The sequence below is a fragment of the Streptomyces sp. NPDC127197 genome (genome assembly GCF_042672405.1).
GTDB classification, from domain to species: Bacteria; Actinomycetota; Actinomycetes; order Streptomycetales; family Streptomycetaceae; genus Streptomyces; species Streptomyces flavusporus.
Window position 1 is genome coordinate 1 of record NZ_JBHXVG010000004.1, and the last position, 45,569, is coordinate 45,569.

General features: G+C 71.2%; 48 protein-coding genes and 1 pseudogene. 29 read left to right on the forward strand and 20 right to left on the reverse strand.

Features of this window, described 5'->3' with window-relative positions; translation table 11 throughout:
* On the forward strand, positions 1 to 228 hold a 228-nt coding region (locus ACFVJQ_RS07445), incomplete at its 5' end, for a hypothetical protein (protein ID WP_385515324.1).
* Positions 229 to 387: 159 nt separating this feature from the next.
* Here the strand turns inward: ACFVJQ_RS07445 and ACFVJQ_RS07450 are convergent.
* On the reverse strand, positions 388 to 594 hold the full coding sequence (locus ACFVJQ_RS07450) for a DUF5999 family protein (protein WP_308040975.1): 207 nt from the start codon (positions 592 to 594) through the stop codon (positions 388 to 390).
* A gap of 427 nt (positions 595 to 1,021) precedes the next feature.
* Positions 1,022 to 1,606 (reverse strand): hypothetical protein, encoded by a 585-nt coding sequence (locus tag ACFVJQ_RS07455; protein ID WP_385781671.1) that lies wholly within the window; start codon positions 1,604 to 1,606, stop codon positions 1,022 to 1,024.
* 561 nt (positions 1,607 to 2,167) lie between these two features.
* Between ACFVJQ_RS07455 and ACFVJQ_RS07460 the strand changes: the two genes are divergently transcribed.
* On the forward strand, positions 2,168 to 3,685 hold the full coding sequence (locus tag ACFVJQ_RS07460) for a glutamate--cysteine ligase (protein WP_385781674.1): 1,518 nt from the start codon (positions 2,168 to 2,170) through the stop codon (positions 3,683 to 3,685).
* A gap of 147 nt (positions 3,686 to 3,832) precedes the next feature.
* Positions 3,833 to 4,633 (forward strand): CPBP family intramembrane glutamic endopeptidase, encoded by an 801-nt coding sequence (locus ACFVJQ_RS07465; RefSeq protein WP_385515327.1) that lies wholly within the window; start codon positions 3,833 to 3,835, stop codon positions 4,631 to 4,633.
* Here ACFVJQ_RS07465 and ACFVJQ_RS07470 read toward each other — a convergent pair whose 3' ends face one another.
* Positions 4,634 to 5,443: a PhzF family phenazine biosynthesis protein gene (locus ACFVJQ_RS07470; RefSeq protein WP_385515328.1), complete on the reverse strand. Its 810-nt coding sequence runs from the start codon at positions 5,441 to 5,443 to the stop codon at positions 4,634 to 4,636. It lies immediately after the preceding gene.
* A gap of 163 nt (positions 5,444 to 5,606) precedes the next feature.
* On the opposite strand from ACFVJQ_RS07470, the gene ACFVJQ_RS07475 reads away from it, so the two are divergent.
* Positions 5,607 to 6,224: a PadR family transcriptional regulator gene (locus tag ACFVJQ_RS07475; RefSeq protein WP_385781678.1), complete on the forward strand. Its 618-nt coding sequence runs from the start codon at positions 5,607 to 5,609 to the stop codon at positions 6,222 to 6,224.
* Between the two features lie 117 nt (positions 6,225 to 6,341).
* On the opposite strand, the gene ACFVJQ_RS07480 is transcribed toward ACFVJQ_RS07475, so the two are convergent.
* Positions 6,342 to 6,770, reverse strand: a complete 429-nt coding sequence (locus ACFVJQ_RS07480) for an SRPBCC family protein (RefSeq protein ID WP_385515330.1) — start codon at positions 6,768 to 6,770, stop codon at positions 6,342 to 6,344.
* A 277-nt stretch (positions 6,771 to 7,047) separates the two neighbouring features.
* Here ACFVJQ_RS07480 and ACFVJQ_RS07485 point away from each other — a divergent pair, with 277 nt between their 5' ends.
* From ACFVJQ_RS07485 to ACFVJQ_RS07495, 3 genes are all read left to right on the forward strand, one after another.
* Positions 7,048 to 7,599: a Clp protease N-terminal domain-containing protein gene (locus ACFVJQ_RS07485; protein WP_385515331.1), complete on the forward strand. Its 552-nt coding sequence runs from the start codon at positions 7,048 to 7,050 to the stop codon at positions 7,597 to 7,599.
* Between the two features lie 72 nt (positions 7,600 to 7,671).
* The gene (locus tag ACFVJQ_RS07490) at positions 7,672 to 8,676 is read left to right on the forward strand and encodes a DMT family transporter (RefSeq protein ID WP_385781682.1); all 1,005 of its coding nucleotides are present in this window, start codon (positions 7,672 to 7,674) and stop codon (positions 8,674 to 8,676) included.
* A gap of 186 nt (positions 8,677 to 8,862) precedes the next feature.
* Positions 8,863 to 9,825 (forward strand): DMT family transporter, encoded by a 963-nt coding sequence (locus ACFVJQ_RS07495; protein ID WP_385515333.1) that lies wholly within the window; start codon positions 8,863 to 8,865, stop codon positions 9,823 to 9,825.
* A 43-nt stretch (positions 9,826 to 9,868) separates the two neighbouring features.
* Here the strand turns inward: ACFVJQ_RS07495 and ACFVJQ_RS07500 are convergent, their stop codons facing one another.
* A complete protein-coding gene (locus ACFVJQ_RS07500; RefSeq protein ID WP_385515334.1) occupies positions 9,869 to 10,567 on the reverse strand; it encodes a pyridoxamine 5'-phosphate oxidase family protein in 699 nt (232 codons plus the stop codon).
* A gap of 35 nt (positions 10,568 to 10,602) precedes the next feature.
* Between ACFVJQ_RS07500 and ACFVJQ_RS07505 the strand changes: the two genes are divergently transcribed.
* Both ACFVJQ_RS07505 and ACFVJQ_RS07510 read left to right on the forward strand, forming a co-directional pair.
* Positions 10,603 to 11,934, forward strand: a complete 1,332-nt coding sequence (locus ACFVJQ_RS07505; RefSeq protein ID WP_385781686.1) for an aminotransferase class I/II-fold pyridoxal phosphate-dependent enzyme — start codon at positions 10,603 to 10,605, stop codon at positions 11,932 to 11,934.
* A 266-nt stretch (positions 11,935 to 12,200) separates the two neighbouring features.
* Entirely contained in the window at positions 12,201 to 12,533 is a 333-nt protein-coding gene (locus ACFVJQ_RS07510; RefSeq protein WP_385515336.1) for a glyoxalase superfamily protein, read from the forward strand.
* Between the two features lie 15 nt (positions 12,534 to 12,548).
* Here the strand turns inward: ACFVJQ_RS07510 and ACFVJQ_RS07515 are convergent, their stop codons facing one another.
* Complete coding sequence (locus ACFVJQ_RS07515) at positions 12,549 to 13,475, reverse strand: DMT family transporter (RefSeq protein ID WP_385515337.1); 927 nt, start codon at positions 13,473 to 13,475, stop codon at positions 12,549 to 12,551.
* A gap of 74 nt (positions 13,476 to 13,549) precedes the next feature.
* Here ACFVJQ_RS07515 and ACFVJQ_RS07520 point away from each other — a divergent pair, with 74 nt between their 5' ends.
* On the forward strand, positions 13,550 to 14,458 hold the full coding sequence (locus ACFVJQ_RS07520; RefSeq protein WP_385515338.1) for a LysR family transcriptional regulator: 909 nt from the start codon (positions 13,550 to 13,552) through the stop codon (positions 14,456 to 14,458).
* Positions 14,459 to 14,467: 9 nt separating this feature from the next.
* On the opposite strand, the gene ACFVJQ_RS07525 is transcribed toward ACFVJQ_RS07520, so the two are convergent.
* Positions 14,468 to 14,935 (reverse strand): pyridoxamine 5'-phosphate oxidase family protein, encoded by a 468-nt coding sequence (locus tag ACFVJQ_RS07525; RefSeq protein ID WP_385515339.1) that lies wholly within the window; start codon positions 14,933 to 14,935, stop codon positions 14,468 to 14,470.
* A 112-nt stretch (positions 14,936 to 15,047) separates the two neighbouring features.
* Here ACFVJQ_RS07525 and ACFVJQ_RS07530 point away from each other — a divergent pair, with 112 nt between their 5' ends.
* Entirely contained in the window at positions 15,048 to 15,689 is a 642-nt protein-coding gene (locus ACFVJQ_RS07530; protein ID WP_385515340.1) for a cysteine hydrolase, read from the forward strand.
* A gap of 3 nt (positions 15,690 to 15,692) precedes the next feature.
* On the opposite strand, the gene ACFVJQ_RS07535 is transcribed toward ACFVJQ_RS07530, so the two are convergent.
* Entirely contained in the window at positions 15,693 to 16,106 is a 414-nt protein-coding gene (locus ACFVJQ_RS07535) for a Rieske (2Fe-2S) protein (RefSeq protein WP_224735319.1), read from the reverse strand.
* A 153-nt stretch (positions 16,107 to 16,259) separates the two neighbouring features.
* On the opposite strand from ACFVJQ_RS07535, the gene ACFVJQ_RS07540 reads away from it, so the two are divergent.
* From ACFVJQ_RS07540 to ACFVJQ_RS07570, 7 genes are all read left to right on the forward strand, one after another.
* A complete protein-coding gene (locus ACFVJQ_RS07540) occupies positions 16,260 to 17,015 on the forward strand; it encodes a HipA family kinase (RefSeq protein WP_385781690.1) in 756 nt (251 codons plus the stop codon).
* A complete protein-coding gene (locus tag ACFVJQ_RS07545) occupies positions 17,012 to 17,428 on the forward strand; it encodes a DUF3037 domain-containing protein (RefSeq protein ID WP_385515342.1) in 417 nt (138 codons plus the stop codon). Before ACFVJQ_RS07540 ends, ACFVJQ_RS07545 begins: the two co-directional genes overlap by 4 nt.
* Positions 17,429 to 17,562: 134 nt before the next feature.
* Positions 17,563 to 18,324, forward strand: a complete 762-nt coding sequence (fabG, locus tag ACFVJQ_RS07550; RefSeq protein WP_385515343.1) for a 3-oxoacyl-ACP reductase FabG — start codon at positions 17,563 to 17,565, stop codon at positions 18,322 to 18,324.
* A 14-nt stretch (positions 18,325 to 18,338) separates the two neighbouring features.
* Positions 18,339 to 19,097: an SDR family oxidoreductase gene (locus ACFVJQ_RS07555; RefSeq protein WP_385781693.1), complete on the forward strand. Its 759-nt coding sequence runs from the start codon at positions 18,339 to 18,341 to the stop codon at positions 19,095 to 19,097.
* Between the two features lie 209 nt (positions 19,098 to 19,306).
* Complete coding sequence (locus ACFVJQ_RS07560; RefSeq protein ID WP_385515345.1) at positions 19,307 to 20,890, forward strand: ABC transporter substrate-binding protein; 1,584 nt, start codon at positions 19,307 to 19,309, stop codon at positions 20,888 to 20,890.
* Between the two features lie 81 nt (positions 20,891 to 20,971).
* Entirely contained in the window at positions 20,972 to 21,664 is a 693-nt protein-coding gene (locus ACFVJQ_RS07565) for a uracil-DNA glycosylase (protein WP_385515346.1), read from the forward strand.
* Positions 21,665 to 21,779: 115 nt separating this feature from the next.
* Positions 21,780 to 22,301, forward strand: a complete 522-nt coding sequence (locus ACFVJQ_RS07570; protein WP_385515347.1) for a hypothetical protein — start codon at positions 21,780 to 21,782, stop codon at positions 22,299 to 22,301.
* A gap of 78 nt (positions 22,302 to 22,379) precedes the next feature.
* On the opposite strand, the gene ACFVJQ_RS07575 is transcribed toward ACFVJQ_RS07570, so the two are convergent.
* Together ACFVJQ_RS07575 and ACFVJQ_RS07580 are read right to left on the reverse strand one after the other, a co-directional pair.
* Entirely contained in the window at positions 22,380 to 22,856 is a 477-nt protein-coding gene (locus ACFVJQ_RS07575; protein WP_385515348.1) for a hypothetical protein, read from the reverse strand.
* 111 nt (positions 22,857 to 22,967) lie between these two features.
* Positions 22,968 to 23,480 (reverse strand): DinB family protein, encoded by a 513-nt coding sequence (locus ACFVJQ_RS07580; RefSeq protein ID WP_224736955.1) that lies wholly within the window; start codon positions 23,478 to 23,480, stop codon positions 22,968 to 22,970.
* A 200-nt stretch (positions 23,481 to 23,680) separates the two neighbouring features.
* On the opposite strand from ACFVJQ_RS07580, the gene ACFVJQ_RS07585 reads away from it, so the two are divergent.
* The gene (locus ACFVJQ_RS07585) at positions 23,681 to 24,616 is read left to right on the forward strand and encodes a Gfo/Idh/MocA family protein (RefSeq protein ID WP_385515349.1); all 936 of its coding nucleotides are present in this window, start codon (positions 23,681 to 23,683) and stop codon (positions 24,614 to 24,616) included.
* Here the strand turns inward: ACFVJQ_RS07585 and lnt are convergent.
* The gene (gene lnt / locus ACFVJQ_RS07590; RefSeq protein WP_385781698.1) at positions 24,510 to 26,078 is read right to left on the reverse strand and encodes an apolipoprotein N-acyltransferase; all 1,569 of its coding nucleotides are present in this window, start codon (positions 26,076 to 26,078) and stop codon (positions 24,510 to 24,512) included. The genes ACFVJQ_RS07585 and lnt overlap by 107 nt on opposite strands.
* A 66-nt stretch (positions 26,079 to 26,144) precedes the next feature.
* A complete protein-coding gene (locus ACFVJQ_RS07595; protein WP_385515351.1) occupies positions 26,145 to 26,624 on the reverse strand; it encodes a nuclear transport factor 2 family protein in 480 nt (159 codons plus the stop codon).
* 93 nt (positions 26,625 to 26,717) lie between these two features.
* Here ACFVJQ_RS07595 and ACFVJQ_RS07600 point away from each other — a divergent pair, with 93 nt between their 5' ends.
* Positions 26,718 to 26,897 carry a DUF4291 family protein gene (locus ACFVJQ_RS07600; RefSeq protein ID WP_385781701.1) on the forward strand — a complete coding sequence of 60 codons (180 nt, stop codon included), beginning with the start codon at positions 26,718 to 26,720 and terminating at the stop codon, positions 26,895 to 26,897.
* A gap of 9 nt (positions 26,898 to 26,906) precedes the next feature.
* On the opposite strand, the gene ACFVJQ_RS07605 is transcribed toward ACFVJQ_RS07600, so the two are convergent.
* From ACFVJQ_RS07605 to ACFVJQ_RS07625, 5 genes and pseudogenes are all read right to left on the reverse strand, one after another.
* Positions 26,907 to 28,904 (reverse strand): zinc ribbon domain-containing protein, encoded by a 1,998-nt coding sequence (locus tag ACFVJQ_RS07605; protein ID WP_385781704.1) that lies wholly within the window; start codon positions 28,902 to 28,904, stop codon positions 26,907 to 26,909.
* A 374-nt stretch (positions 28,905 to 29,278) separates the two neighbouring features.
* Positions 29,279 to 29,923: pseudogene (locus tag ACFVJQ_RS07610) on the reverse strand (TerD family protein); the annotation flags it as partial.
* A gap of 643 nt (positions 29,924 to 30,566) precedes the next feature.
* Positions 30,567 to 31,136 (reverse strand): chloramphenicol phosphotransferase CPT family protein, encoded by a 570-nt coding sequence (locus tag ACFVJQ_RS07615; RefSeq protein ID WP_385515353.1) that lies wholly within the window; start codon positions 31,134 to 31,136, stop codon positions 30,567 to 30,569.
* A gap of 10 nt (positions 31,137 to 31,146) precedes the next feature.
* Positions 31,147 to 31,326, reverse strand: coding sequence for a hypothetical protein (locus ACFVJQ_RS07620; RefSeq protein ID WP_224736961.1), 180 nt, complete (start codon positions 31,324 to 31,326; stop codon positions 31,147 to 31,149).
* Positions 31,327 to 31,410: 84 nt separating this feature from the next.
* Positions 31,411 to 32,286, reverse strand: a complete 876-nt coding sequence (locus ACFVJQ_RS07625) for an undecaprenyl-diphosphate phosphatase (RefSeq protein ID WP_385515354.1) — start codon at positions 32,284 to 32,286, stop codon at positions 31,411 to 31,413.
* Positions 32,287 to 32,534: 248 nt separating this feature from the next.
* On the opposite strand from ACFVJQ_RS07625, the gene ACFVJQ_RS07630 reads away from it, so the two are divergent.
* From ACFVJQ_RS07630 to ACFVJQ_RS07640, 3 genes are read left to right on the forward strand one after another with little or no spacing between them, the layout of a single operon-like run.
* Positions 32,535 to 33,785 carry a Gfo/Idh/MocA family protein gene (locus tag ACFVJQ_RS07630; RefSeq protein WP_385515355.1) on the forward strand — a complete coding sequence of 417 codons (1,251 nt, stop codon included), beginning with the start codon at positions 32,535 to 32,537 and terminating at the stop codon, positions 33,783 to 33,785.
* Positions 33,782 to 34,708, forward strand: a complete 927-nt coding sequence (locus ACFVJQ_RS07635) for a PmoA family protein (RefSeq protein WP_385515356.1) — start codon at positions 33,782 to 33,784, stop codon at positions 34,706 to 34,708. The genes ACFVJQ_RS07630 and ACFVJQ_RS07635 overlap by 4 nt, the downstream gene beginning before the upstream one ends.
* The gene (locus ACFVJQ_RS07640) at positions 34,702 to 35,439 is read left to right on the forward strand and encodes a cupin domain-containing protein (RefSeq protein WP_385515357.1); all 738 of its coding nucleotides are present in this window, start codon (positions 34,702 to 34,704) and stop codon (positions 35,437 to 35,439) included. The genes ACFVJQ_RS07635 and ACFVJQ_RS07640 overlap by 7 nt, the downstream gene beginning before the upstream one ends.
* Positions 35,440 to 35,482: 43 nt before the next feature.
* Here ACFVJQ_RS07640 and ACFVJQ_RS07645 read toward each other — a convergent pair whose 3' ends face one another.
* Complete coding sequence (locus ACFVJQ_RS07645; RefSeq protein ID WP_385515358.1) at positions 35,483 to 35,953, reverse strand: winged helix-turn-helix transcriptional regulator; 471 nt, start codon at positions 35,951 to 35,953, stop codon at positions 35,483 to 35,485.
* A 168-nt stretch (positions 35,954 to 36,121) separates the two neighbouring features.
* Between ACFVJQ_RS07645 and ACFVJQ_RS07650 the strand changes: the two genes are divergently transcribed.
* Positions 36,122 to 37,291 (forward strand): thiolase family protein, encoded by a 1,170-nt coding sequence (locus ACFVJQ_RS07650; protein ID WP_385515359.1) that lies wholly within the window; start codon positions 36,122 to 36,124, stop codon positions 37,289 to 37,291.
* A 7-nt stretch (positions 37,292 to 37,298) separates the two neighbouring features.
* Here the strand turns inward: ACFVJQ_RS07650 and ACFVJQ_RS07655 are convergent, their stop codons facing one another.
* The gene (locus ACFVJQ_RS07655) at positions 37,299 to 38,090 is read right to left on the reverse strand and encodes a TVP38/TMEM64 family protein (protein ID WP_385515360.1); all 792 of its coding nucleotides are present in this window, start codon (positions 38,088 to 38,090) and stop codon (positions 37,299 to 37,301) included.
* Between the two features lie 49 nt (positions 38,091 to 38,139).
* Between ACFVJQ_RS07655 and ACFVJQ_RS07660 the strand changes: the two genes are divergently transcribed.
* From ACFVJQ_RS07660 to ACFVJQ_RS07670, 3 genes are all read left to right on the forward strand, one after another.
* The gene (locus ACFVJQ_RS07660) at positions 38,140 to 38,862 is read left to right on the forward strand and encodes a DNA alkylation repair protein (protein ID WP_385515361.1); all 723 of its coding nucleotides are present in this window, start codon (positions 38,140 to 38,142) and stop codon (positions 38,860 to 38,862) included.
* A gap of 316 nt (positions 38,863 to 39,178) precedes the next feature.
* On the forward strand, positions 39,179 to 40,348 hold the full coding sequence (gene tuf / locus ACFVJQ_RS07665) for an elongation factor Tu (protein WP_224736970.1): 1,170 nt from the start codon (positions 39,179 to 39,181) through the stop codon (positions 40,346 to 40,348).
* Positions 40,349 to 40,496: 148 nt separating this feature from the next.
* The gene (locus ACFVJQ_RS07670) at positions 40,497 to 41,342 is read left to right on the forward strand and encodes a spermidine synthase (RefSeq protein ID WP_385781712.1); all 846 of its coding nucleotides are present in this window, start codon (positions 40,497 to 40,499) and stop codon (positions 41,340 to 41,342) included.
* Positions 41,343 to 41,391: 49 nt separating this feature from the next.
* On the opposite strand, the gene ACFVJQ_RS07675 is transcribed toward ACFVJQ_RS07670, so the two are convergent.
* On the reverse strand, positions 41,392 to 42,408 hold the full coding sequence (locus ACFVJQ_RS07675; RefSeq protein WP_385515363.1) for a hypothetical protein: 1,017 nt from the start codon (positions 42,406 to 42,408) through the stop codon (positions 41,392 to 41,394).
* A gap of 211 nt (positions 42,409 to 42,619) precedes the next feature.
* On the opposite strand from ACFVJQ_RS07675, the gene ACFVJQ_RS07680 reads away from it, so the two are divergent.
* Together ACFVJQ_RS07680 and ACFVJQ_RS07685 are read left to right on the forward strand one after the other, a co-directional pair.
* Positions 42,620 to 43,057, forward strand: coding sequence for a DUF4442 domain-containing protein (locus tag ACFVJQ_RS07680; protein WP_129797489.1), 438 nt, complete (start codon positions 42,620 to 42,622; stop codon positions 43,055 to 43,057).
* Between the two features lie 518 nt (positions 43,058 to 43,575).
* Positions 43,576 to 45,423: a ricin-type beta-trefoil lectin domain protein gene (locus ACFVJQ_RS07685; RefSeq protein ID WP_385781715.1), complete on the forward strand. Its 1,848-nt coding sequence runs from the start codon at positions 43,576 to 43,578 to the stop codon at positions 45,421 to 45,423.
* The last annotated feature ends 146 nt before the right edge of the window (positions 45,424 to 45,569 follow it).

Genomic DNA, 45,569 nt, shown 5'->3' on the forward strand with positions numbered 1-45,569 from the left:
GTCGGCCTGGGCCTCGCGGTCGCCCGGGGCTTCGCCGAGGCCATGGGCGGCACCCTCGACGCCGAGGACACCCCCGGCGGCGGCCTCACCATGGTGCTGAGCCTGCGCAGGGCGCCGGTCCGGGGAGACAACCGTGCCGCGAAGGTGGCCGTCCAGCCGACCCCGGCCGAGAAGCAGGCCGGGCGTTCCGGTGCCGGTGGCGTCAACATGCCGTCAGCGTCCGCCTGACCGGCTCCGGCTACGACTGGTCGGCCGCCTGCCGGTGTTCGCGATGGTGCGATCACGGGGAGTGACTGCCCCCGGACATACGTCGGGGCCGGCGCGCGGAGCAGGTCCGCGGTCGGCCCCGGTTGTGTCCGGGCGTGCTTGCGCTGTCGCCCGTCGGCGTCAGGCTGCCGTCATCACCGGGCTGCCGTGCAGCAGTCGGTGCGGGGCGATGGCCTGGCCGTCCGGCAGAAGCTCACCGGTGTCCTCGAAGAGCACAACTCCGTTGCACAGCAGGCTCCAGCCCTGCTCCGGGTGGTGCGCCACGAGACGGGCGGATTCCCGGTCGGCGGATTCTGCGGTGGGGCACGGTGGCTGGTGCTGGCACATGGAAGGGATCTTTCGCTCTGTCGTGATGGGTGAGTGTGCTGTCGTGTCTGTCCCGCGGCGTGAAGCGTCGTTCATGGCCGCCCCCCGTTAAGTCGGTCCGAATCCAGTGTTCCCCTACGGACGTGAATCCGCAGGGATTTCGCTGCACCGCTCCTTCACAGGTTGATGACGCATCACTCGCGCGGGCGGTTCATCTCAACTGCACTGTCCCTTCGGGTGGTTCGCAGTGGCCGGATGGGGCTAGCCCGGCCGGGTCGAAAGCCTTTCAATAGCTCGTACGAGTAATCAGACGCTCGTACGAGCAATATCCCTGGCGGGATCGGCGCGGGGATCAGCGTGGAGAACGGCGCAGAACGGTGCAGAACAACGCGTACCCCGCCACCGGGAAATTCGGCGGCGGGGTACGGGTGCGGCTCTGTGGAACAGGTCAGGCCGGTGAGCCGAGCAGGGGCACAGGGGGCACCCGATGGGTCAGCACCGGCAGCAGCTCGGCGACCCGGTGCGGACGGTGGGCCGCGATACCGGGCGGCGCGGGGGCCAGCGGTACCAGCAGGTCCGTCGCAGCCGGGTGGCCGGCCGCGCCGTCGGCGGCGCAGTCGCCGTGCAGCCAGAGCGTGAGCATGTAGAGGCCCGGCACGGACAGCAGACGCGGTTGGTACGACTGGGCGAGTGTCTCGGCCTGGCGCAGTGCACGCTCGGTGGAGGCGATGTACGGCCCCTCGAAGAAGTGCGAGAACGCCCAGCCGTCGGGCGTGAGCATGGTCTCCGCCGCGGCCACCGCCTGGTCGCCGCACCGGATCAGGAAGCGCCAGCCGGCCAGCCGGGTGACGGGAGTGCCCTTGGCGGTGATCCGGTCCAGAACATGGACGGGCAACGGGAGTTCGGGTGTGGCGGGCCCGTGGGCGCCGCGCAGGGAGGGGGTTCGGGCCTCACGGACGGCGGTGGGGGAACCGAGTGCTGTGAGGACGGAACGAAGCGCGGGCGCGGGAGCCGGGGGGACATGCAGCGGCATGGTGGGTCGCCTCTCATTCGACAGGCAAGTAGGCGCGAGGTGGCGGGGGCGGACGGCGCTGTCAGCTCACGGGGACAGAGAGGCGAGGGCCGGGGTCTGTGCGAGAGGGGCGTGGGTGTGAGGCCTGCCGTACGTCATCTCGACGGCAGGTTCCTCCGACCGCGGGCGCCAACCTTCTGTCTTCCGCGGAGTTTATACGACATTTGTTCAGCCAGTGTTTCGTCTAAACGCTTCCGGGCACTCGCACAAGGGTTCATTCGGTCGGCGATACGTGGAAAACATCCCGATTCCGAACCGATCGCACGGCGATGACCTCGGAAAACGCTCCCCGTGCGGTCGGCCAATTCGCGTCGGCGTTTTTCACGAGTTCCTGGCGCCGGAAAGTGTGCGGTGCACCTGCCCGGTGAATGTGCCGCCGGTCATCTCTGGTCCGAGTGACCAGAGTAGCGGGTGCGGGCACGCGCCGCGGGCGTTACGGATCGCCCGGGCTGGGCATCATCCCCCCTGACCCGGACACCGGCGGCCGGATCTTCGGCCTGCCCACCGAGGAGGGACGCTTCGATGGGGGAGAAGGTCGTGGCGGGCGCTTTCGACCTGTCCGATCGCCAGCGCTACCGCACCAAGCTGCGGCAGTGTCTGCGGGGTCTGGAGCGGCTGCTGGGGGAGAAGCGGTTCGATCGCCCGAAGAACCTCATGGGCCTGGAGATCGAACTGAATCTGGCCGGGGCCGACGGCATGCCGAGAATGCTCAATGCGCAGGTTCTGGAAAAGATCGCCAGCCGAGATTTCCAAACAGAACTCGCCATGTTCAACCTGGAAGTCAACATAGCCCCACACAGGTTGGGTGGCCGGGTATTCGATCGGCTCGCGGAAGAAGTCCGTACGTCCCTGGCATATGCCCACCGGAAAGCGGGTGAGGTCGACGCGGGAATCGTGATGATCGGCATTCTGCCCACACTCGACCGCGACGACCTGGTCTCCTCGAACCTCTCCGACGTCGACCGCTACACCCTCCTCAACGATCAGATCGTGGCCGCCCGTGGCGAGGACTTCACCCTCGACATCGACGGCGTCGAGCATCTGATCTGCACGTCGAAGTCGATCGCGCCCGAAGCCGCCTGCACCTCCGTGCAACTGCACCTCCAGGTCACCCCGGCCCGTTTCGCCGACGTGTGGAACGCCGCACAGGCGGCCTGCGCGGCGCAGATCGCCGTCGGCGCCAACTCGCCCTTCCTGTTCGGTCGCGAGCTGTGGCGCGAGTCCCGGCCGCCGCTGTTCCAGCAGTCCACCGACACCCGCCCGCCCGAACTGCAGGCCCAGGGGGTCCGGCCGCGCACCTGGTTCGGGGAGCGGTGGATCAGCTCGGCGTACGACCTCTTCGAGGAGAACCTGCGCTACTACCCCGCGCTGCTGCCGATCTGCGACGACGAGGACCCGCTGGCGGTGCTCGACGCCGGGGGCGTTCCGAAACTCGCTGAGCTCGTCCTGCACAACGGCACGGTGTACCGCTGGAACCGTCCCGTGTACGGGATCGCCGACGGCGTCCCGCATCTGCGCGTCGAGAACCGCGTCCTGCCCGCCGGCCCCACCGTCACCGACGTCATCGCCAACGCGGCCTTCTACTACGGCATCGTCCGCGCGCTCGCCGAGGACTCCCGGCCGGTGTGGACCCGCCTGCCCTTCGAGGCGGCCGCGGCCAACTTCGACGCCGCGTGCCGGTACGGCATCGACGCACGCTTCACCTGGCCGAGGCGCGGGCGGTACGGCGGGACGACCCAGGTCGAAGCGGTCAGTCTCGTACGGGACGAACTGCTGCCGCTCGCCGGGGCAGGGCTGGACGCGTGGGGCGTCGAACCGGCTGACCGGGACCTCTACCTGGGCGTGATCGAAGAGCGCTGCAGGCGCCGGGTCAACGGGGCGTCCTGGCAGGTCGCGACCTTCCACCGGGCACTGGAGGGCGGGCTGTCGCGCGCGGCGGCGCTGGCTGCCACCACGCGGCGCTACGCCGAGCTGAGCCACCTCGGGGAACCGGTGCACACCTGGCCGGTGGGGTTGCCGGAGCCGGCGCGGACGGGGTGACGACTTCCTCGGGCGGGGGAGCCGCCGGGCGGGGAAAGTGCGTCTGCAAGGCTGTCGTGTGGTCGGAGTGTGCGATCTTCGTAATCTCGTCGGGATGCCGACGGGCGAAGATGAGCGCGGAGCAGGACTACTCGACTGGAGGCAGGCGTGCAGGCGGAGACGGGCCGGGTGGCCGAATCCGAGCCGCAGGAGCGGCCGTCGCGACGGATTCTCCGTGATGAGACGCTGCTCGTGCTCGGGCTGTCGCTCGGTGCCAGCGGTGTGTCCGCACTGATCAGCTTCATCGGATCCGTCACCAGGCCCGGCGGCCTGAAGGACCAGGCCGCCACCCTCAACGCCTCGGCCGCTCCCGGCCGCCCCTGGCTCGACCTGGCGTGGCAGCTCTTCGGCATCGCCACCGCGCTCGTCCCCGTCGCCCTCGTCGCGCACTTCCTGCTGCGCGAGGGGCACAGCCTGAAGACCCTCGGCTTCGACCGCACCCGGCCCTGGCCGGACCTGGGCCGGGGCGCCGCGATCGCCGCGGTGATCGGCAGCAGCGGCATCGCCTTCTACCTGGCCGCGCGCGGCCTTGGCTTCAACCTCACCGTCGTCCCCGAGGCCCTGCCCGACGTGTGGTGGAAGTACCCGGTGCTGATCCTCTCCGCCCTGCAGAACTCCATCCTCGAAGAAGTGATCGTCGTCGGCTACCTGCTGCGCCGGCTCGACCAGTTGGGCTGGTCGCCGGTCTCCGCGCTGGTGGCCAGCTCCGTACTGCGTGGCTCGTACCACCTGTACCAGGGCATCGGCGGCTTCATCGGCAACATGGTGATGGGCGTGGTCTTCGTCTACCTGTACCGGCGCTGGGGCCGCGTCGGTCCGCTGGTGGTCGCGCACTCGCTGCTCGACATCGGCGCGTTCGTGGGCTACGCGCTGCTCGCGGGCAGGGTGGACTGGCTGCCGACGGCATGACTACGCCAGCAGCTCCCCCGCGATGACGGTGACCGCGCGGCCGGTCAGCAGGGTGCGGTCGCCGCGCAGTTGCGTGCGGACGCGGCCGGAGCGGGGTGAGGCCTGCAGGCCGGTGAGGTCGGGGCGGCCCAGACGCTCCGACCAGTAGGGGGCGAGGGCCGTGTGGGCGCTGCCCGTGACCGGGTCCTCGTCGATGCCGACGTTCGGGAAGAAACAGCGCGAGACGTAGTCGTAGCCGCGGGACGGGTCCTCGGCCCGGGCGGTGGCGATGATGCCGCGCGCCGAGTGGGCGCCGAGGGCCTTGTGGTCGGGGCGCAGGGCACGGACCGTCTTCTCGTCGGCGAGCTCCATGAGCAGGTCACCGACGTTCGGACCGGTGTCGAAGGCCGCGCCCGGCTCTGCGCCCAGGGCGCCGGCGATGCCCTCGGGGATGTCGGCCGGTGTGAGCGGGGCGGTGGGGAAGTCCAGGGTGATCGAGCCGTCCTCGTGCGGCTCCGCGACGAGCACACCGCTGCGCGTGGCGAACCGTACCCGGCCCTCGTGGGCGCCCGTGCTGTGCAGGACATGGGCCGTGGCGAGGGTGGCATGACCGCACATCGCGACCTCGGCCGCGGGTGTGAACCAGCGCAGCGCCCAGTCGGCCTCACCGCCCTCGGGGAGCGGGTGGGCGAACGCGGTCTCCGCGTGGTTGACCTCCATGGCCACGTTCTGCAGCCAGTCGTCGTCCGGGAAGGCGTCGAGGAGCAGGACCCCGGCCGGGTTGCCGGCGAAGGGGCGGTCGGTGAAGGCGTCGACGATTCGAATCTGCATGGTCATGACGCTAGGGGCTCCGCAAAGCCGCAGGCCAAGGCCAATTCGCGAGTGCTGGCCCGGTTGTCGGGGCCGTGGTTCTCGGTTCGGGCTTGTCGAGCGAGCTATTCCGATATATCGTTGAAGCATCGCGACAGATCAACGATGGAATGGAGTGATGGCGATGCGCAGCCACGGATACGAGCGTGGACATGGACACGGTGACCCTCGGCGTGGCGGAGGTGACTTCGACGGCCGGCGTGAGGCCTTCGGGCCGTTCGGCCCCGGCGGGCACCACGGATTCGGGCCCGGCTTCGGTCCCGGACCCTGGGGTGGACGAGGGCGAGGAGGTCCGAGGGGAAGGGCACGGCGGGGTGACGTACGGGCCTCGATCCTGGCCCTGCTGAAGGACCGGCCGATGCACGGTTACGAGATGATCCAGGAGATCGCCGAGCGCAGCGGCGGGGCGTGGAAGCCCAGCCCCGGCTCGGTCTACCCCACCCTCCAGTTGCTGGAGGACGAGGGCCTGATCGTCAGTGCGACCGAGGGCGGCAAGAAGCTGTTCTCGCTCACGGAGTCGGGTCGCGCGGCGGCCGAGGAAGGTCCCGAGGCGCCCTGGGAGGCGGCCTCGCGCGGGATCGACTGGGAGGCTCTCGGTGAGATCCGCCAGGCCAGCTTCGGACTGATGGAGGCCTTCGGGCAGGTCTGGAAGACCGGCAGTGCGGAGCAGCGGGAGAAGGCGGTCGGCGTCATCAACGAGGCCCGCAAGAAGCTGTACCTGATCCTCGCCGACGAGGACTGACAGCCTCCCCGCCGTGCGGCCGTAAGAAGCCGTACGGCCTTGAAGAAAAGGCGCCCCGCGGAACGACGATCCGCGGGGCGCCTCCGCATGCCTGCCGAAAGCTCGGCCGCGGGGAGTTCAGGCCACCAGCCCGCCCAGCTTCCGCAGCGACTCGCCCAGCGCGGCGGTCGCCGAGTCCTTGAGCTTGCCCGCCATCAGTGAGACCGCCGCGCCGGTGAACTCCCCGTCGATACGGACCGTCGTGGCGCCGCCGTCGGGTGTGAGGGTGTAGCGCGTGGCGACGGTGACGGCCATCGGGCCCTTGCCGCGAATGGCCAGCACCCGGGCCGGTTCCAGTTCCTCCACGGTCCACTCGACTTCGGCCGGGAAGCCCATGAGCTTCATGTTCTCCTGGAACGTCGCGCCGACTTCCAGGGTCGAGGGGCCGCCCTTGGGGAAGCTCGTGTGGGTCGCGTTCCACTCCCCGTACGTGGACCAGTCCGTGAGTCGCGCCCAGACCTTCTCGGCCGGTGCCTCGATGCGTGCCTCCGCGCTGACTTCGGCCATGCGACCACCTCTTCGTGTCGGGCTTGGGTGTCGCGGAACGTAGCCGCAGGGGCCGGAACATTCAATACTGATGAACCGTCAGAAAATGTGGAGGCCGCTGGAGTGCGGTGGTTTGCGCACCCGGCGCACGGCAAGACGGCGCGCGCCCCCGCGGTCGATTCGGCGTGATCTCATCCGTAAGGAGGAGATTCCGGCCAGGGACGTCCGCTCTGTGTGGGACGCAAAAATGCTTCTGTCCGGGGATGACCGGAGCTGCAGGGACTGATGGGGTGAGAGTGTGCAACCCCATATCCCCCAGCAGCCGGCCCACGACCAGGGCGCCCACGGCGCGGACAACGATGCCGGGCTCAGCGCGGAGCTGGCAGCGGTGGTCGCCGGTGCCCGCAGGCGGGCCCTGAGGGACGGGGACCGGCAGATCGACACCGCCCATCTGCTGCACTCACTACTGGAGTACGCCCCCCAGGTGCGCGCCGTCTTCGACGGCGGACCCCAGCTCGCCCGGCTGCTCGGCTATCTCGTGCAACGCAGCATCGGTTACGGCCTGCGCTGGCAGAGCACCGTGGAGGACTCCGGCGCGATTCCCGTCGTACCCGAGGCCGAGGGATACTCGCCGCTGGCCGCGGGAGCGATGTCGTACGCCGGTGAGCGGGCCGCGCGGCGCGGCGACGACCTGGCCCGCGGGGTCGATCTGCTCGCCGCGATCGTCGTGGACCCGCAGGCGCGGGCCGTCGAGGTGCTCGACCGCGCCGGTGTCGACGCGGGCGAGCTGTTCACCCGGATCGAGCAACGCTCCGAGGAAAACGTCGGGGGCGGCGAGACCGGCTGCTGACGTGCTGCGCGGCGTCCAGCCGGTGAGACAGGTGTCAAAAGGGATGACGCTCATGTCATCGCCTGTCATCATGTGCCGGTGCGTACGTCAGTCAGCAGTCAGGGCAGCCGCGGCAAGGGCGTCGGGCTCTCGCTCGCGCTCGGGTCGGCGGTCGCCTTCGGAGGTTCCGGGGTCGCGGCCAAACCACTGATCGAGGCGGGCCTCGACCCGCTGCACGTGGTGTGGCTGCGGGTGGCGGGCGCGGCCCTGGTGATGCTGCCGCTCGCCGTGCGCCACAGGGCGCTGCTGCGCCGCCGCCCCGCGCTGCTCGCCGGGTTCGGACTGCTCGCCGTCGCCGGTGTGCAGGCCTGCTACTTCGCCGCCATCTCCCGTATCCCGGTCGGGGTCGCGCTGCTCGTCGAGTACCTCGCGCCCGCTCTCGTCCTCGGCTGGGTGCGGTTCGTGCAGCGGCGGCCGGTGACGCGTGCCGCGGCGCTGGGCGTGGTCCTCGCGGTCGGCGGTCTGGCCTGTGTCGTCGAGGTGTGGTCCGGGCTCGGCTTCGACGCCCTCGGGCTGCTCCTCGCGCTCGGCGCCGCCTGTTGCCAGGTCGGCTACTTCGTCCTGTCCGACCAGGGCAGCGACTCCGGTGCCGACGCACCGGACCCGCTCGGCGTCATCGCCTACGGCCTGCTGATCGGCGCCGGTGTGCTCACCGTCGTCGCCCGCCCCTGGTCCATGGACTGGTCGGTGCTCGGGAACGCCGCCCACATGGACGGCACCGCGGTCCCGGCCGTGCTGCTGCTGGCCTGGATCGTGCTCGTCGCGACCGTCGTCGCGTACGTCACCGGCGTGCTCTCCGTGCGCCGGCTCTCGCCGCAGGTGGCCGGCGTGGTGGCCTGCCTCGAGGCGGTCATCGCGACCGTGCTGGCCTGGGTCCTGCTCGGCGAGCACCTGTCGGCGCCGCAGATCGTCGGCGGCGCGGTGGTCCTGGTGGGGGCGTTCATCGCGCAGTCGTCGACGCCCGCGAAGGGCTCCCTCGAGCCGGTCGCCGGCGGCGGGCCCGAACGCGAGTTGTCGGCCCGCGGAACAGCGGCATAAGGTGCTGACCATGCATTCGGACGCACGCGTTCTTCCGCCTCCGGCCGCCTGAGGCGGGCCTCCGACCCACACGCCCCGCGGCATCTCGCCGGGCGGAACGGTGCTGCCCGCGGAAGACGTCCGCGACCCCGCTGAGCGGCGGTCCCCGAACTTCCGCGCAATTCTGCGCATTTGCGGAGAGAACACGTGTCCACTGCGTCCCCTGCTGTCTCCGGCCTGCCCGTCGGGCGAGGCCTGCTGTATCTGATCGTCGCCGGTGCCGCCTGGGGCACCGCGGGTGCGGCCGCCTCGCTGGTCTACCGGACCAGCGACATGGGCTCCGTCGCCCTGTCCTTCTGGCGCTGCGCGGCCGGACTGGTCCTGCTGCTCGCCGCCCGCCCGCTGCGCCCGCGCGCCCGGACCACCCCCGCTCCCGAGCCCCTCGCCCGCAAGGTGCTGCGGATCGGCTCCACCGGGCTCGGTCTCGCGGTGTTCCAGACGGCCTACTTCGCCGCCGTGTCCGCCACCGGCCTCGCCGTCGCGACCGTGGTCACCCTCGGTGCCGGTCCCGTGCTCATCGCGCTCGGCGCACGGCTGACCATGGGCGAGCGGCTCGGCCGCGCCGGCCTCATGGCCGTGGCCGGCGCGCTCACCGGGCTCGGGGTGCTCGTGCTCGGCGGCGGGGACACGGCCGTACGGCCCTGGGGCGTCGCACTCGCGCTGCTGTCCGCCGCCGGCTACTCGGCGATGACCCTGCTCACCCGCTACTGGGGCCGTGACGGCGGGGCGGACGCCTCCCGTACGACCGTGTGGGCGTTCGCGGTCACCACCCTGTGCCTGCTGCCGTTCGCGCTCGCCGAGGGGCTCGTGCCGCACACCGCCGAACCGGTCCGGCTGCTCTGGCTCGTGGCGTACATCGCTGCGGTTCCCACGGCACTTGCGTACGCCCTGTACTTCGCGGGCGCGGCCGTCGTACGGTCGGCCACCGTGTCCGTGATCATGCTCCTCGAGCCGGTCAGCGCAGCGGTCCTCGCCGTCGCTCTGCTCGGCGAACACCTCACCACCGCCACGCTGACCGGCACCCTGCTGATGCTCGGCGCGGTCGCGGGACTCGCGGTGACCGAGGCGCGCGGGGCACGGGCGGTACGGGGGGAGCGGGCGCTCGGGTGACGGACGGCCCAGGGCCTGTCCCGGTGCGCGCCCGCCCCGCGGGTCACGCCCGGTGGCAGGCCCGGTCGGTCACCAGATAGTCGGGGAGTTCGGTGCCGGGGGCCAGGTCCGGGTCGCCGACCGGGGTTTCGTAGCCCTTGCGCAGCGGGACGACGCCGGCCCAGTGCGGGAGGGCGAGGTCCTCGGGCTCGTCGTTGACACCGCCCGTGCGGATCTTGGCGGAGACCTCGTCGAGGTCGAGGCGGAGCACGGCGGTGGCGGCGAACTCCTTGGCGTTGGCGGGCCGCGAGTCCTGCGATCGGCCCGGCACCACGTGGTCGACGAGCGCGTCCAGGGCCTGGCGCTTCTCGTCGGGGTCGGTGACGTCGTGGGCGATGCCGTGCACCACCACGGAGCGGTAGTTGATCGAGTGGTGGAAGGCCGAGCGGGCCAGGATCAGCGCGTCGACGTGGGTGACGGTCAGGCACACCGGCAGGCCCGGAGCGGCCTTGCCCGCCATCCGCAGCGGGCGCGAGCCGGTCGAGCCGTGCACATAGAGCCGCTCGCCGACCCTGCCGTACAGGGTGGGCAGCACGACCGGCGCCCCGTCGCGGACGAAGCCGAGGTGGCAGACGTAGCCCTCGTCGAGTATCGCGTGCACCACGTCCTTGTCGTACGAGGCCTTGTGCGCGGCGCGGGTGGGAACCGTGCGGTCGGTGGCGGTGTACGAGGCCTGCGACGGCGTGTCCTGGGTTCCCTGCATGGCGTTCTCCATTGCACTAGTGCATACTTGGCTTTGTGCTAGGAGACTATCCGATCGAGGGTCGGGGTGCAGCAGAGATTTCCGCGAGCGTCGAGCGCGCGGTGGGCGCCGGCGCCCTGGTCCCGGGGCAACTGCTTCCGCCCATGCGGGAGTTGGCGTCCCGGCTCGGCGTGAACCCCAACACCGTCGCCGCCGCCTACCGGGTCCTGCGCGAGCGCGGGGTCATCGAGACCGCCGGGCGCCGGGGCAGCCGGGTGCGGCCCAAGCCGGCCACCACCGGGCGCGACGACATCCGCGTGGACGTACCGGAGGGCGTGCGCGACCTGTCCGCCGGCAATCCGGACCCGGCGCTGCTGCCCTCGCTGGCGGCGGCGTTCGCCGCGGCGGCCGCTCAGGCGGACCGGGAACCGGTGCTCTACGGCGACGCACCCGTGGAACCCGAACTGGCCCGCATCGCCCGGGCCGACCTGAACGCCGCAGGAGTGCCGGACGGGCCCGTCGTCGTCACCTCCGGCTCGCTGGACGCCATCGAGCGGGTCCTCGCCGTGCACCTCAAGCCCGGGGACACCGTCGCCGTCGAGGACCCCGGCTGGAGCAGCCTGCTCGACCTCGTCCCCGCGCTCGGCCTGCGCACGGTGCCGGTCCGCCTCGACGACGACGGACCGCTCCCCGACGACGTGGAGCGCGCCCTGTCGGCGGGAGCGCGGGCCCTGATCGTCACGGACCGAGCCCAGAACCCCACCGGAGCCGTGGTGAGCCCTGCACGCGCGCGTGCTCTGCGCTCCGTGCTCCGCCGGCACCCGGCGATCCTGCTGATCGAAGACGACCACGGGCACGGGATCGTGGACCTGCCACTGCACCCCCTGGCAGGTGTCACCGCCCACTGGGCCTTCGTCCGCTCGGCGGCCAAGGCGTACGGCCCCGACCTGCGGCTCGCCGTGCTCACGGGGGACGAGGTGACGCTGGACCGGGTCCGCGGGCGGCAGCGGCTGGGGCCCGGCTGGGTCAGCCGGATCATCCAGCGGGCGGTGGCACGGCTGTGGGCCGACGGCGCGGTGGACGCGTCGGCGGTCGCGGCGGCCTACGGGCGGCGCCGGGACGCCCTGATCGGCGAGCTCGCACGGCGTGGCATTGCGGCGTACGGGCGCAGCGGCCTGAACGTGTGGATTCCGGTGCCCGACGAGACGGGAGCCGTCGCGCGTCTGCTGCACGCCGGCTGGGCGGTCGCCCCCGGCGCCCGCTTCCGGATGAGCGCCCCACCCGGCATCCGGGTCACCGTCGCCACACTGACCGAGGACGAGGCCGGCCCACTGGCCGACGCGATCACCTCAGCGGTGGGACCGGCGCCGGTGCGTAGGTATGTCTAGGGCCTGTCCGGCGGATCAGGTCGCAGGAAATCGGCGGCGCCCTATCAGCGCTGGCGAGCGGGGTCTGGTGCGTCCAGCTGCAAGGCGGAGGAGGGAGTCGACGCGATGGGGGCCCCTCCCGCACGAGCGAAGCCGAGCGTGGGGGAGTCGGCGAGTGACGACAACGCCGCAGATGGACGTGCCAGACCCCGCGTCTGCGGCATGACCCGCCGGACAGGCCCTAGTGCATCGTCGGCGCTGTCAGTGGCGTCTGGAACCATGGCGCCATGGACGAGGAAGTCATCCCGATCCTGCGCGTGGCCGACGCCGCAGCAGCGGTCCGCTGGTACGAGCGCCTGGGCTTCGGCAAGCAGTGGGAGCACCGTTTCGAGCCGGGGCTGCCGGCGTTCGTCGAGGTCGTGCGCGGCCGGATGCGGCTGTTCCTGTCCGAGCACACCGGGGACGCCCGGCCGGACACGCTGGTGTACCTGAGAGTCGCCGATGTCGACGCGGTCGCCGCCGAGTTCGGGGTGCAGGTGGCCGACGCGCCCTGGGCGCGCGAGATCGAGCTGCGCGATCCGGACGGCAACCGCCTGCGGATCGGCACGCCGACCGAGTGACCGTCGGGGAGCGGTTCAGGCCCGCCGGACCTGTGTCAGCGCAGCCCCCGCCAGCACGATCGCCGCGCCGACCGGGGTCGACCAGGTCAGCGACTCGCCGAGGATCGCGACGCCCGCGGCCGTGGCGATGACGGGGATGAAGTAGGTGACCATCTGCGCCGTGGTCGGGCCGACCTCGGCGACGAGGCTGAACTGGACGAGCATGGCGAGACCGGTGCCGAGCGCGCCCAAGGCGGCGACAGCGAGCAGCGGCACGACGGGGAACCGGGTCGGCAGGGTGGTGAACAGTGGGGTGACGACCGCCAGTTGGAGTGTGGCGAGCAGCAACTGGGCCCCGGTGAGGGACAGATGCGATTCGCGCGACCCCGCCAGGGTGCGGCGGACGTAGATCCAGCCGATCGGGTAGCTCAGTGAGGCCAGCAGGGCCAGCGCCGTGCCGGTGGCGTCCACCCCGGTGAAGCCCTGCCAGGCGCCGAGCACCGTCAGCACTCCGAGGAAGCCGAGGCCCAGGCCGGCGACCCGGATCCGGGTCGGCCGGTCCTCGGAGAGGGCGACGAGGGACAGGGCCATGCCCCACAGCGGTGACGTGGCGTTGCAGATGCCGGCGAGCGTGGACGGAATCGTCAGCTCGGCGTAGGCGAAGAGGGAGAAGGGCAGCGCGTTGAGCAGGAAGGCGGCCACCGTGAGATGCCCCCAGGTGCGCGCCGCGCGCGGGAGCCGCTCCCGCTGCACGATCATCGCCGCCGCGAGCACCGCCGTGCCGAACACCAGCCGGCCGAGCGTGACCTGGAAGGGGGCGTAGCCCTCGGTGCCCACCTTGATGAGCAGGAAGCTGAAGCCCCAGATCAGCGAGAGGGCGGCGAAGCGGAGCCGCCAGTCGAGGGTGCGGCGGGGGCGGGTGGCGGCGCGGTCGGCCGTGCGGGTGGTGGTGGCGGTGGTCATGGAACCCACGATGGGCGAGCGAACCTCGTAGCACAATCGAGATTTCGCACGCTGTATCTCGTAGCATTGCTTACATGTTGAGCCTGGACCGCCTGCGCACCCTCGACGCCCTCGCCCGGCACGGATCGGTGAGCGGAGCGGCCGAGGGCCTGCACATCACCACCTCGGCCGTCTCGCAGCAACTGGCCAAGCTGGAGCGGGAAGTGGGCCAGCGGCTGCTCGCCAAGCACGGGCGGGGTGTGCGGCTCACGGACGCGGGACGGCTGCTCGCCGAACACGCGGCGCGCATCCTGTCGCAGGTCGAACTGGCCCAGTCCGACCTGGAGGCGCAGCGTGGACAGGTCGCGGGCGAACTGCGGCTGTCGGCGTTCCCGACCGCCGCGCGCGGACTGTTCCCCACGGCGCTCGCCGCGCTGCGCGCCGCGCACCCCGCGCTGCGGCTGCGCTCCTGTGAGCTGGAACCGGAGTACGGGATCAGGGGCGTGGTGCGCGGCGACCTCGACCTGGCGGTCGTCCTCGACTGGTACAACAAGCCGATGCCGCTGCCCGACGGTCTCGTCAAGGCGCCGATCCTGGACGATCCCGCCGATGTGGCGATGCCGGCCGGTCATCCGCTCGCGGGCCGCGACGAGGTGGACCTCGGGGAGTTCGCCGAGGACGAGTGGATCACCTGGGGCGAGGGCGAGTTCTGCCACGAGTGGCTGATGTTCACCCTGCGATCACGGGGCATCGAGCCGATCGTCGGCCACCGCGCCGCCGAGACTCACACCCAGCTCGGGCTGGTCGCCGCCGGTCTCGGCGTGTGCATCGCCCCGCTGCTGGGCCGCCATCCCATGCCGGCCGGGGTCGTCACCGTGCCGCTGAGGCAGCGGGTGCGCCGGCATGTGTACGTCGTCTGGCGGGCGGACGCCGACCGCCGCCCGTCGATCCGGGCGGCGGTGCAGGCACTGCGGGCCGCGGGGGAGCGCGTCGGCGCGAGCTGAGCAGGCGCCCTACAGCGACCCCAGTTTGCGGAAGTCCCAGGAGACGATCTTCTCCGGCGTCAGCCGCACCCACGCGTGCCGCCCGTCGTGCGGCATCTCCTCCAGGCCGAAGTTCTTGCGGGCGAACAGCGTCTCCACCACGTCGAGTTCGGCGCGCAGCTCGCCGGTGCGCGGGATCTCGCCCACGAACTCGACGGTCCCGGACAACTCGACGCCGCGCAGTTCGTCGTACTCCTCGCCCGTGTCGACCACGACGGCCACCCGCGGATCACGCCGCAGATCGGCCCACCGCTTGCTGCGCACCACGGAGTACAGCCACATCGAGGTGCCGTCCCAGGCGAACCACAGCGTGCTCACATGGGGGGCGCCGTCGGCCGACACCGTGGCGACCCGGCACGTGCGCTGGCTGGTCAGGAACTCGTCCAGCTCACCGGGCGTCATCATGATCTTGCGGCCCCGGCGCTGAGTGACTGTCATGCGATTCCCCTCGACAGAACAACACCTGACGATGTGTCAGAAAAGAATGGAGCTTCTTGCGTCCCCGTGCAATGGTGGCTGACCTCACCGGCTCCCACACCGAGGGGGAACCATGCCGTCGTACGAGCACCTCAGTGAACTTCTCGACCCCGCCGTCACCGTGCTCCTCACCGTCGAGTGCCAGCAGGGCGTCGTCGGCCCGGACAGCGCGCTGCCCGAACTCGCCCGTCAGGCCCGCTCCTCGGGCGCCCTCGCCAACATCGCGCGGCTGGTGGCCGCCGCCCACGAGAGCGGCATCCAGGTGATCCACGCCCTCGCCGAACGCCGCCCCGACGGACGGGGCGCCAGCCGTAACGCCCGGCTGTTCCACGCCGCCGAACGGCTCCCCGTCCAGCAGCTGTCCGGCACCACGGCGGTGCGCGTCGCACCCCCGATCGAGGTCGCCGAGGAGGACTTCGTCGTACGCCGGCTGCACGGACTGTCGCCCATCCAGGGCACCGACGTCGACGCGCTGCTGCGCAACCTCGACTGCCGCACCTTGATCGTCACCGGCGTTTCCGCCAACGTCGCCATCCCCAACGCCGTCTTCGACGCCGTGAACCGCGGTTACACGGCCGTCGTGCCGACCGACGCCGTCGCGGGGGTGCCCGCCGACTACACCCCCGCGATGATCCGGCACACCCTCGCCCTGGTCGCCACCCTCGCGACCACCGACGAGGTGCTGGGCTGCTTCGAACGACCCCGTCGGCGCTGACCGTCACGCCATCCTGATCTCGTCCCCCTCCACGGTGATCTCCTCGGCGGGCAGAGGCTGGGTCGCCGGACCTTTCTGCACGCTGCCGTCGGTCGCGGAGAACCGGCTGTCGTGACAGGGGCAGATGATGACCCCGTCCTTGACGTCCTTCACCGCACAGCCCTGATGGGTGCACTTGGAGGAGAACGCCTTGAATTCGCCCGCCGCCGGCTGGGTGACCACCACGCCGCCGAAGACCTTCCCGCCGCCCTCGGGGATGTCGGAGGTCTTGCCGAGGACGGTGCCGGAACCGGATTCGGACGAGTCGTCGCCCGACCCGCACGCGGTCAGCGCGACGGCGAGCCCCGCCGCCCCGGCCGCCGCGATCACGGTACGGCGGGCCGGTCCCGACACGGAGTGAAGCGATTCGCTGGCCATGCTGGGGTTCCCTTCTACGGTCGTCATGTGATGTCCAGCAGTACGGGCCGCGACCGGCCCCGGTTCAGCCGCCACGCGGTTCGTCACCCGATAGAGGCCCCGAGCCGACAGCCTGCGCCCCAACCGTCCCGAACGCCCCAGTAACCTGGGGCGATGCTCAAGGAAGTCATCGCGACCCGCTACATCACGCCCCTGCGTGAGGGCGGCTCGCTGCCGGGGCTCGTCGAGGCCGACGATCTCGGGATGTACGTCATGAAGTTCACCGGTGCCGGCCAGGGCCGCAAGACACTCGTGGCGGAGGTCGTCTGCGGCGAACTCGCCCGCCGGCTGGGCTTCAGGGTGCCGCGCCTGGTGACGGTCGAGCTCGACCCGCTGCTGGGGCTCGGCGAACCGGACCAGGAGGTGCAGGAGCTGCTGAAGTCCAGCGGTGGCACCAACCTCGGCATGGACTTCCTGTCCGGCGCGCTCGGTTTCGACCCGCTCGCCTTCGCGGTGAGCCCCGAGGAAGCGGGGCGGATCGTCTGGTTCGACGCGCTGGTGAACAACGTCGACCGCTCCTGGCGCAACCCCAACCTGCTGATGTGGCATGGCGAGCCGTGGCTCATCGACCACGGCGCGACCATGATCTGGCACCACAACTGGCCCGGCGCCGAAGCTTCCGCGCTGCGGCCCTACGACGCCTCCGACCACGCCCTGCGCTCCTTCGCCCCGGACGTCACCGCGGCCGCCGCCGTGCTCGCGCCCCTCGTCACCGAGGAACTGCTGGCCGAGGTCACCGCCGAGATTCCCGACGCGTGGCTGACCGGCGAGCCCGGCTTCGACACGCCCGACGACCTGCGTCGGGCCTATGCGCGACCACTGCTCGCGCGCGCTGCCGTCATCCACGAACGCGTTCAGGGGGTCAAGTGAGCGAGCGCCACATCACCAGGGCCGGCCAGGGCGGCGGCCGGGACGTCTTCGAGTACGCCCTCCTGCGGGTCGTGCCGCGCGTCGAGCGCGGCGAGTGCATCAACGCGGGAGTGCTCGTGTACTGCCGTGCCAAGGCGTACGTCGGCGCCCGCACGCACCTCGACGAGGCGCGGCTGCTGGCCCTTGACCCGGAGGCCGACCTGGCCGGCGTACGCGCCGCGCTGCGTGCCGTCGAGAGCGTGTGCGGCGGCGGGGAGGCGGCCGGGCAGGCGGCCGGCGACGACGCGGGACGCCGTTTCCGCTGGCTGATCGCGCCCCGCTCGACGGTCGTCCAGCCCGGGCCGGTGCACACCGGGCTGACCGCCGATCCGGCGGCCGAGACGGAGCGTTTGCTCGACCTGCTGGTGAGGTGATGGATCACATGCACCCGATGGGCCGTTGACACCGGGTGCCAGGGCTTCTAGCGTCACGTCTGCTGAAGGTACTAAGCGGTCGCTCATCGAAGAGCGTGCCGCTGAGCCGCATCCAAGGGCGAGGAGTAGCAGCAATGTCCACCACTGAGCAGCGGGTCGCAGTCGTCACCGGTGCCGCGCGCGGCATCGGCGCCGCCACCGCCGTACGCCTGGCGGCCGAGGGCCGCGCGGTCGCCGTGCTCGACCTCGACGAGGCCGCCTGCAAGGACACCGTGGAGAAGATCACCGCGGCGGGCGGCCGGGCCATCGCGGTCGGCTGCGACGTCTCCGACGAGGCACAGGTCGAGGCGGCCGTCGCGCGCATCGCCGAGGAGCTCGGCGCGCCGTCGATTCTTGTCAACAACGCGGGTGTGCTCCGCGACAACCTGCTGTTCAAGATGAGCGTCGCCGAGTGGGACACCGTCATGAACGTGCACCTGCGCGGCGCCTTCCTGATGTCCCGGGCCTGCCAGAAGCACATGGTCGACGCCGGCTTCGGCCGGATCGTCAACCTCTCCTCGTCCTCCGCCCTCGGCAACCGCGGCCAGGTCAACTACTCCGCCGCCAAGGCCGGTCTGCAGGGCTTCACCAAGACCCTCGCCAAGGAGCTCGGCAAGTTCGGCATCACCGCCAACGCCGTCGCCCCCGGCTTCATCGCCACCGACATGACCGCCGCCACCGCCGAACGCGTCGGCATGGGCTTCGAGGACTTCAAGGCCGCGGCCGCCTCCATGATCCCGGTACAGCGTGTCGGCGAGCCGGAGGACATCGCCAACGCCATCGCCTTCTTCACGGGCGACGCGGCCGGCTTCGTTTCCGGCCAGGTGCTGTACGTGGCCGGCGGACCGCTCGACTAAAGAGGATCACTTCCATGGAACTCCCGGAGCTTTCGGGCAAGGTCGCGCTCGTCACGGGCGCCAGCCGCGGCATCGGCTACGGCGTCGCCGAGGCGCTCGTGGCACGCGGTGACCGCGTGTGCATCACCGGCCGCAACGAGGACGCCCTCAAGGAGGCCGTCGAGCAGCTCGGCGCCGACCGGGTCATCGGCGTGGCCGGCAAGGCCCACGACGTCGACCACCAGGCAGTCGCCGTCGAGCGCACGATGGACGCCTTCGGCCGGGTCGACTACCTGGTCAACAACGCCGGTACGAACCCGGTGTTCGGGCCGATCGCCGACCTCGACCTCGATGTCGCGCGCAAGGTGTTCGAGACCAATGTCGTCTCGGCGCTCGGGTTCGCCCAGCGCACCTGGCACGCCTGGCAGAAGGACAACGGCGGCGCGATCGTCAACATCGCGTCCGTGGCCGGCGTCTCCGCCTCGCCCTTCATCGGCGCGTACGGCATCAGCAAGGCCGCGATGATCAACCTGACCCTGCAGCTGGCGCACGAGTTCGCGCCCAAGGTGCGGGTCAACGCGATCGCCCCGGCCGTCGTGAAGACCAAGTTCGCGCAGGCCCTGTACGAGGGCCGCGAGGCGGAGGCCGCCGCGGCCTACCCGCTGGGCCGGCTCGGCGTGCCCTCCGACATCGGCGGCGCCGCCGCGTTCCTCACCTCGGCGCAGGCCGACTGGATCACCGGCCAGACGCTCGTCGTGGACGGCGGCATCTTCCTCAACGCCGGCGTGGGCTGACCGGGCCGGGGACACACAGGGGCGTCGGCTCCGTCGGCGTGACGCGGATCCGTTGACGGAAACGGCGCCCCTGTCCACGTACAGGCACCGCACGGGGCGATGACAACGTCGTCATCGCGATGTTGATCAAGTCCCTCGCGCAACTGCGGTTCAGCCGGCCGAGCACTGCGATAAGGTCTGCCGACCCTTGGTATGGCAGATCGAGGAGCGTGCGCGTGTTCAACCGGAACCGAGGCCTGCGGCAGTTGGCCGCGATCGCATCCATATCCCTGGTGGCCGGATGCAGCCTGTTCTCGGAGGGCGAGACCGGTGACGACGGACCGATCGTCGTGGGGACCACCAGCGCCCCCAGCACGCTGGATCCGGCCGCTTCCTGGGACGGCTCCTGGGAGCTGTTCCGCAACGTCTACCAGACGCTGCTGAGCTACCCCAACGGCGCCACCACGCCCCAGCCCGACGCCGCCGAGAACTGTGCGTTCACCGACAGCACCAACCGGGCGTACCGCTGCGAGCTGCGGGAGGGCCTGACGTTCTCCGACGGCGGCGCGATCGACGCGCAGGCCGTCAAGCACTCGATCGACCGGATCACCGCCATCAACGCGCCGGGCGGGCCCGCCGGGCTGCTGGGCAGCCTGGACCGGGTGCAGGCGCTGGGCGACCGCGAGGTGGTCTTCCACCTGAAGACCGCCGACGCCACCTTCCCGTTCGTGCTCGCCACCCCGGCCATGTCCATCGTCGACCCCGACGACTACCCGGCCGACTCCCTGCGCGAGGACGGCGGAGTCACCGGGTCCGGGCCGTACAGGCTCGACGCGTACGACGAGGGCAGTCAGGCCGAACTCGTCCGGAACGACAGCTACAAGGGCTTCGCCGAGCGCAGAAACGATGCCGTGACCATCCGCTACTTCCAGGACTCCGGCGCCATGGTCAAGGCCCTGCGGGAGCAGCGCATCGACGTGACCTACCGCGGCCTCGCCGCCGACGACATCGTCGCCCTGGAGGGCGAGGACTCCGACAGGCTGCAACTGGTCGAGGGCGCCGGCACCGACATCAGCTACCTGGTGTTCAACCCCAAGGACGAGTGGGCCGGCAACCCTGCGGTACGCAAGGCCATCGCCCAGATCGTCGACCGGCCGACCATCACCCACACGATCTACAAGGACACCGTCGACCCCCTGTACTCGATGGTCCCCAAGGGCCTCACCGGCCACACCACGGGCTTCTTCGACAACTACGGCGACCCCGACCCGGACAAGGCCCGCACGATCCTCACCGAGGCCGGCATCACCGAGCCCGTCCCGCTCACCCTCTGGTACACCACCGACCGCTACGGCTCCGAGACCGCCGTTCTGTTCAAGGAGCTGAAGCGTCAGCTGGAGGCCTCGGGCCTGTTCGAGATCACCCTCAAGAGCCGGCCCTGGAAGACGTACGTCGAGGGCTACCAGAAGGGCGAGTACCCGGTGTTCGGCCGCGGCTGGTTCCCCGACTTCCCCGATGCCGACAACTACATCGCGCCCTTCGTCGGCGAGGAGAACGCCCTCGGCACGCCGTACCCCGCGCCCGAGATCACCAAGGACCTGCTGCCCCGCTCCCGCGAGGAGAGCGACCGCGCCCAGGTGGAGCGGGAATTCGAGGAGGCCCAGGAGATCCTCGTCGACGACGCGCGCCTGCTGCCGCTGTGGCAGGGCAAGCAGTATGTCGCCGCGAGCGAGGAGATCTCCGGCGGGGAGCGCGCGCTGGACCCGTCGACGATCATGATGGTGTGGGAGTTGTACCGCAAGACCAGCTGGTGAGGCCGTCCGCTGGGTCGATTGTCAGTGGTCGCCGGTAGGTTCTGTGCTCTGGAAGCGACCGCACACCGTGAGGAAGTTGACGTGACCGACATCGCCATGCTGCCCGAGTCCTGGCGCGGGGTTCTGGGCGACGAACTGCACAAGCCCTACTTCAAGGAGCTGACGGAGTTCGTCGAGGAGGAGCGGGCGAAGGGGCCCGTCTACCCTCCGCGCGAGGAGGTCTTCGCCGCGCTCGACGCCACGCCGTACGAGCAGGTGAAGGTCCTGATCCTCGGCCAGGACCCGTACCACGGCGAGGGCCAGGGCCACGGCCTGTGCTTCTCGGTGCGTCCCGGGGTGAAGACCCCGCCCTCGTTGCGCAACATCTACAAGGAGATGCACGAAGAGCTCGGCCTGCCGGTCCCGGACAACGGCTATCTGATGCCCTGGGCCCGGCAGGGTGTGCTGCTGCTCAACGCGGTGCTCACGGTCCGCGCCGGCGAGGCCAACTCGCACAAGGGCAAGGGCTGGGAGAAGTTCACCGACGCGGTGATCCGCGCGGTGGCCGAGCGGCCCGACCCGGCGGTCTTCGTGCTCTGGGGGAACTACGCGCAGAAGAAGCTCCCGCTGATCGACGAGAGCCGGCACGTGGTGGTGAAGGGTGCGCACCCCTCGCCGCTGTCGGCCAAGAAGTTCTTCGGCTCCCGCCCGTTCACGCAGATCAACGCGGCGATCGCCGCGCAGGGGCACGAGCCGGTCGACTGGCGTGTTCCGAACCTGGGCGACCTGGGCTGACCTCGGAGGTCGGGGTGCGGCCGATCCTCTGGGTCGGCCCCGCCTCGCCGTGATTGTCGGTGGCTGCCGCTAGCGTCGGGACGGATCGGACGTCGGTGAGTGCTGGGAGAGTGCGGTGGCGGAGCGACAGGAGCAGGCGGCGCCGGATGCCGTGATGACGCGGATCGGGCAGGTCGTCATGCTGCATCACGCGGGCGACCGCGAGGAGGCCCGGCACCGCTTCCTGCAACTGTGGGCGGAGATCGGCGAGGACGGCGACCCGCTGCACCGGTGCACGCTGGCGCACTACATGGCCGACACCCAGGACGACCCCTCGGACGAACTGGCCTGGGACCTGCGGGCGTTGACGGCCGCCGAGGAGCTCACGGACGACCGGCTCGCCGCACACGAAGACGCCCTCGCCGTCCGTGCCCTCTACCCCTCCCTGCACCTCAATCTCGCCGCCGACTACGTCAAGCTCGGCCGCTCCGAGGCCGCCCGCACTCATCTGCACCGGGCCCGCGGTGCGGCCGACGCCCTCGGCGACGACAGCTACGGGGAGGGAGTGCGCGCGGCGATCGGGCGGTTGGCACTACGGCTGGGCGAGGACGGGGCGGCCGGCGGGGCGACGTGGGGGCCACCCAGGCAGCGACCTTGACGCCTCCGCCGTTGGGGCAGCGGCCCTGCTGGCGCCTCTGCCCAGCGGCGCGACTGCGCGGAGCTGCGGTGCGCCCTGTCAACGGCCGTACGTCCGCTCGCAGATCACCGCCTCGGCGCTGTCCGGCCGCCAGCCGCCGTAGTTCCTGCCGAGGGCGCACACATCCGTGGTGTCCCGGAGCGTGTCCGACACGTCCGGGAGCCGGATGACCGGAGACGGCGACTGCCAGGGCTCCGAACGCTCCGGTCGGGACTGTCGGCTCGGTTGCGGGCGGGGCGTCGGCGGCTGGTGGACCGGCGGCGGGGTCGAGGCTGCCGTACGGCGTGGCGTCGCAGGTACCGAGGGCTGACGGGACGGGCCGATGAGCTCCAGTGCCTCACGGGCCGGCGCCTGCACGATCTGCGGCTCGGTCCGGCCGTCCGGGCCGGCCGGCGACTGCTGGGACGGCGCCGTCGGCGGCCCGGCCACAGGCGGGCCCTGGACCGTCGTACAGCCGGCCAGGGCCGAGACAGCCACGGTGACCAGGAGCGTTGCGGTGGTCGTCGTTCGATGCACCCGCGCAACTCTGCTGCTTCCCGGCCCCTCGGGCCCAGCGGACGAGCGCAGGTTGCTCCGGACGGGTGATCCCCGCCCTCGTACGAAGGGCGGGGGCCCGGCGAGGTGACGTCAGTCGCCGGTGGCGCCGTCGATGCGTTCGCGGATCAGATCGGCGTGGCCGTTGTGGCGCGCGTACTCCTCGATCATGTGCGTGTAGATCCAGCGCAGGCTGAAGGGTTCGTCGGTGAACCTGCTGCGGCCCTTGGACAGGTCGTCCAGGGCGAAGCCGGCCGCGTTGCGCCGGGCGATCTCGATCTCGGCCTGCCAGGTGGCGTACGCCTCCTCCCAGGTGTCCGCCTCGGTGAGGTGGAACTCGCCGTCGCGGTCCTCCTCGGTGTAGTAGATCGGCCCCGGGTCGTCGCCCACCAGCACCTTGCGGAACCAGCCGCGCTCGCACTCCGCCAGGTGCCGCACCAGCCCCATCAGGGACAACTCGGACGGCTCCACGGACGCGGTCCTGAGCTGGGCATCGCTCAGCCCCTCGCACTTCAGGGCGAGGGTCTGCCGGTGGTACTCCAGCCATCCCTCCAGCATGGTGCGTTCGTCGGCGTTCTGGGCAGGCTCACGGCGCTCGGTCGTCATATGCGCATCCTGTCCCAACTCCGCCGGTTTCTCGAGGAGTTTCACGAGCGGCCCCGCACGCAATGCCACTGCGGCCGCCCTGTCGAAGGCGGGACCGGCGCTCGTCCTGCGCAGCTTCGGCGACATCGCCGACCGGCGGCCGCCGCAGCAGCCGTATGCTTCCGTCGGAACAGGCGCAGGCAGGCGGTGGAGGAGAACCAGTGAAGGTCGGCTGCATCGGACTCGGCGACATCGCGCAGAAGGCATATCTGCCGGTACTCGCCGTCCAGCCCGGAGTCGACCTGCACCTGCAGACCCGCACCCCGGCGACCCTCACCCGAGTCGCCGACAGCCTCCACCTGCCGTCGGCCCAGCGGCACACCACCCTCGACGACCTCCTCGCCCAGGGCCTCGACGCCGCCTTCGTGCACGCGCCGACCGAGGCGCACCCCGAGATCGTCACCCAGCTGCTCCAGGCGGGCGTACCGACGTACGTCGACAAGCCGCTGGCGTACGAACTCGCCGACTCCCAACGGCTCGTGGCGCTCGCCGAGGAACGGAGTGTGAGCCTGGCCGTCGGCTTCAACCGGCGGCACGCGCCGGCGTACGCGCAGTGCGCCGAGCATCCGCGCGAGCTCATCCTGATGCAGAAGAACCGGATCGGGCTCCCGGAGGAGCCGCGCACGATGATCCTCGACGACTTCATCCATGTTGTCGACACACTGCGCTTCCTGGTGCCGGGCCAGATCGACGACGTGACGGTGCGGGCCCGGACCGAGCACGGGTTGGTCCACCACGTGGTGCTGCAACTGGCCGGCGACGGCTTCACCGCGCTGGGTGTCATGAACCGGCTCAGCGGCTCTGCCGAGGAGATCCTGGAGGTCTCCGGGCAGGACACCAAGCGGCAGGTGCTCAACCTCGCCGAGGTGATCGACCACAAGGGGCAGCCGACGGTGCGACGGCGCGGGGACTGGGTGCCGGTGGCCCGCCAGCGCGGTATCGAGCAGGCGGTGCTGGCCTTCCTGGACGCCGTGCGCGCGGGCCGGCTGCTCAGCGCCCGGGACGCGCTGGCGACTCACGAGCTGTGCGAGCAGGTGGTACACGCGGTCCTGGAGCGCGCGGGCGCGGCCGCCGGGCCCGTAGCGCCCCCTCGGTGACACCGAGGGCGGCGAGCACCAGCACGGCCCCGTACACCGGCCAGTCGCCGAAGCGGACGTACGGCGTGACCCCGTCCGCCAGCGGCACCTCGTAGACCTGCGTGGTGCTCGCGTCCGTACCGAGCCAGGGGCCGATCCGCTGCCCTTCCGGTCCGTGGACGGCGGAGACGCCGGTCAGCGTCGCGTGCACCATCGGGCGGCCGGACTCCGCGGCGCGCAGGGCGGCGAGCGAGGCGTGCTGCGGGGGCGCCCAGCTCTGCTGGAACGTGGACGTCGCCGACTGGGCGACGAGTATGTCCGCGCCGTCCTCGGCGAGGTGACGGCTCATGTCGGGGAACGCCGACTCGAAGCAGACCAACGGGCCGATCCGCAGCCCGTCGCCCACGTCCATCACCACCTGCGCGGTACCCCGCCTGCGGTCCTCGCGCGCCGCCTCGCCGACGGACGTCGCCCAGCCGAGCAGCGAGCGGGCCGGGACGTACTCGCCGAAGGGGACCAGCCGCATCTTGTCGTAGCGTTCGCCGGTCAGGCCGTCGGGGCCGATCAGGATCGAGCTCTTGTAGATACCGGGCCGGTCCGAGCGCCGCGCGTCGACGTTGACCAGGATCGGCGCCGCGGTCTCGCGTGACAGTGCCGCGATGCGTTGCGCCAGATCGGGGCGGGCGCCGAGGTCGAAGCCGACACTGCTCTCGCCCCAGACGATCAGGTCGACGTCCTGCCCGGCGAGCTGTCGGGTCAGCTGCTCCTCGCGGTCGAACCGGCGGTCGGGGCCGGCCACGACCCCCGGCTGCACGACCGCCACCCGGACATGGCCGTCGGTCTCGGGGCGCGGCGACCACATCCACGCCGCCGAACCGACCGCCGCCGTGGCGACCAGACCGGCCACCGCGGGCACCCGCGACCTGCGCACCGCGACGAGGACGGCGACGGCGACGTTGACGACCACCAGCAGGAGGCTGAGCAGCCACACCCCACCCACCGACGCGAGCCGCAGCGCCGGTTCCAGCTGCCACTGACTGGCGCCCAGCATGCCCCACGGCCCGCCCAGTCCCTGCCAGGAACGGACCAGTTCCACCGCCAGCCAGCCCGAGGGCAGGACGAGCAGGGCGGCCGCGATCCTGCCCGGCGACGGCACTCCGGAGAGCAATCGCCGCACCAGCCATCCCCAGGGCGCCCAGAGCGCGCCGAGCAGCGCCGCGGTGACGAACGTGAACACATGCAGGTTCGGCAACAGCCAGTGGTGCACGGCCAGCATGAAGCCGAAGCCGCCGCACCAGCCGTCGTACAGCGCCCGCCGCCCGGTCGGCGCGGTACGGGCGAGCAGGATCCACGGGACCAGGGCGACGAAGGCGAACCACCACAGGGACGGGGCGGGAAAGGCGAGCATGGGCAGGGCGCCCGCTGCCACGGCGACCGCGGAACGCCGCCACGGGGAGGCGAGCCAGCGGCCCAACGTCTTCATACGGCGCCTCCCTACCCGTGGATCCAGTGTCGCGCTGACGACGATCTCGGTACAGAGGGCGTCGGCTCAGTTGATCACGGGTACTTCGGCCTTCTCGGGCAGTCGCCGCCACTTCTCCTGAACGATCACCTCGCGCAGCCGCCAGCCGTCGTCGGTCCGCAGCAGCCCGAAGGCGTACCGGCCGCCGCACACGAAGTCGGGCTCCGTGGAGCCCTCGTCGGCGAAACGCATCGGATTGACGTAGTCGGCCTGGACCCGTGCCGTGTCGCCGGTGTCCCGCTCCAGAACGTCGAACCGCATCCGGCGGTTGACGATCAGATGCTGCCGCATCGAGAACACCCGCAGGCTCTCGGCGAGCCACGCGGCCACCTGGCGGGCGTCGCCTTCGATACCGCCGGCCGAGCGGTAGTCCGCCCGTCCGTCCGATGTGAACAGATTTCGGTACGCCTCCCAGTCGCCGTCGTCCACTGCCACGGCGTAGTCGGTGATCAGTCCGTCGACGGCGAGCCGGTCCATCACGGCCGCGAGCTCCACACGCTGCGTCATCGGCTCAGTGTTGGGCACGGGGCGGGCCGCGCCAAGAGGGCGTGCCGTGATATTCGGTGCTCGTGGCGGCTGCCGCGGGCGAGGCTGTTCCGTGTGAATGATCAGGTCGACCAGCCGGAACCCAGATTCCGGATACGAGCCCGCCACACCGAGTCCACGATCACCGTCTACGAGGTGTACCACCCGGGGATCGGCTGGGCGGCGGCCCCCGACGGCCGCTTCCCGCCGTCCTGGAAGCGGGACCGTATGACGTGGATCAAGCACTGCTCATAGCGTCTCTGATCAGCTAAGCGATCCTGAGTCGGATTGAGTTTCCGGGATCGTTTCCCACCGTGGCGGGGAAGCGTGGGCGTGGAGATGGAACCCCGCGCCCAGTGCCGCCCCTCGTGGCCGGTGTCGGCGGGATGGGGGTCCCCCCGGACGAAGTCTGGGGGAGGAGGTGCTGATCGTCGTCACGCCCTGGTGCCGGTGGGCTGCGCGGGGCAGCCGGGTCCGGCCCGGTGGTGCGTGTCCCTCCGGACGCTTGCCCGCCGGACCGCAGGGGCCGGTGGGGGAGGGTGCCCTGCGTCGCCTGGGCGCGGGGCGTGTGGTTCTGCGCCGGGTGGGTCCGGTCTTCGACCGGTCCTTCCGGCTGGTCTTCGTGGCCGGGGTGACCACGGCTCGGGCTTCGAGCTTGTCCACGACCGACCGGATGACCATGGCGCCGCTGGCGCGGTCCACCACGGTCTTGGTCTGGTGGGTCAGGCCGCGTGCCGCGATACGCCGCCAGGCGCCGTGGTCACGGTCGCCCTGCCAGGCGCAGTCGTGGTTGGGGCAGACGGCCCACTTCCAGCCCGGGACGGTCGGCCGGTCCGGGGCCTTGCGGTGCCGCAGCGGGGTGAGGCACCGCGGGCAGTGCCTGGAGGTGTTCCGGGCCGGGACCATGACCACGGCGATACCGGCTTCGGCGGCCAGGTGCCGCATGCGGTCGGTGATCTGGCCGCGTACTTGCTGGGACAGGCGGGTGTTCATGGTGCGGCCCATGCCGGATGCTTCCATCGACCGCAGGTCTTCCAGGTAGATCACGCCTGCCCCGGCGGCGATCGCCTGATCGACCGCCCAGCGGGCGGCGGCCCACGCCAGGGCGTCGTTGAGGTTCGAGCGGCGGTCGGACACGTGCCGGATCTCGTCGGCCAGGACCGCATGCCTGGCGGTCAGCGGGTGTCGTTCGTCGTCGGAGAGCCGCTGGTAGTGGTCGGTCTTCGCGTGCAGGCGCTCGGACTGGCGGCGCAGCCGGTGCTGTTTGGTGAGGACGCCGGCGGCGCGGAACTGGGCGCCGGAGCCGAGGGCGGTGATGGTGCCATCAGCGTGGAGTCTGGCCGCGCCCGCGCTGAGGAGGGTGTTCAGGCCCCAGTCCACGCCGAGCGCGACCGTGTGTCCGGTGGGGGCGGCCTTCGGGACGGCGTGGGTATAGGCGAGATCGGCATGCACGCGACCAGCGTGGAGGCGCAGGGTGGGCAGGTGCAGCACCGCACCGGCCGGGATCGTCGGCGGCAGGCTGATGGGACACGCGACCCATGTCCAGTCCTTGTAGGAGGACGGGGCGGGCCGAGTGGGCAGCTGCAGGCGCAGCAGGGCTCGGCCGGGATCGTCGGCGCGTTCGATGGTGGCCTGCTGGCCGTCACATGCGGACAGCAGCAGCATGCGCGCTGTGTGGGGCGTGGGCTCCAGTTCGAAGGCGTCGGCCGGCATCCGGCCCGTCTTCCGGGCGAAGGCCGCCGTCTGACGGGTGCGGGACCTGATCACACTGGAGGGCAGGTACTGCCCGCCGGGCACTGCCTCGCGTACCGCGTCCCACTCGCCGGCCGTGCGTCTGGCTGGATCTCCCGGCCACGTGGCCAGGATTCCGGCGGTCAGGTCGGCACGCCACTTCGCCGACCGCAGAACGCGCCCGGCCTGCTCCTGCGCCATCCGCACGATCCGGTCATTGACCTTGACCCCCTCGGACGGCTGAGCGGTCCAGCCCAGGCGGCGCAGCGCCATCCACGCCTTCGACGGCAGCCTCCGGCCGCCTGCATCCTCCCCGGATGCCAGCACGTTCACGTCGGCGGCATTCCAGTGCTCCGTCATCAGCGCGTCGGCCATGCCGGACACCAGCTCGGCGCACCACCCCACACGCTCCACGAGCACGGAGGCGGTCAGGAGTTCGCCGGTCTTCTCGTCCACCCCGGCACGCAACAGTCCGCGGGCGCATGCGGTACGGGAGGTCTCGCCGTCGGCGAGTGGCAGCTTCCGGCTCACCAGTACCCCCCTTTTTCCGTGCGTGGTGCTGTCATCCGATCAACGACAGCCCCGCGAAAGGGTCATGCATTCGATCGACGTATTCATACGCGACACCGGTACAGGCATCGGCCACAGGCGCGGCGCCAACAGACATGGCATCACTACGGATCACAAAGGAAACAGGTGAGCCTCGTGCCCGACGGGCATCGCTCCGGCACCGGAGGCCACGGACAAGTAGCCGGTGTGAGCGCAGGTGTCTGAAGAGCGCGGCCGTGGTACCGGCAACCCGCACGGTGCTGCGGCGGGTGCTCTCCGTCGCAGTGAACGGGAGTCGAAAATCAGTGCCCGGAAATCGCCCTGCCCGCCGTCTCCGCGAGGGCCGTTTCCCCGCCGCGTGGAAGCGCTGACCGTCTCGGGGCGTCAGGCCGCCGAGGAGCGGGGACGGCCCCCAGGGGCCCTTGCGGCGTCGGTTCGTCAGCCGACGCCGGTGCCGTCATGTCCCCTGATCGGCGATGGCGGCGTTGTCCTGTGCTTCCTCTGCCGCGTTGTCCTCGATGTCTACGCCGAAGTCCGTGGCCAGACCGGCGAGGCCCGTGTCGTGGCCCTGACTGACGGCGCGGAACTTCCACCCTTTGCCACACGGCACAGCTCGCCGAAGATGATCGCGCTCACCGAGTCGGCGTCGTCGATGGCGAAGTGGAGGAGTTCCTCACCGCTCCCGTCCGCCAACGACAGCTTCACGTCCTCCAGTTCTCCGAAGCGAGCGCCTCGTACCGGCTGGCAGCCACGACGATGCGGTCGACCTCGGACGGGACCGCGGTCAAGCCGAAGCTGATCCGATCCTCGCTTCCGTCTGCCGTCGGCATCTTGCCCAGAAGCTGCACGCTCCCGTCGGCGGCAACCGGGTTGTCGGCGGCAACCGGGTTGTTGGAGAAGTCGGCGTCGCTGCGGACCTTGCCGTTCGCGTGCAGCAACAGGACGGACGCATCGGCATCCCCTTCGCCGGTCGGGCGCCCCCAGCCCAGACTGACGATCACCGACGTTCTCGCTCAGAGCTGCCCCGTACCGGCGCCCGGGCAGCGAGCACCGTTTGCCGGGACAAGATCGCGACCAGGCAATTGGCCCCCGCGCGGCCCGCCGTCCCGGAACCGGCGGGCCAGCGCCTCCAAAGGCGCCGGCGCGGGGTAAGCGGAACCTACGCCTCCGCCAGTCAAAACGGAAGACCCTTGTTTTCCGCAGCGGGCAGGCCGCCACGGTCATCGAACCAACGCCTGACATCATCCGTTGACATCAAGGACCTCGGACAGCGGCGTACCTCCTGGAAAACCGGCATACGCCGCGCGGCGGCAGCGGCACTCGGCAGGTCGGCACGGGCCGCCCCCAGGCCACTCCATTAGTCCGAGCCTGCCGTGTTCGGGCCGATCGCCTCCGACCCGACCGTCTCCCCATGGTCGACACCTCGCCGCGGGCGGGAAGCGGGCCCCGGCCGCGATCCGGACCGGGCGAGCTGATGTCCGCGAACACGTCCCAAGCCGGCCGGTGACGCCTCATTTGCTGGAGACGCCTCAAGAAGGCCCGTCCGCGATCGTGTTACGAGCTCCAAGGGTGTGCGTAAGGGCTGTCCCGTAAACGATCTTCAGTCCAGTCGGAAACGAGTGGCGGTCAGGGCGGTGAGCGTCGTCAGCTGCCCGCGCGCAGACGCTGGAAGGCGGTGGGAGTGGGTCTGGCAGGCAGGAAGTCCCTGATGCGGCGGGCGCATTCGAGGGGGGTGGAGACGCTGGTGTCGCACTCGAGGTCGTAGACGCCGTGGGCGTGGACCTGCTTCAGCTGGCGGGCGGCGAGTCCGACGGGCCGGTTCCCGCGCTCACGCTCTCGCCGCTCCAGCTCGTCCAGGGGGCAGTGCACGCCGACGAGGACCACGTCCTGCGGTACGAACAGTGACAGGCAGTCCCGGAGCCGCCACTCGGCACTGAGAATGTGGTCCATGACGACGTTGTTGCCGGCGGCGGCCATTCCGGCGACTGCGCGGTGGTAGCCCTGCCAGGTCCGGTGCAGCATCGTGTCCAGTTGGTCCGGCGGGACGGGGGTGGGGGACCGCATCGCGTGGAAAGCGTCGACCGGCATGTGGAAGTACGGTTCGGCGAGGATCCGCAGCAACTCGGCCGCGATGCTCGACTTGCCGGAACTGGACGTGCCGTTGAGGAAGACGACGAGACCGCGCCGCGGCGGCACGTCAGCGAGATGGTTCATGCCGTCGCCGTCAGGCCGCCTCGATGACCTCGCCGCGGATGGCCGCGGCCCACTCGACCACCAACAGCTCGTACTCCGCCCGCTCCTGAGCGGACAGCGTGCCGCCCGCACGCAGCCACAGCTCACGGATCTGCTCGTTCACCTCGGCAGCAGACCGCACGGAACCAGGGGCCATGGAGTCAGGGGACATGCGAGCAAGCCTAGGGGCAAGCACTGACACTGCGCTACCGGGCGGCTACTCATCCCGTATGGGCTTGGTCACCGCCCCGGGGTGTCAGCCCGCCGACTCCGCCGCGTGGGGGCTCAGGACGCCCATCGTCACCAGCGCGACGATCACGATGCCGAGCGCTATGCGGTACCAGACGAACGGCATGAAGCTCTTGGTCGAGATGAACTTCATGAACCAGGCGATGACCGCGTACCCGGTGCCGAAGGCGATCACCGTCGCGAAGATCGTCGGCCCCCACGACACATGGCCGGTCTCCATCGCGTCGTTCAGTTCGAACAGGCCCGAGGCGAGCACCGCGGGAATCGCGAGCAGGAACGAGTAGCGGGCCGCGGCCTCGCGCCGGTAGCCCATGAAGAGGCCGCCGCTGATGGTGGCACCGGAGCGGGAGACGCCCGGGATGAGGGCCATGGCCTGGCAGAGGCCGAAGATCAGGCCGTCCTTGACGCCCAGGTCCTTCAGTTCCTTGCGCTGGCTCGGCGCCCGGTGCCGGCCCCCGCTCTCGTCGCGGGCCGCCATCCGGTCGGCGATGCCGATGATCACGCCGACCACGATCAGCATCGTCGCGGTGATCCGCAGATCTCGGAACGGCCCCTCGATCTGGTCCTTGAACGTGACACCGAGCAGCCCGATCGGGATCGAGCCGACGATCACCAGCCAGCCCATCTGCGCATCGTGGTCACTGCGCCACGCCTTGTCGTACAGCGAGCGGAACCAGGCGGAGACGATGCGTCCGATGTCCTGGCGGAAGTAGATCAGCACGGCGGTCTCCGTGCCGATCTGCGTGATCGCCGTGAAGGCGGCGCCCGGGTCCTCCCAGCCGGAGAAGGCCGCGGTCAGGCGCAGGTGCGCGCTGGAGGACACGGGGAGGAATTCGGTCAGCCCCTGGACGAGTCCGAGGATGAGTGATTCGAACCAAGACATGAAGTTACGGAGTCCAAGTGCCGATCGTGGAACGGACGACGGACACACCGAGCCTCCGCGCGCGGTGATCGGTTGTGTCGAGGGGAAGGGTAGCGTCCCGCGAGATCGGGCCCGGCACAGGGGGCTTGCCGGGTGATCGACGGTGATCGGTCCGGGGTGTTGACCGGTTGCGGCGGCGGGCCTACGTTGCGGTGGGGAAAGCGCTTGCTACATGTCCAGGAAACCCCGGAGGAGTGCTGATCAGGTCCATGCCCACGCCCGCGACACCGGTGACACGTGTGACATCCGCGACACCCACGGCGTCCGAGACATCCGCGACAGACGACCCCCAGGCCTCCCGATCCCCCTCCGCCCCGCTCTCCGACCGCCCCGTCAGAACCGCCGTCATCGGCACGGGCGGCATCGCCCGCGGCTGCCATCTGCCCGCACTGGCCCGGCTCGCCGAGGAGGGCGAGACGGAGGTTGTTGCGGCGGTCGACATCGACGCCGCTGCGGTCCGGGAGTTCTGTGCGACGGGCGGGATCCCGCACGCGTACACCGACCTGGAGCTGATGCTGCGGGAACAGCAGCCCGACCTGGTCACGATCTGCACGCCGCCGACGCTGCACCGCGAGCAGACCATCGCCGCACTGCGCTCCGGTGCCTGGGTGTGGTGCGAGAAGCCGCCGGTGCCCACGCTCGCCGACTTCGACGCCGTCGAGGCGGCGGAGGAGCCGACCGGCGGGCCGTACGCCTCGATCGTCTTCCAGCACCGGTTCGGCTCCGGCGCCCGGCACGTACGCCGGCTGCTCGCCGAGCAGGCCATGGGCCGGCCGCTGGTGGCGCACTGCCAGACCACCTGGTACCGCGACGCCGCCTACTACGCCGTCCCCTGGCGCGGACGCTGGCATACGGAGGGCGGCGGCCCTGCCATGGGACACGGGATCCACCAGATGGATCTGCTGCTCGATCTGCTCGGGCCGTGGAGCGAGGTGCGCGCGATGGCCGGCCGGCTGGTGCACGACGTGGAGACTGAGGACGTCTCGACGGCCCTGGTCCGCTTCGAGAACGGCACCATGGCGACCGTCGTGAACAGCGTCCTCAGCCCCGACGAGGTGAGCCGCATCCGCGTCGACTGCGAGCGCGCCACCGTCGAACTCACCCACCTGTACGGCCACGCCAACGCCGACTGGCGCATCACCCCGGCGCCGGACGTGCCGGAGGCGGACGCCATGGCCTGGCAGGACTTCGGCGACGACGTGCCCAGCTCGCATCTGGCACAGCTGCGCGAGCTGGTCACGAGCATGCGTGCGGGCGAGCGGCCGCGCAGCAGCGGGCCGGACGGCCGCAAGAGCCTGGAGCTGATCACCGCGCTGTACAAGTCGGCGTTCACGGACACGACGGTGCGGCGAGGTGAGATCGGCCCCGGTGACCCGTACTACACGGCACTGCACGGGGGCGCGCCCGGCTGGGCCCCCGTCGTGCGCGAATCCGCCCCGAGCCAGGAGGTGTCCGCATGACCGGCCTGCAGATCGTCCACGCGCACGGTGACCGGATCACGGTCACCGAACCCACCACCGGCGTCGAACTCTTCAGCTACGTCTACCGGCCCGAGTCGGCCTGGGAGGCCCCGAAGCCGTATCTGCACCCGATCCGGACCCTGGCGGGCGCCGTCGTCACGGACTACCGGCCCAACGACCACCGGTGGCACAAGGGCCTGCAGATGACGGCCTCCCATCTCTCCGGCCAGAACCTGTGGGGTGGCAACACATATGTTCACGGCGAGGGATATCTCGCGCTTCCGGAGCGCGTCGGCTCGATGGCGCACGTCGGCTTCGACGAGGTCGCCTCGGACGGTTCCCGCGTGATGATCGCCGAGCGGCTCACCTGGCACCCGTACACCGGGGAGCTGTGGGCCGACGAGGAGCGCCGGATCGAGGTGCACGACGTGGACCCGGCGGCCGGCTCGTGGGCGCTGACCTGGACGAGCGCCATCACCAACCGGCGGGACGAACCGCTGCTGTTCGGCAGCCCGACCACCGCGGGCCGCGAGACGGCCGGCTACACGGGCCTGTTCTGGCGGGGACCGAGGGCCTTCCGGGACGGGCGCGTCCTCGGCCCCGACAGTGAGGGGCCGGAGCTGATGGGGGAGCAGGCCCCCTGGCTGGCGTACTCGGGGGAGCACGACGGCCTCGACGGGCACGCGACGCTTGTGTTCGCGCACGCCCCGGAGAACGACCACACCGGAGCCGGGGGCACCCACCCCGCGCACTGGTTCGTCCGCAACGAGCCGTTCGCCGCCGTCGCCCCCTCCTGGGCCTTCCACGAGGAACTGGAACTAGCACCCGGCGACACCCTCGCCCGCCGCTACCGGGTCGTCGTCGCCGACGGAGCCTGGGAACGGGAGGAGATCGCCAAGTACCTGGAGGCGCATCCATGGTGAGCAGCACTGAGTCCGCCGGACCGCCCGGAGCCTTCACAGGGCTCCCGGGCGGGGTCGCCGTCTCCCACCTGTCCGTCTACGACTGGCCGGCGGCGGACGGGGTGTGCGGCGGAACTCCCCATATGCATCTGACCTGTTCGGAGGCGTACGTCGTCACCGCCGGCCGGGGAACCGTGCAGACGCTCACGACGTCCGGTTACGAGGTCACGCCCCTCGCGCCCGGCACGGTCGCGTGGTTCACGCCCGGCACGATCCACCGCCTCGTCAACGACGCCGAGCTACGCATCACCGTCCTGATGCAGAACAGCGGGCTGCCGGAGGCGGGGGACGCGGTGCTGACCCTGCCGCCGAAGTACCTCACCGATCCGGAGACGTACGCCGCCGCGACGGTGATCCCGGCCGACGCGCCCGTGGTGGAGCAGGAGCGCATCGCCCGCGCGCGGCGCGACCTCGCCCTCGAGGGCTACCGGGTGCTGCGGGCCGAGGGGCCGCAGGCCCTGGCCGAGTTCCACATCGCCGCGGCCGCGCTGGTCCGGCCCCGGCTCGCCGAGTGGCGTGAGCGCTGGCGCCGCGGTGCCCAGGCGGCCGCCGCGGCGACGGGGGAGCAGCTCGACCGGCTCGAACGCGGGGACCTGTCTCACCTCGCGGGGGCCGTCGTACGGGCGGAACAGCCCTCGGCGCGCGGGAAGTTCGGGATGTGCGGGCGGCTCGAGGTGTATCCCGCCGGTTAGGTGTGCTGTCCGGCATGATCCGCCGGACAGGCCCAGCCGCCGTTCACGCCGCCGCAGGCCCCGTCACCGTCCAGCCCGGGGCCTGCGGGTGGGGCGTCAGGTCCTCGTGGGACACCGGGTCGCCGCAGGCGCGGCAGGTGACCACGGGGACCAGTTCGTTGCCGCAGACGTGCTCCAGCACCATGGGGCGGTCGTCCTCGCTGCGCAGGTGGCGGTTGCCCCACTCCATGAGGGTCAGCAGGACCGGCTCCAGTTCGAGCCCTGCCTGGGTGGGCCGGTACTCGAAGCGCTGCGGGCGTTCGTTGTAGGCGCGTTTCGTGAGGATTCCGGCGTCCACCAGGCGGCGCAGCCGCGTCGCCAGGATGTCGCGCGGGGCGCCGATGTTGCGCACGAGCTGGTCGAAGCGGCCGTTGCCCAGGCACACCTCCCTCAGGACGAGCAGGGAGTACTTCTCGCCGACCAGTGCCAGGGCGTCGGCGATCGAGCAGGGGCGCGGGTCTTTGGTGGCGGCCATGGAGCCCAGCATATGTGAGGGTTTGATTTTCCAACCTGCTGGGCTAGGGTGAGTTCGGATTTCCTACTCACTAGTAGCGAGCCGGTCGCACGGCCTGTCGATCGGGCCGGTCGCTCGAGCCGGTTGGTCGCTGCAGTGATCGTCCCGGCGGCCAAGGAGGCCCGCACCATGCGTGACGCAGTCATCGTCGAAGCCGTACGCACCCCCGTGGGCAAGGGCAAGCCGAACGGCTCGCTCGCCCACGTCCACCCCGTCGAACTCCTCGCCCACACCCTGCGCACCCTCGTCGAGCGCTCCGGCGTCGACCCGGCGCTCATCGACGACGTCATCGGCGGCACCGTCGACCAGGTCGGCGAACAGGCCATGAACACCACCCGGTACGCCGTGCTCTCGGCCGGCTTCCCCGAGACGGTCCCGGCGACCACGGTGGACCGCCAGTGCGGTTCGTCCCAGCAGGCCGTGCACTTCGCGGCGCAGGGCGTCATCTCCGGCGCGTACGACCTCGTGGTCGCCTGTGGCGTCGAGTCGATGAGCCGTGTGCCGATGTGGTCGAACGTCCCGGCCGGCAAGGATCCTTTCGGGCCCGGCGTCGCCGAGCGCTACCCCGAGGGCCTGGTTCCGCAGGGCATCAGCGCCGAGCTCATCGCCGCCAAGTGGTCCATCACGCGCGAGCAGATGGACGCCTTCGCCGTCTCCTCGCACCAGAAGGCCGCGGCGGCCTGGGCGAGCGGCCTCTTCGACGCCGAGGTCGCACCCCTGGAGGGCGTCGCGCGCGACGAGTGCGTGCGTCCGGGCAGCACTCCGGAGATCCTGGCCGGCCTCAAGCCCGCCTACTACGACCCCGGGTTTGCCGAGCGCTTCCCGCAGATCGAGTGGAACGTCACCGCGGGCAACGCCAGCCCCATCAACGACGGCGCCTCCGCCGTCCTCATCACCTCGAGCGAGACCGCGGCCCGCCTCGGCCTGCGCCCCCTCGCCCGGCTGCACAGCTTCGCCGTCACCGGCTCCGACCCGCTGCTGATGCTCACCGGCGTCATCCCGGCGACCGAGAAGGTGCTGCGCAGGGCCTCCCTGACCCTCGACGACATCGACCTGTTCGAGGTCAACGAGGCCTTCTCCAGCGTCGTCCTCGCCTGGCAGCAGGAGACCGGTGCCGACCTCGCCAAGGTCAACGTGCACGGCGGTGCGATCGCCGTCGGTCACCCGCTCGGCGCGAGCGGCACCCGGCTGACCACCACCCTCGTGCACGCCATGCGTGAGCGTGGCGCCCGCTACGCCCTGCAGACGATGTGCGAGGCGGGCGGCCTCGCCAACGCGATGATCCTGCAAGCCGTGTGACCGGCGGTCAGCGCCCCCGCAGGTGGTGACGCTTGCGCCAGGCCACCACCGCGGCCGCCAGGCCCGGTACGGCGATGCAGGCCATCGCGATGAGAAAGACGGGCGACGTCGGCGTGGAGGCACGGGCGCCGGCGACGACATACGCGGCGGTGTTCGGGAGCGTCCCGAGCGCCGTCGCGAGCAGGAACGGCAGCCAGCCCATGCGGGACACGGCGGCGCAGTAGTTCGCCGCCCAGAAGGGCACGCCCGGGAACAGCCGCACCGCCAGCATCGAACGGAACCCGTGCCGGCTGAACTGACCGTCGACGGTGGTCAGTAGCCTGCCCCGCAGCAGCGGGCGCAGCGCGTCCTGGCCCAGCACCCGGCCGAGCCCGAAGGCGATCCCCGCGCCGAGCACCGAACCTGCGACCGCCGTCGCGGTGCCCAGCTGCGAGCCGAACAGCGCACCCGCCGCCAGGCTCAGCAGCGGCCGCGGCACGAACGCCACGGTGACCAGTCCGTACGCCACCGCGAACACGAGCGCCGCGGCCACACCGCCCAGCTGAGGCGGCCAGCCGTGCGCCAGCAGCCGCTGCGGTTCGAAGAGCAGGACCGCCGACGCGGCTCCCACGAGCAGCGCGACGAGCAGCGAGAACCGGGACCAGGGCGAGAGCAGGACTCTCGCGCAGCGCGCGGTGAGACCGAGCCGGACGGGGACGGTGCCGGCGCCGGGCACTGCGGCCGCGAGTTCCGGGACAGTTGTGGTGGCCTGGGAAGAGGCCGTGGCGGTGCCCCCGGAGCGGGTGGTGGCATCGAGCATCCGGTGACACTAACCGACAAATATGTGTGATCGCCGTATGGTTCGTCTCATGGGCGTCACAGGTACGGGAACGGTGGGTGTCCCGCGCAGCGTGCTCGCCGACACGCTGCTGGAACGGCTGACTGTGACATACGCCGCAGCCGCCGATCCCGAGCGTGCCGGGCCCATGCGCGCGTACATGAAGGACGTGGCGCCGTTCATCGGCCTGACCACGCCCGTGCGCCGTGCCCTGTCCCGCACTGTCGTGGCCGGCACGGCCCGCCCCGACGAGGCCGACTGCACCGCCGTCGCCCTGCGCTGCTGGCAGCTCCCGGAGCGCGAGTACCACTACTTCGCCGTCGACTATCTGCGCCGCCACGTGGGGCGCTGCTCGTCCGCCTTCCTGCCGGTGGCCCGGCAGCTCGTCACCACCGTCTCCTGGTGGGACACCGTGGACCTGATCGCCGCCCATGTGGTGGGCGCCCTGGTGGCTGCCGACCCGGGGCTGAAGCGTGACATGGACGCCTGGATCGTGGACGACGACCTGTGGGTCGCCCGCACGGCCCTGCTCCACCAGCTGCGCTACAAGGACCGCACCGACACCGAACGCCTCTTCACCTACTGCCTGCGCCAGTCCGGCCACCCCGACTTCTTCGTCCGCAAGGCCATCGGCTGGTGTCTGCGCGAGTACGCCAAGACCGACCCCGAGGCCGTACGTGCCTTCCTCGCGCGTGAGCGCGGACGGTTCGCGCCGCTGTCGGTGCGGGAGGCGCTGAAGAACATCGGGGCGTGAACGCCGGGGCGCAGGCCCGGCTCCGCAGCAGCGGGAAAAACCATTCGACGCGGGGCGAACCGTCGGCAATGATCTGCGTCATGTTCCGGTACGCCTTCGTTCTCGCCGCATCCGCCGCAGCGGATGCCCCGAAGGCTGCCGTCCTGATCGTCACGGCAACCGTCGACGGCGCCCGAAGCTGACCCTCCCCGGATCGTCCGGCGGACCCCGCAGGGGGAGGGTCGGCAGGTCTCCTGGGGTCCCCGTCCCGGCCGCGCGCCCATGCGCTCCGCCGGGTCCATCACTCAGCATTCCGCAGAGACTTCGAGGTACCGCCATGCCCAAGACGGCGTACGTCCGCACCAAACCGCACCTCAACATCGGCACGATGGGCCACGTCGACCACGGCAAGACCACGCTCACCGCCGCCATCACCAAGGTCCTCGCCGAGCGCGGCACCGGCACGTTCGTGCCGTTCGACCGCATCGACCGGGCCCCGGAGGAGGCGGCGCGCGGCATCACCATCAACATCGCGCACGTCGAGTACGAGACCGACACCCGGCACTACGCGCACGTGGACATGCCGGGCCACGCCGACTACGTCAAGAACATGGTGACCGGCGCCGCGCAGCTCGACGGGGCGATCCTCGTCGTCTCCGCACTCGACGGGATCATGCCGCAGACGGCCGAACACGTGCTGCTCGCCCGGCAGGTGGGAGTCGACCACATCGTCGTCGCCCTCAACAAGGCCGACGCCGGTGACGAGGAGCTGACCGACCTGGTCGAGCTGGAGGTCCGCGACCTGCTCACCGAGCACGGCTACGGCGGCGACGCCGTCCCCGTCGTACGGGTTTCCGGGCTGAAGGCCCTCGAGGGGGACCCGCGCTGGACGGCGTCCATCGAGGCGCTGCTCGACGCGGTGGACACCTATGTGCCGATGCCCGAGCGGTACCTGGACGCGCCGTTCCTGCTGCCGGTGGAGAACGTGCTCACCATCACCGGCCGCGGCACGGTCGTCACGGGCGCCGTCGAGCGCGGCACGGTCCGGGTCGGCGACCGGGTCGAGGTGCTCGGCGCCGGGCTGGAGTCCGTCGTCACCGGCCTGGAGACCTTCGGCAAGCCGATGGAGGAGGCGCAGGCCGGGGACAACGTGGCGCTGCTGCTGCGCGGCGTGCCGCGGGACGCGGTGCGGCGCGGCCACATCGTGGCAGCCCCCGGCAGTGTGGCCCCCAGCCGCCGCTTCTCGGCCCAGGTGTACGTGCTGTCGGCACGCGAGGGCGGCCGTGCGACGCCGGTGTCGACGGGCTACCGGCCGCAGTTCTACATCCGCACCGCAGACGTGGTCGGCGACATCGACCTCGGCGAGACGGCGGTCGCCCGCCCCGGCGACACCGTCACCATGACGGTCGAGCTGGGCCGCGAGGTGCCGCTGGAGCCCGGGCTCGGCTTCGCCATCCGCGAGGGCGGCCGCACGGTCGGCGCGGGGACGGTGACGGCCGTCGGCTGACAAACCCGGGGCCCGCCTCTCGAACGGAGGCGGGCCCCGGCCACGTCGATGCTCCGGCCCGGTCACTGTCAGTGGCGTGCGCAATACTTGACGGCCCACCTCATGGCCGGGCGGCGGCCGAATCCCGCCGTCCCGTCACAATGGAGCCGTGAACGAGCCCATACCCGTGATCCGAGACGTCGATCACGGGACCGCCAAGCTGATGCCCGACATCGACCGGAAGCGGGCCTGGCTGCTCACGGTCGACGAGGCGCCGCAGTCGTACGTCGATCTGGACGAGCCGACGCATCTGGAGTTCGAGTACGCGCGGCGGCTCGGGCACGTCCTGGACACGGTCGCGGAGCCGGGCCGGCCGCTGGACGTACTGCACCTCGGTGGGGGTGCGCTCACGCTCCCCCGATACGTGGCCGCGACCCGGCCCGGCTCCCGGCAGGACGTCGTCGAGGCCGACCGGGGGCTCCTGGAGCTGATCGTGGAGCATCTGCCGCTCCCCGCCGACGCCGGCATCGCGCTGCACGCGGCGGACGCCCGCGCCTGGCTGGCCGGTGCCCCGACGGACAGCGCGGACGTCGTGGTCGCCGACGTCTTCGGCGGCTCACGGGTACCGGCCCACCTGACGTCCGTCGCCTACGCCCGCGAGGCCGAGCGGGTGCTGCGCCCCGGCGGTGTCTACCTGGCCAACCTCGCCGACGCCGCGCCCTTCGCCTTCCTCCGCTCCCAACTGGCCACCTTCGCCTCGGTGTTCGGGGAGCTCGCGCTGATCGCCGAACCGGCCGTGCTGCGCGGCCGACGCTTCGGCAACGCGGTGCTGCTCGCGGCGCACCGCCCGCTCGACACCACGGCCCTGGCCCGGCGTACCGCCGCCGACGCCTTCCCGGCCCGCGTCGAGTACGGGGCCGGGCTGCGGGAGTTCATCGGCGCGGCCCGGCCGGTCCGGGACGAGGACGCCGTACCGTCACCCGAGCCGCCCGGCGGAGCCTTCGGCATCGGGTGAAGCGGATCCGGCCTCGGCCGGCACCACGAGGCCGGCGTCGGTCCGCTGGTCAGCCCCCGGTCGGTTCCCCGTGCAGCCGTACCGTGCTGAGGATCTTCATGATGGTCGCCTTGGGGACCTCGTCGTCGACGCCCTTGGCGCCGTAGAAGTTCCACGACACGAAGTCACCGGCCGAGTTCTTGAAGCCGAACGTGACCGCCTTGCCGTCGCTGGCGCACTTGCCCTTCTGGGGCGTGTTCGTCGACTGGGCCCAGGCGATGCTGCCTTCGATGCCCGACGCGGTGGTGTAGGGCTTGGCCTTCTCGTCGAACGTGATGCTCTTCTTGTCGGGCTGCGTGTAGCCGCCGTAGACCCACCAGGCCACCGTGTTCACGGCGACCTCGTCGGTGTTCTTGGCGCCGTCCGCGCCCTTGGAGCCCACCGCGGCGAGGGCCGTGTCCTCGGTCCGGCCGTCCTTGTTCTCGTCGGTCGTGCACCACTTCGACTTGTAGAACGCGGGCGCCGACATGATGGCGAGGGGCTTGGCGTCCTCCGACTTCTCGTCCTCGAAGCCGATGCTCACGCCCGGCGACTCGACCTCCCAGTCGGCCGGCACGTCGAAGGCGACCCCCCGCTTGGGGTTGACGACCACCTTCCAGCCGTCGATCGTCGGCTTCTCGGTTTCGTTGCTGCGCGGGTTGTCGTCCGAGCCGGACGCGGAGCCGCTCGGGTCGGCGGGCGCCGACGGCGACGGGCTCGTCTTCTTCTTGGTGCCGCCGTCCGCCGTGTCGTCCTTGTCGCCGCCGAGCACCAGGAAGCCGGTGACGCCGGCGGCCACCACCACGGCGGTGGCCGCCACGATCGCGACCAGCTTCGTGCGGTTGCCGTCACCCCCGCCGCCCGGCTGCGGCTGCGGAGCCCCCGCCGGCGCCGGTGTGCCCCACTGCGGTTGCTGCGCATAGGGATTGGGCTGCTGGAAGCCGGGCTGCTGATAGGGATTCGGCTGCTGGTATCCCGGCTGCTGGTACGGGTTGTTCTGCCCTTGCGGGTTCTGCTCGCCCCCGGGCGGCTGCTGTCCTGGCCACATGAGCGGTAACCCTAGTGCCGCTGTGGACACGATTCGGTCACTGCCCCTTGTCAGGGACGTAGCGAAACGGGAGTCGGAGCGGCTCCCCATGGCTGGCCGCCCGACACGCCTGCTCTCCTGCCACATGGGCCACCGTGATACGCCCGTCACCCCCTGCATCTGGTCAGCCGAGGCTACCCGTGGGTAACATGCGGCCATGAGCGCAGATCAGATGTCGATCGGCGAGTTGCTCGCCGCCACGGTGCCGATGGTTCGGACCCTGAACCTCGAGTACCTGGAGACCACTCCGGAGAAGGCCGTGCTGGCCCTGCCGGACCAGAGCGAGTACCGCAACCACGTCGGCGGGCCGCATGCGGGGGCCATGTTCACCCTCGGCGAGTCGGCCAGCGGCGCGATCGTCCTGGCCGCGTTCGGCGACCAGCTCTCGCGTGCGGTACCGCTGCCGGTGCATGCCGAGATCGCGTTCAAGAAGATCGCCCTGGGCCCCGTCACGGCCACCGCGACCCTCGGCCGCCCCGCCGCCGAGGTTGTCGCCGAACTCGACGAGGGCAAGCGCCCGGAGTTCCCGGTGGCCGTCGCCATCCAGCGCGAGGACGGCGCCGTCACTACGGAGATGACCGTCGTCTGGACCCTTCGCCCCAACAGCTGAGTCCGAGCGATCGGATGGGCCCCGTCGCTGCGGCGGGGCCCTTTCCATGCGCCCGCGCGCTCAGGCGGCGGCCCGCCGGTTCGAGGTGTCGCTGCCCTCGAGCCCGCTGACGAACTCCTTGAGCCGGTACACGAATTCGGGCCCCCGTGCACCGTGCCGCCCGGGCGTCGGTCGGTTGGATCTCGTCGCCCGGGCCCGGCAGTGAACCTGTTCCGGGGAGATTCTGTGGACCAACCGGCTTTGGATGCACACAACTTGACGCCCGGAGCGTCGGCGATTTCGAATGCCGGTGCGGATACCAGGGGTAACATGCGGCAATTCATGGCCGATTGAGCATCCGTCACCCGAACTCCTTGTTTCCCGTGAGACGCGTGTGCGAAAGTGTGGCACCCCGCGGGAAGGCAAAAGGCCAGGCTCAAAAGGCCTGCGCCAGGCTCATGAGCACGCACCATTCAGGCACCTGCTTTCCGAAGGACGCGCATTGCGTCGTGTCCTGCGGCTTGGAAGGAAATGGTCCAGTGCAACCCCCTTACCCCCCACGTCCGCCCTACCCGCCCCGACCCGGTTCGCGCCCGGGGGAGTCCGACCACGATCTCGTTGCCCGGCTGGGTGGCCCCGACCTGGACAGCCGGGCCGCAGCTCTGCTGCTGGCCCGGCACTGGCGCGCGGTGTATGACTACGCGGTCGTCTGCCTGGCCTCCTCGGCCGTGTCGGCGCAGATGGCGGCCACCGCCGCGTTCCAACAGGTGCTCGGCCGTGGAGCGGCCGTCGGTGCGCTGCGCCCGCACCTCCTCGCGACCGTGCGGGAGACCGTCCGGGAATGGGCCGCCGAGGACGATGTGGCGGCCCTGCTGCCGGAACTCCGCAAACCCACCGGCGGCCGCGGACTGCGTGCGGCACGGTCCGTGACACCGGAAAAGCGGCTCCTCGCAGAGCGCGCTTTCCGTGCTCTTCCGGGAGCCTCCCAATGCCTGCTCTGGCACACCGAGGTCGAGGCCGAGCCGATAACCGTACCGGCCGGTCTGCTGGGCGTGGACCCGATGACCGCGTTGGCGGCTCTGGAACGGGCGCGGGAGCAATTCCGAGCCGGCTGCGTACGCGCCCACCGGGAACTCGCACCGTCCAGGGAATGCCGTTTCTACAACCGTCTCCTCGACGTCCCGATGCGCCGCGGAGGAGCCCTGCTGCCGGATGTGCAACAGCATCTGACGGCATGCCGGTACTGCCGGCACGCCGCCGAACAACTCGGCCATCTCGACGGCGGCCTGGACGTGCTCCTCGCCGAAACCGTGCTCGGCTGGGGCGCCCGCCGCTACCTCGACTCACGTCCCGCCCGCACCCCACCACCGACACCCCCACGAGTCCGCACCGGCACCGCCCGCCCGAGAGCCGGCGGGCGCCATCGGCCCACTGGACCCCTGTCGCGCAGACCCTCCATGGCCGTGGTCGTGGGCGTCGGCCTGACCTCCCTGGCGTTACTCGCGACGGTGCTCGTCGCCAGGAGCTGGTCCGGCGACAACGGTGTCGCCCACGGTCCGGACGCCACCTGGGGCGTGCCCAGCAGCCACACCCTGAGTCCGAGCCCGGCGTCCGAGGCCCCCTCCGCCGGAACACCGTCGGCCGCTTCCGCCGCCCACCCCGTCGAGGTCGCCCGGGGACGGCTGCGCAACCTCGCCCTCGGCCTGTGCCTCGACGGCGGCAACGGCACGCCCGGGACCGCGGCTGTCCTTGCGGTGTGCTCGTCCGCCGCGTCGCAGCAGTGGTCGTACCAGGACGACGGTCGACTGCGCAGCGTCGCCGACCCGACGCTCTGCCTCGACGCGCATGTCCGCAAGGGAACGGTCGGGCCGGCCGACTGTGCGGTGCACTCCGGCCAGGTGCAGTACGACCTGACGGTGCGCGGCGAACTCCTGCTCCGCTGGCGCAAGGGCAAGGTCGTCGCGCCCGGTGCGGGCAGGGAGGTGGTCGTCGCCGACCGGGACGGCGCCGCGGAGCAGCGGTGGCGGCTGGAGGCGGCGCCCGACGAGGCGGGGGTGGAGCCACGGAAGAACGGCGACGAGAGGAGCGAGGGCGAGGACCACGCCGAGCGGGACGCGGAAGGCCGGGCTGAGCGCGGATCGCCGGGCGGGGATCAGCACCCCGGTGATCCCGAGGAGCACGGTGAACAGCGCCCGCCGGATGGCGAGGCCCCGCGCGAGCAGGGACCCGGGGATCCGCCGGAGCAGTACGAGACGCGAATGGCCCAGGCCGGCTGCTGCGACAGCGCCGAGCCGTCGGCAGCCGAGCCCGACGCGCGCGAGCTCGTGGCCGGTGTACGGGATGCGATCACGTCCCGTGCCGTGTCCGTCGCCTCCGCCCTCGGGTGATCCGCCGCGGAGGTGTCGGTGGGACCCGGTAGGCTTCGCGGCGGGGGGGCCCGGCCGGGGGGCCCCCCGGGTGAGGGGGGGGCGCCCCAACACCCCCAAAACAGGGAACCCCCGGGGGCCGCACAGAAGGGGGAGAGGAGCCGAAC

Coding starts and splice junctions, on each gene's coding strand:
- ACFVJQ_RS07630 (WP_385515355.1), top strand. CDS start 32,535: ATGCCCACGCCCGCGACACCGGTGACACGTGTGACATCCGCGACACCC.
- ACFVJQ_RS07480 (WP_385515330.1), bottom strand. CDS start 6,770: ATGGCCGAAGTCAGCGCGGAGGCACGCATCGAGGCACCGGCCGAGAAG.
- ACFVJQ_RS07660 (WP_385515361.1), top strand. CDS start 38,140: ATGGGCGTCACAGGTACGGGAACGGTGGGTGTCCCGCGCAGCGTGCTC.
- ACFVJQ_RS07510 (WP_385515336.1), top strand. CDS start 12,201: ATGGACGAGGAAGTCATCCCGATCCTGCGCGTGGCCGACGCCGCAGCA.
- ACFVJQ_RS07525 (WP_385515339.1), bottom strand. CDS start 14,935: ATGACAGTCACTCAGCGCCGGGGCCGCAAGATCATGATGACGCCCGGT.
- ACFVJQ_RS07615 (WP_385515353.1), bottom strand. CDS start 31,136: ATGAACCATCTCGCTGACGTGCCGCCGCGGCGCGGTCTCGTCGTCTTC.
- ACFVJQ_RS07635 (WP_385515356.1), top strand. CDS start 33,782: ATGACCGGCCTGCAGATCGTCCACGCGCACGGTGACCGGATCACGGTC.
- ACFVJQ_RS07500 (WP_385515334.1), bottom strand. CDS start 10,567: ATGCAGGGAACCCAGGACACGCCGTCGCAGGCCTCGTACACCGCCACC.
- ACFVJQ_RS07655 (WP_385515360.1), bottom strand. CDS start 38,090: ATGCTCGATGCCACCACCCGCTCCGGGGGCACCGCCACGGCCTCTTCC.
- fabG (WP_385515343.1), top strand. CDS start 17,563: ATGTCCACCACTGAGCAGCGGGTCGCAGTCGTCACCGGTGCCGCGCGC.
- ACFVJQ_RS07650 (WP_385515359.1), top strand. CDS start 36,122: ATGCGTGACGCAGTCATCGTCGAAGCCGTACGCACCCCCGTGGGCAAG.
- ACFVJQ_RS07450 (WP_308040975.1), bottom strand. CDS start 594: ATGTGCCAGCACCAGCCACCGTGCCCCACCGCAGAATCCGCCGACCGG.
- ACFVJQ_RS07620 (WP_224736961.1), bottom strand. CDS start 31,326: ATGTCCCCTGACTCCATGGCCCCTGGTTCCGTGCGGTCTGCTGCCGAG.
- ACFVJQ_RS07530 (WP_385515340.1), top strand. CDS start 15,048: ATGCCGTCGTACGAGCACCTCAGTGAACTTCTCGACCCCGCCGTCACC.
- ACFVJQ_RS07645 (WP_385515358.1), bottom strand. CDS start 35,953: ATGGCCGCCACCAAAGACCCGCGCCCCTGCTCGATCGCCGACGCCCTG.
- ACFVJQ_RS07595 (WP_385515351.1), bottom strand. CDS start 26,624: ATGACGCAGCGTGTGGAGCTCGCGGCCGTGATGGACCGGCTCGCCGTC.
- ACFVJQ_RS07625 (WP_385515354.1), bottom strand. CDS start 32,286: ATGTCTTGGTTCGAATCACTCATCCTCGGACTCGTCCAGGGGCTGACC.
- ACFVJQ_RS07640 (WP_385515357.1), top strand. CDS start 34,702: ATGGTGAGCAGCACTGAGTCCGCCGGACCGCCCGGAGCCTTCACAGGG.
- ACFVJQ_RS07470 (WP_385515328.1), bottom strand. CDS start 5,443: ATGCAGATTCGAATCGTCGACGCCTTCACCGACCGCCCCTTCGCCGGC.
- tuf (WP_224736970.1), top strand. CDS start 39,179: ATGCCCAAGACGGCGTACGTCCGCACCAAACCGCACCTCAACATCGGC.
- ACFVJQ_RS07675 (WP_385515363.1), bottom strand. CDS start 42,408: ATGTGGCCAGGACAGCAGCCGCCCGGGGGCGAGCAGAACCCGCAAGGG.
- ACFVJQ_RS07460 (WP_385781674.1), top strand. CDS start 2,168: ATGGGGGAGAAGGTCGTGGCGGGCGCTTTCGACCTGTCCGATCGCCAG.
- ACFVJQ_RS07580 (WP_224736955.1), bottom strand. CDS start 23,480: ATGACGACCGAGCGCCGTGAGCCTGCCCAGAACGCCGACGAACGCACC.
- ACFVJQ_RS07455 (WP_385781671.1), bottom strand. CDS start 1,606: ATGCCGCTGCATGTCCCCCCGGCTCCCGCGCCCGCGCTTCGTTCCGTC.
- ACFVJQ_RS07515 (WP_385515337.1), bottom strand. CDS start 13,475: ATGACCACCGCCACCACCACCCGCACGGCCGACCGCGCCGCCACCCGC.
- ACFVJQ_RS07475 (WP_385781678.1), top strand. CDS start 5,607: ATGCGCAGCCACGGATACGAGCGTGGACATGGACACGGTGACCCTCGG.
- lnt (WP_385781698.1), bottom strand. CDS start 26,078: ATGAAGACGTTGGGCCGCTGGCTCGCCTCCCCGTGGCGGCGTTCCGCG.
- ACFVJQ_RS07535 (WP_224735319.1), bottom strand. CDS start 16,106: ATGGCCAGCGAATCGCTTCACTCCGTGTCGGGACCGGCCCGCCGTACC.
- ACFVJQ_RS07680 (WP_129797489.1), top strand. CDS start 42,620: ATGTCGATCGGCGAGTTGCTCGCCGCCACGGTGCCGATGGTTCGGACC.
- ACFVJQ_RS07540 (WP_385781690.1), top strand. CDS start 16,260: ATGCTCAAGGAAGTCATCGCGACCCGCTACATCACGCCCCTGCGTGAG.
- ACFVJQ_RS07520 (WP_385515338.1), top strand. CDS start 13,550: ATGTTGAGCCTGGACCGCCTGCGCACCCTCGACGCCCTCGCCCGGCAC.
- ACFVJQ_RS07555 (WP_385781693.1), top strand. CDS start 18,339: ATGGAACTCCCGGAGCTTTCGGGCAAGGTCGCGCTCGTCACGGGCGCC.